This window comes from Bacillus sp. A260, assembly GCF_009861435.1.
GTDB classification, from domain to species: Bacteria; Bacillota; Bacilli; order Bacillales; family Bacillaceae_G; genus Bacillus_A; species Bacillus_A cereus.
Genome location: NZ_CP046398.1, coordinates 2,458,924 through 2,516,594 on the forward strand (window position 1 = coordinate 2,458,924; position 57,671 = coordinate 2,516,594).

Sequence of the window (57,671 nt, forward strand, 5' to 3'; positions counted from 1 at the left end):
TTAGGTGATAATCGTAATCATAGTAAAGATAGTAGGAATACACTTGGACTTATTGATGAATCAAATATAATAGGTAAAGTAGAAATGGTATTTTATCCATTTGATCATATAAAATGGATAAAATAATTCTATTAACGATTCACATTTTATAAAATAAATCATATATTGATAGCATAGGACAAGCAAAAACGCTTGTTCTAACCTCACAGAACACTCCTTATCACGGTTAGGCATCTACATAGGTAGATGCTTTTTTTATGTTGATGACTGAAAATTATTTATCAATATAATGTAGCAAGCATATTAGGACTATTAGGGGAAGATTACTTGTACAAATAACAGTATGCTTAATTAAAACAGTGAAATGTAAGGAGTGAGGAATAAGTGCTAAATATTTTAGTAGTTAATTTTCCAGCAGAGGGACATGTAAACCCTACATTAAATTTAGTAAAAGCCTTTACTGAACGAGGGGATAACGTACATTATATTACAACGGCAAACTTTAAGGATAGAATTGAAGATTTAGGAGCTACTGTACATACTCATCCGGATCTATTAAAAGAGATTTCTATTGATGCTGAAACCTCATCTGGGTTAAATGCTTTCTTTCATATGCATGTTCAGACTTCTTTATATATATTAGAAATTACGAAACAATTATGTGAAAGTATAAATTTTGATTTCGTAATGTATGATATATTTGGCGCAGGAGAGTTAGTAAAGGAGTATTTACAAGTTCCAGGTGTAGTGTCCTCACCTATATTTTTAATTCCGCCAGAATTTTTGAAGACATTACCTTTTCATCCAAATGCAGATATGCCATTTCAACCAGAGGAAATCTCTGAAAAATTACTAAATCAGATGGAACATAAATTTGGAGTAAAACCAAAGAATAATCTTCAATTTATGAATAATAAGGGTGATGTTTGTCTCGTATACACAAGTCGTTATTTCCAACCTAATAGCGAATCGTTCGGGGAAAATAACATTTTTATTGGACCGAGTATTTCAAAGCGTAAAACAAATATAAAGTTTCTACTGGAATCACTTAAAGAAAAGAAAGTTATTTATATTTCAATGGGAACACTGCTTGAAGGACTCGAACCATTCTTTAATACTTGTATTGATACTTTTTCAGATTTTGATGGGATAGTTGTAATGGCAATTGGTGATAGAAATGATATTTCTAAAATTAAGGAAGCACCAGATAATTTTATAATTGCTCCATACGTACCTCAATCAGAAATATTAAATGAAGCAGATGTTTTTATTACACATGGTGGTATGAATAGTGTACACGATGCCATTCATTATAATGTCCCATTTGTAATAATACCGCATGATAAAGATCAGCCAATGATAGCGCAAAGATTAACTGAGCTTGAAGCGGCACATAGACTATTGAAAGAACATGTTAATGTACACACTTTAAAAGAGGCCGTAACAGATGTACTTTCAAATGAAAAGTATAAATATGGTATAAGAAAACTTAATGATAGCTTTTTAGAATGTGGTGGTTCAAAAGAAGCGATTGCAGTTATTGAATCTCTTTTAAATAAAGTAAAACTTTAATTGGTGGGGCTTTACTGCCTGCAAATAGCGGGATAAATAGTCGTAACTGTATACAAGCATAGAGGTTCTCACCTTTATGCTTGTGTATTCTTATCCAGCAAATTGTACAGCAGTATTTGCATGTAAAAAAGCAGTATCAAAAACGGGAACAGTAAGATCATTTTGGGAGATGAGTAAAGGTATTTCAGTGCAGCCTAATAATATACCTTCAGCACCGTTTTGAATTAATGATTTTGTAATTTGTAATAACCTTTTTTTAGATGTTTCTGAAATGATCCCTCTACTTAATTCATCTAATATGACATGGTGGATAAAAGTTCTTTCCTCGTCATTTGGGATAATTGTCTCAATGTTATATTTCGCTAATCGTGATTTATAGAAATCTTGCTCCATCGTTTGTTTTGTTCCTAATAGTCCGATACGTTTTATATTCTGTTCTACCATTTCTTTAGCACTTACATCACCAATGTGAAGAAGCGGGATAGATATTGCTTGTTCTACCTCCTCGGCAAATAGATGTACAGTATTTGAACACATTAATAAACATTCAGCCCCAGATTTTTCAACTTTCTTTGCAACTGTAACTAGTTCATTTTTCACTTCTTCATATTGATGGTTTTGTAATAAAGTAGTTACTTCACCAAAGTCCATACTATATAAAATTAGCTTCGCATTTTGATCGTATTGAGAGAGTGTAAGTGTATTAATATGTTTATAGTATAATGATGTAGATTCCCAACTTAATCCTCCAATCAAACCAATAACTTTCATAATGCATTCCTCCCGAAACGATTTTGAATTCATTATTTCATAATTCCGATAAGAATACAATGATTTAAATGTGCTATTTAATAAAAAATAAAAATAGTAAGAAAAGTGTTGAAATTTACATTCTTTAGTGCCATAATACGAATTACAAATTAATACTTATCCAGAGAGGTGGAGGGAACGGCCCTAAGAAACCTCAGCAACCCCTATGCAATTTTATAGGAAGGTGCTAATTCCGCAGAGGACACGATGTGTTTTTTGAAAGATAAGAGGATTCTTGAAAGTGAAAGAAAGTGACCTCTTATGTAAGAGGTCATTTTTTTGTTGTATAGAAAGGGAGTGTCGATGCATAATTCATTTTTAAATTAAATATAGAGTAATAAAAGTTGACTAATATGAGAGGGGAATTGTCATGAATAAATTATCAACAAAGTTAGTAGTAGCAATCGGTATTGGAGCAGCATTATACGGGATATTAGGACTTTGGGGATTTTCTATTGCACCGAATACATTTATTAAACCAGCATTAGCTATATTAACTGTTTTTGGAGCATTATTTGGTCCAGTGGCAGGACTGTTAATCGGACTTATCGGTCATACCGTAACAGATACGATTGCTGGATGGGGTATTTGGTGGGGATGGGTTATTAGTTCAGGAATTATTGGTTTTTCAATGGGGCTTATTCAAAAAAGAGTTGGTTTTAGTGTGAAAAACGGGTCGTTTAACAAGGGGGATATTTCTTATTTAGCAATTACTGGGCTAGTTGGTATTGTCATTGCTATTATATTTGCTGGGGCATTCGATATTATTGTGATGGGAGAACCATTTGACAAAATTGTTATACAAGTATTAGGAGCAACAATTTCCGATGTCATCGTTTTCTTAGTACTTGGATTGCCACTTACAATTGGTTTGGCGAAATCCAATAAGAAACATACACATTTAAAAATTGAAAAGTAGGGATGTTAACATGCAACCAATTATTTCGTTTGAACAATTCACCTTTCAATATGGGCATGCTGCGCAGCCTACTTTAAGTGATATTACCTTTCATATATACCCTGGGGAAAAAGTGCTAATTGCTGGACGAAGTGGTTCAGGAAAGTCGACATTAGCTCATTGTATAAATGGGCTAATCCCATTTTCTTACGAAGGGAATAGCACAGGTAACGTTTTAATTGCCGGTAAAGACCCAAGGGAAGGAAGTATTTTTGAACAAAGTAAACAGGTAGGAACAATTTTACAAGATCAAGATGCTCAATTTATTGGTCTGACAGTAGAAGAAGATGTAGCTTTTTATTTAGAAAATGAATGTGTAAAGCAAGATAACATGAAAAAGATTGTTTCGGACTCATTAAGAAAGGTGAAGATGCATACGTTTCATAAACAAAGTCCACATGAATTATCAGGAGGCCAAAAGCAAACAGTTTCTCTTGCTGGTTTATTAACAACAAATGCGGATATATTATTGTTCGATGAACCATTAGCGAACTTAGATCCACTAAGCGCCATACATACGATAGAACTTATGAAAGATATACATGAGCAGTATAATAAAACGATTGTTATTATCGAACATAGGATAGAAGAAATTTTAAAACTGGATTTAGACAAAGTTATATTAATTGATGAAGGTAAAGTCATTGCGATGGGAACACCAAAAGAAATCTTAGCGTCAAATATATTACCACGTATTGGCTTAAGAGAGCCTATTTACATCGAAGCATTAAAGAGATTACATTTTGATCGTAATAATGACGTAATATATCCAATGGAAAACCTTCAAAAAGAAAAGGTAAGCAACGTTATAAAAGAGTGGATGGAGAAACAAGTCATATTAGAAAGGAATGCTAAAAACAAGGAATTACTTAAAGTGGAGAATTTATCATTTTCATACCCTAATAAACAAAAAGTATTAGAAAATGTAAACCTTTTAATATATGAAGGAGAAATTGTGGCACTGTTAGGACATAATGGAGCAGGGAAATCAACATTAGCTCATAGTCTTATAGGTATAAACAAAATGAAAAATGGGAAAATTGCGTTAAAAGGTGAAGATATTAGTTCTTGGTCTATTCGTAAACGTGGGGAAATCATATCTTACGTGATGCAAAATCCAAATCATATGATTACACAGCCTACTGTTTTTGAAGAAGTTTCATTTACATTAACATTACATAATTTTTCTAAGGAAGAAATTAAGAATAAAGTAGAAGGGATTTTAAAAATTTGTGGTTTATATCCATTTCGTAATTGGCCAATTCAAGCACTAAGCTATGGGCAAAAAAAGAGACTAACAATCGCATCTGTATTAACAACAAATCCTAAGCTTATCATATTAGATGAACCGACAGCGGGACAAGATTATTATCATTATAAACAATTTATGTCGTTTATTAAAAACCTAGCTAAAAAGGGAATTTCATTTGTTGTTATCACTCACGATATGAATCTCGCGCTAGAATATACAGACCGTGCAGTAGTTCTACATGAAGGGAAAATTATTGCGGATAATACAGTGTTTGATGTATTAGGCGATCAAGAAACGTTACAAAGAGCCAACTTAAGAGAGAGTTCTTTAACCAAGCTTATTAAATTTAGTGGGATTGCATGTCCAGAAAAATTTATGGAGCTTTATTTAGACAGTAATAGGAGGGAGGAAGGTGCATAGTACATATTTTCATCGTATGGATGGGGTAGTGAAATTGTTTTTATTTATTTTTTGTATGACGCTTACTTTTTTGTTTTTTGATTTTCGGGTGTTGCTAATATTATTTATTATTGGGTGTATCGGACTCAGCATTGCTAAAATTCCATTTCGTAAAATTTTAATTGTTTTTAGTGTCATATTTACATTTAGTTTATTAAACTCTGTCATGATTTTATTTATTACACCAACTCATGGATCTGAATTAACTGAATCATATACCGCGTTTTTACATGTTGGATATGCAACGATTACATATGAAACATTATTTTATGCAGCTACACTTTCATTAAAGTATTTTACGTTATTACCATTTACACTTCTTTTTATTTACACGACAGATCCAAGCGAATTTGTAAGTAGCTTAAGTAAACTTGGTATTCATTATAAGATTACATATGCAATAAATATTGCACTACGTTATATTCCTGACATCCAGTCTGAGTATAAAATTATTAAACACGCGCAAGAAGCGAGAGGAGTGGCTTTTGAAAAAGGAGAAGCAAGTTTATGGGTTCGTATGAAGAACCGTGTTTTAATTTTCTGGCCACTAATCATTCATTCTCTAGAAAGAATAGATACGGTTTCAAATGCAATGGATTTAAGAGGATTTGGAAAGAAGGATAAACGTACATGGTTTTATACAAGTAAGGCGAAACGTGAAGATTTCATCGCTTTATTTGCCGGTATTTTCATATTTATTGTTGCGGTATATTTAAAATTAAACGTATTTCAAAACTTTTGGTATCCATTTTAAAGCACTCTTTAAACGAGTGCTTTTACTTATTTTTATGTAGACATGCTCAAAAAAGGGATATATACATAATGTATAATACGAACCAGTTAAAATGATCAACTACCTATTAGTTTTCAAACCAAAAGGAGGAGAAAATATGAGTTACGGTGGTTCTTGTGGTTTTGGTGGAGGTTTCGCTTTACTAGTTGTGTTATTCATTCTATTAATAATTGTAGGATGCAGCTGCTGGGGCGGAGGATACTAATTTTTAATTAGTCTTCACAAATGTAAACTAAAAAAACATTGAAGATACTTATGTATCGAAACAAATAAAAAAGGAGCAACTATGCTCCTTTTTTATTTGTTTAAATGCGTATTCTCACTATATTTCGGGAACGTAATCGTTAAAGTCGTTCCTTTACTAACGATACTTCGGATTTTTAAACTTCCATGCATCGTCTCAATAATCTTAACAGCAACCATTGTACCTAAACCAGTTCCTTTTGTTTTTGTACTAAAATACGGTTCACCGAATCGATGTATTTGCTCCTGTGACATTCCAACTCCGCTATCTTCAATTCGTATTTCAACTTTACTATTATTGATAGATGAGGAAATATTTAAGGTACCACCATTAGGCATTGCTTCAATACTGTTTTTTATTAAGTTTAAAAAACATTGTTGAAAGTGCTGTTTATTACCAACAATGGTTGCCTCAGAAAAATCCTGTGTAATATGTATCGTATTCATATTACACAATGGCAATATCATATTAATAACTCGATTTAACTCTTGTTTTACTGAAATTTGATCTAATTTTTCTGGAGCAGGTTTGGCAAACGTTAAGTAATCATCGATAATTTCTTGGGCACGATTTAACTCTTCAAGTATATGTTTAATATATTCGTCTCTTGATTCAGGAGTTAAATTTTGTGTTTTTAAAAGCTGTGTAAATCCTTTTACAACCGTTAAGGGATTCCTTACTTCGTGCGATATACTTGCAGCGAGTTGGCTAACAATCTCCATTTTTTCCATTTTAATTAATTTAGAGCGCATTAATACAGCATCCTTTATAACTTCATTTATATAAACAATAAATAACATTAAAGTAGTCGGTAATACCATGAAATAAATAATATACAAATTATTCACTTCAAAATCTGATAAAGTTAATACAATTAAAGTTGTAAATATTGCTAGGAAAAAGGTTAAAAACATGGAAAAAGCTACTTTAAGTTTTCTATTATATGTATTAAATTTTGAAGATGCGAGTGCTGTAACGATGAACATTATTCCGTAAACAACGACTGTTAGCATATTAAATCCATAAAATATAAATCTTGTAATTAATAAAATTGTAAACAATATGATACCGACAGGGAATCCACCATAAAGCGTAGCTATTATGACCGGAATTTGTCTTAAATCATGAATACAACTTTCATCCATATAGATAGGGTATCGCATACATAAAATAAGCGGAATACTAGAACAAAGGGTAATCAGTAGTATTTTATATTTCTTTAAATAGTGCCGGCTATCATATATGAAATAAAAAACAAATATACTACATAAAATGTATAGAAGATTATTTAACACGTTTTGATTAATATAAACAAAGTCCATAATATTTGCCTCGTTATTCTGAATTTCCTTTTCATATGTATTATACATGATAATAGTATAAACTCTATATTTCTTTTAATAATTTAGGGTTATATCCTTTCCGCATTAGCCGCTTTTAACCACGCTTCATAGAATTCTATAACTACTGATGCATACCGTTCTGCTCGATTGGCATTTACAGCGCGATACGCTACCTCATATAATTCCTTACTTGCTTCCCATTTTATAAAAGAACGATCTTTTTCACCGCCTAAAAGTGAGAAAGCCATTGCTCCCATATTAAATACATTTGTTCTTTCATCAATTGTTGCGTTTAGTTCAAATTCCTCTGGTGACATAAAACGGGAGGAACCCCATAGCCGGCCCATTCTATTTATGTAAGGTTTCTTACTGTATAAATCTATATCACAAATTTTTGTTTCGTTTGTATTAAAATTATATAAAATACTACCGTCATAAAAATCTATTGCTACATAGTTTTTCTTTTCTACATAACTATGGAAAGAAAAAATGGAATGTAAGGAATGAATTCGTTCTATAGCAGATAAATGCCTAAATTTATAAAATGGTGAGTTTGGATTTTTATATTTTTCAGGAGGTGGGAAACTCCAATGCGAATGAAGACATTCACCATCAAACCAATCGAAAATTAATACATATCCAGATTGGACTGGAAAATGATTAATTAGTCTTATGAGCGATTCATGCTTTAAATCTTCATAGATAGTAACTGAATTTTTTAGCCTTTTAATAGCATCACCCGTTGTTCCTTCATATGCAATTGTTTGTGCTCCTGCGTATTTGATAAATTTCTTGTGACCATCTTTTTCTACACCAAAACTTATATTACCTGAGTCTTGCTGGTCAAAAACTGCAAATACGGTACCTAATTTAATAAGCCAATCAAAATTATGATATTCTTTTAATTGGAATGTTACACTATTTAACTGAATTTCGACGGAATTATCTTTCATAGCTTACCTCACATTTAATATAATTAAGTTGTACATTCCACTATTCGACATATTTTATGGAAATCCTATGCTAATAATATGAAATTTTATAAATATAATGATAAACACTTATAAAGAGGTGGATACAATGGATCAACAAATTGTTATTAAACCGTATCAAAAAGACTGGGTTGAAGAGTATATAAAAGAAAAAGAGAAATTCTGTTCCTTGTTAGGACAAGAAATAATCGCTGTTGAACATATAGGGAGCACAGCAGTAGAAGGATTAGGAGCTAAACCTCTTATTGATATGATGATTGGCGTAACAGAATTGCAAATAACTGAAAAGTGGATTGAAGTTCTATCGGAAATTGGATATGAGTATGTTACAAAAGATGCAACCAATTGGCGTTTTTTTAGAAAGGGAAAATGGAGAGCGGGTACTCATCATTTGCATATTTATATTTATAACAGTGATGAGTGGAGAAACAATATTTTATTTCGTGACTTTCTAATAAGCCATGAATGGGCACGTAAAGAATATAGAGAATTAAAGGAGAGGTTTGCTATTACATATGCTTTTGATCGTGTTTCATATACAAAGGCAAAAGCGCCGTTTATTCGAAAAATATTAGAATTGGCTAGAACTCAATGAATTTATAGATTCTGATCTAACTAGTTTTGAAACCTCTTCCTATACTTTTTATAGGGAGGGGATTTTTTTCATAACAAAATATATAATTTCTAATTATTGGAGGCAAACTATTTTATTTATTTTGATATTTCTAGTACATTGGAAATATTAAGGGGGAATTAAGCAATGAAAGCTATTGTACATCAATATGAAAAAGGATTAGAGGGGTTAGAATATAAATTTTTACCTGAGATAAGTCCTAATGCAGGTGAAGTAAAAATAAAGTTAAAAGCTGCAGGGTTAAATCATAGGGATTTATTTATTATAAACAATAGAAAAGAAATGGATCTACCATTAGTAATAGGTTCAGATGGCTCAGGAATTGTTACAGAAATAGGAGAAGGAGTTTCAAATATTACACTACATACAGAAGTTATTATTAATCCTAGTATTGGATGGGAACATGCTACTGAAGTACCGGAGTTACCGGAAGTGCTAGGTGGGCCGAAAGATGGAACATTTGCTGAATATGTAATTGTACCAGTTGAAAATGTTGTAGAAAAGCCGTCATATCTTACTTGGGAAGAATCAGGTGTTTTATCTTTATCCGCATTAACTGCATATAGAGCGCTTTTTACTAAAGGTAGATTGAAGCGCGGCGAACACGTTTTAATTCCGGGAATAGGCGGTGGTGTTGCTACATTTGCCATGTTATTCGCGAAAGCAATTGGCGCAAAAGTGAGTGTTACTTCAAGGGTAGAGAATAAAATGGAACTTGCTGCAAAATATGGTGCAGATATTTCTTTTCATAGTGCCGGAAATTGGGAAGAGAGCTTACAAGGTGAAAAAGTAGATTTAATAATAGATAGTATAGGTCCAGCAACTTTTTTGAAATATTTTGATGTATTAAAACCAAACGGAAGAATCGTGAATTTTGGTGCAAGCTCAGGAGATAAAATTGAATTACCATTACGCGCGCTATTTTACAATCAAATTGATATTATGGGAACATCCATGGGTAGCCGTGAGGAATTTAATGAGATGATAAAGTTTATAGAAAAACATCAAATTAAACCAATTATTGATAAAGTTTACTCGTTAGAAGAAGCAATTCGAGCACTAAGCCGTATGGAACATGGAGAACAATTTGGAAATATTGTACTTCAAATGAATTAAAAAATATGATTTTACAATTAGTATATTTAAATGAACATGTTATGTATTCCAAACATGAAAAAAATACGAATCGCCTTATTATAAAGGTTTACGAACTTTATACATAAATAGCGTATAAAATTTGTTTTATAATTGTCACATGAGTAATAGTAAAATGAGAATTAGATGAGAAAAGTTTAAGCCCATTTTCATAATGGTATTGTATACTGTGTAAATCAAGAACACTTGTAAGTAGGGAGAGAGTATTATGAATTACACAGTATTTCAGTGGTTTAATAATTTTGCTGATTCATCCAAACTATTAGATACGATAATGGTTGCAATTACAAATAGCGCTGCATACGTAGCCATTTTATTTATGCTTATCTTATGGTTTAATAATGGAAAGAAAGAGAATGCAATTAGAAAACAATATACAGTTTTATATACGACGCTTTCGGTTATTATTGCATTAGTAGTAAATGTTCTTATACATGCGGTATATTACCATCCGCGTCCGTTCGTATCACATGATGTACATCAATTAGTACCACATGCAGCAGATTCATCATTTGTTAGTGATCATTCTGTACTTGTATTTTCAATCGCCTTCGTATTTATTCTTAGAGGAGAAAAACTGAAATATATCGCGCTATTATGGGCAGTGTTAGTCGGTATATCACGTATGTATGTAGGTGTTCATTATCCTTTAGATATACTTGGTGCAGCATTCTTAACACTTATTACGAGTGCTTTAGTAATGCAAAGTACACGTATGTTTGAACCAATAGCGAAATTCGTATTCAAAATGTATGCATTAGTAGCGAGACGAATTCCTTTCTTAGCAAAATATAACCATATTGCATAATTTTCTTATAAAAAGTTCCCCTTTGGAAATCCAGAGGGGAACTTTTTATAGTAAATAAGAAAAGAGTTTAGAGTGCTATGCAATCAAGTTTTGGTGAAGTTAATATTCTGAAATTTCACGCACCGTATTTTAAATATATAAAATAATAACACAAAATAACAACAGTTAGTTTTGCATTGTTTTAAAGGAATTAAAAAGAAAACTTCGAAACATATAGTATCGTAAACAAAAACTACAAATTTTAAAACGGATCTTCGTACGAATCCATTCCAAAAGAGAGGAGATAAGTATGCAAAAACTCCAAACGAATAAAGGCGCTCGATATATGATGATTGCTTTTATTGTTTTGTTTCTTATTATGATTTTGCGTATATTCTATATTCAGGCAGTAGGAGTCGTGCATAATGTGAATGTAAAGGATCTCGCGAATGAACAACATAATAAAAAAGGTGTTTTAGAAGCGAATCGTGGCACTATCTATGATCAAACCGGAAAGGTGTTAGTACAAGATTCTACAACGTATCGAGTTGTTGTGAATTTAAAAGGAAAAGATAAAGTGAAAAATAAAGATGAAACCGCACAACAATTAGCCGATGCGCTTGAAATTGATAAAGAAGAAGTATTAAAAAACTTTCATGAAGGGCGTACGCAAGTTGAAATTGGGAAAATTGGTCGGAACTTATCTAGGGAAAAGAAGGAAAAAATTAATGATTTAAAAATACCAGGTGTATCTTTTATGTCGGAAAAAGCAAGAGTGTATCCGAATGAAGACTTTGCATCCTATATACTTGGTTTTGCTAGACCAGATGATAAAGGGAATACGGAAGGGAAGTTTGGGCTTGAAAAGAGTTTGGATAAATATTTGCACTCTACAAACGGAAATATAGAATATGTGGGTACACGAAGGGGAATTCCGCTTACAAATGATATAGGTAAAGTAGAACCAGCTAAAAATGGGAATAACGTATATTTAACGCTTGATAAACAAATTAATAGTTTTTTAGAAGAAGCGATGAACAAAGCGCAAGAACATTATGATCCTTCTATGTTAATTGGCATTATTGCTGATCCAAAAACAGGAAAGGTTTTAGCGATGTCTAGTAAACCTAGTTACAATCCTAATGTAGGTGATATCGAATACTTTTTAAATGACCCGATTGCAAATGCATATGAACCAGGTTCAACAATGAAAGTTTTTACATTAGCAGCTGCCATTAATGAAGGTGTATATAACGGAAAAGAATATTTTCAATCTGGAAAATATTCCGTTGGTTCATCTGATATAAAAGACCATAATGGTGGATTTGGATGGGGATCAATTACATTTGATGAAGGATTTGAAAGGTCATCAAACGTAGCTTTTTCTATTTTAGAAGATCAGTTACTGAAACCAAATAAATTTAAGCAATATATGAATAAATTTGGATTCAATCAAAAAACAGGGATAGATTTACCTGGAGAAAGGAAAAATACTTTATTATTAAATACACAAATTCAACAGGTTACAACTTCTTTCGGTCAAGGTTCTACAGTAACTCCGATTCAATTAATCCAAGCGGCTACTGCTATAGCAAATGACGGGAAAATGATGCAACCATATATCGTTGATAAAGTTGTAAATCCAACAAACAAAGAAGTTATTATGGAAAATCAACCGAAAGAAATTGGGAATCCGATAAAAAAAGAAACAGCGGACAAGGTTAGAAGCTTAATGGAGCGTGTTATAACATCTTCAAAAGGAACTGGTACAATGTATAAAGTGGATGGTTATCCAATTGGAGGTAAGACAGGAACAGCACAAATCCCGAATCCTGAAAATGGCCGATATATGGAAGGGAAAGAGAATTACATTTTCTCCTTTTTAGGAATGGCTCCAATTGACGATCCGGAGTTAATCGTATACTTAGCTATTAAGCAGCCAAAGTTAAAAGGAGATGAGTATGGAGCTCAGCCTCTTGCTGAAATATTTAAACCTGTTATAAAAAACAGCCTTGAATATTTAAAGGTGAAACCGTATACAGAAAAACAAATAGCTGATGCAGCGAAACAATCTCAATTAAAAGTACAAAATTATGTAAATCAATCGATGGATACAATAGAGAAAAGTGTAGAAAAAGAGAAGCTACAGCCGGTAATTTTAGGAGAAGGAAAAATAATAAAACAATATCCACAGTCTGGCGAGGTAATGAGTGAAGGTGATCGTATATTTTTATTAGGGAATAACGCACAAATGCCAAATGTAAAAGGGTGGTCCATGCGTGATGTTATGCATTTCTCTAAACTTTTGAAATTAGATTTGAAAACTTCTGGTACGGGTTATGTAACGAGTCAAAGTATTGAAAAAGGACAAGATTTACAAGAAGGAGATACACTAGAACTAGAATTAGAACCGCCGTTACAACCGTTAACAGAGGCGAATACGAATTAATCCAGGCATTTGGAAAGAGTTATATGCAAATAGCTCTTTCTTTAGAGTTGCGAGTAATTTCACGCACCGTAATTTTTAGAAAAAATAATAAATAAAAGAACTAACAGTGACACGTTGTTAAATATCTGATTATTGTTTATTTACAGTTAAATTTATATGTGATAATATGGAAAAAATAAATGCAGTGAAGAGAAGAGTAAATAAAATGAATTTTTCACAGAGAGCTCCATGTAGCTGAAAAGGAGTAAAAATTCTTTATTGAACCAAGCCTCTGAGCAGCACATCGGAACCTATTATTAGGGGATGGTGTGACGGGAGCTCCCGTTATAGAGCTATGGTATAAGCATGAATTAGAATGCAGTACCTGATAAGGTTAGTATGGTGACATATTAACAAACTAGGGTGGCACCGCGATGATAAATCTCGTCCCTAAGATTAAAAGTCTTGGGGGTGGGATTTTTTTATTGTTGTAAAACAATTTTGAAAGCGGGGGCCAAAAATGAAAAATTTACTTAAAGATTGGAAATATCCTTTATTACTATTGTCCGGAGTTGGTATTGCGAATTTAGGGGCATGGATTTACTTAATAGCACTGAATGTACTTGTCTATAATATGGGTGGCTCAGCCTTAGCTGTTGCTACTTTATATGTAATAAAACCATTAGCCACTTTATTTACAAACGCTTGGTCTGGGAGTATGATTGATCGTTTAAATAAACGGAAATTAATGATTCACCTCGATATATATCGTGCGTTATTTATCGCTATTTTACCTTTACTTCCGTCACTTTGGATTGTTTATGTATTCGTATTCTTTATAAGTATGGCCAGTGCAATTTATGAGCCAACTGCTATGACATATATGACGAAATTAATTCCAGTAGAGCAAAGACAACGTTTCAACTCATTACGCAGTTTAATAGGATCTGGTGCATTTTTAATTGGTCCAGCGATAGCGGGGGTTTTATTAATTGCGAGTACATCAGAGTTTGCTATATATATGAATGCTATAGCATTTCTCTTATCAGGATTCATTACATTACTTTTACCGAATCTTGATAAGAAAGAAGATTCGGATACAACTAGTAATACATTATCACTTACAGTATTAAAAAAAGATTGGAACACTGTTATAAATTTTAGTAGAAAACATGTGTATGTCGTATGTGTGTATTTCTTATTTCAAAGTATGTTCGTATTAGCAACTGCTACTGATTCACTTGAACTATCGTTTGCGAAAGAGGTATTACTACTAACAGATAGTGAATACGGTTTTCTAGTTAGTATAGCTGGTGCAGGATTTATTTTAGGTGCCATAACAAATACAATTTTGTCAAAAAAATTAGCACCTTCATTTCTAATTGGAATAGGATCATTATTCATCGCAATTGGTTATTTAATTTATGCTTTTTCAAATGTATTTTTAATAGCTGCTATTGGATTCTTTATTTTATCTTTCTCTATGGCATATGCAAATACAGGATTTTATACATTTTACCAAAATAATGTTCCCGTTCATATAATGGGACGGATCGGGAGCATATATGGACTTGTTATTGCGTTAGTAACAATCTTTATTACAATACTATCTGGTGTTGCGACTCAGTTCATTTCTATACAACTTGTAGTTATTGTAGGGTCATTAATAATGTTATTTATTACTATCGTCTTGTGTGTGTTTACTTTATTCCCATCACAATCTAAGTTGTATTCTACTGAGTCAATAAAGTGAAATTTTAATCAGGGGAGCATCCCCCACTGATTATCAGCCCTCACCAATCGGGCTTTTACGGGCAGCAGGGTCCCCACTTAACTTCTTTGCTTTCGCTGAATTTTGAGATGGGGGTCCTACTGCCCACAAATAGCGGAATACATTCGAAATGAACTTTGTGTTCTCATTAACAATTTATCGTATTTAATAAAAGGGTTCTTTCTCTTTTATATGGAAAAATTAATAAGGGTAAAGAACAATACCGAAAGACAAGGGTGGTTGTCGTGATAAAAACAAAAGATGAAATTAATAGAATTGTAAAAGAAATACAAAAGACAATAGATTTCTCTGGAGTAGTTTTAGTAAAAAAAGAAAAAGACTTAATCTATGAAAAAGCAATGGGTTACGCAAACAAAAGTGAATGTATAAACAATACGATACAAACAAGATTCGGCATTGCCTCAGGATGTAAAATCTTCACTGCAATTGGCATCTGTCAACTTGTTGAAAAAGGTGTTATTTCTTTTCATACAAAATTAAAAGATTGTCTAGAGATAAAATTTCCAAACTTCGATGAAGATATTACAATACATCAACTACTAACGCATAGTGCTGGTATACCAGATTATTTTGATGAAAGTATTATGGATAACTTCGAAGACCTTTGGAAACAAACACCTATGTATCTACTAAAGAGCGTAAAAGACTTTTTACCATTATTTCAAAACAATAATATGATGTTTGCACCTGGAAATAAGTTTCACTACAACAACGCAGGTTTTATTATACTTGGATTAATAATAGAAGAACAGACGGGACTTAAATTCACGGAGTATATAGAAACAAACATTTTTAATCCTGTTGGTATGAATGATTCTGGCTATTTTTCGTTAGATAGATTACCAAGACATACAGCTCTAGGATATATAAAGGACGAAACCAACCAAAATTGGAGAACAAACGTCTACTCTATACCAATAAAAGGAGGAGCTGATGGAGGTGCATATGTTACTGCACCAGACATGCTGAAATTTTGGGCGGCACTATTTAATAATGAAATTTTAGGAAAGGAATATACAAGGTTACTTTTAACTCCCCACATTCAAGTAAATGATAAACAATCTTACGGATATGGAATATGGATTGAAACACGAGAAAACAAGGTATTCAAATATCATGTAATGGGATATGATCCAGGCGTCAGTTTTCGCGCGGCTATATATCCAGAATTAGGAATCACTTTAGTTATTCCATCGAATAAAGGGGCAGGACCCGAAAAATTAATGACAGAAATAGAAAGAGCTTTTTAATTATATGGATATAAAAGAAGAGATACGAAAATAATTTAAACGGGTTCATGCTTGTTTCTGTTTTGAAAAATATTTTAGTTAACGAGGAACCCTTTATTTATTAAATAAGGGGTTTTTGTAATTCTGCACAATTACATATAATTATATGGATTTTTAAATTAAAAAACATTACTATATAATTGTAAATTTTAATTATTACTTCATATGAAAGGATGTGTTAACAATTTGTATATGATCAACGGTAGTTTGTTTATTATTTTAGGGGTTATTTGTTATTTAATTGTACGTGGAATATTAATTGGTACCAAAAATAAAAAACATGTGATTTGGTGGAAAGAAATAGTAAGTTTTTTATTCGTGGTTTACATTTGTATGGTTGTTGCAGTAACTTTATTCCCTTTACCAATCGGTTTTCCTTCTAATATTGAAAATCTGAATCGCTCGGTCAATATAATTCCATTTGCATCAATTATTAAAGACATCAATCAAATTGGTAGTGCTTATGATGGGGATGCCCTATTTATGATTGGTCTAATTGTAAGAAATGTAGGCGGGAATATTTTATTATTAATGCCTTTAGGATTTTTAGCACCAATTTTATGGGATAAATATAAAAAGTTCAAAAATACTATTTTATTAGGATTTACTATATCAGTTAGTATTGAATTGCTACAATTAATTCAGTCTTTATTTAGTGGAGTGGGACGTATTACTGATATTGATGATGTTATCTGTAATGTTATAGGTTCTATTATTGGATATTCTATTTATAATATCTTTTTAAAAGCCATTAATAAATTTAACATTCGAGTGTTGGGTAAAACTAATTCTAAAGGTGTGGAATTAGTTGATAAATAGGAGTTTAAACGAGTTATTAAAGGCGTACGAGTAAAAAGTACGTCTTTTTATTTTTATAAATAATGCTTAAGGCTGATGAGAAATCACATTTTCCATCTTACACTTGAAAGTAGCTATCGTATTTCAAGTATGGAATGAAAAGAGGAGAATATAATTTTTAAAGATAAACAAGTTTATAGGAGGATTCTAAATGGATATTTTACTTGTTGTTCTTATTATTGTTTTGATGCAAAATAAAGAACGAAAAGTGAAAATAAACCGTATTTGGCTCATTTCGGCTTTGTTGTGCTTTGTAACAATCCAGTCCATTATTCATATGGGACAAATAACATCCCTTGTTTAACATTGCTAAGAACGGTAATACTAATTAACATTGAACTTTTACAACAAGGGATGATAATATGATATACATTTACACAGACTTCGGCGGTACTCATACAACTTCACTTGCTGCAGCGTATCATTTAAATAAATTACCAACGGATCGTAAGTTAACGAAAGAAGAAATTTTGAATGTAGATTACTTTAATAAATTGAAAACAGAAGATATGGGAAAAATTATTTTTCATGGAATCGATGAACATGGTCATCCTGTATATACGATTGGATGTGGCGCATCAAAAGTTGTTGTACCAGCGATGAAGCATTTAGGAGAAATCTTGCAAAAACATTATCAAAGCCATGAAAAGATTATATTTTCTAACACATCACCAACAGTGCCTTTACCAATGACTTTCGGTGGGCTGTTTTCTAGAAGGTTCCATATTGATTTTATTGGCGTACCTTTACTCGTATGGGGAGCAAAAATTTGCTGTGATAATATACAAAGGCTTGTTAGTTATACAAAAGAAGCTGGACGATTAACGAATGATTATGTAGTAATTTTAGATAATGAAACTTTTAAATAGTATATGATAAGAAGAAAATCGAGCAAATTCCTTGATTTTCTTTTTTATTTGTGAAATAGACAAGAAATAGTCACAATTAATATGCATCTACTATAGCCAAAACAATAAAGTCCTGTTACTATTACAGGGATATTCTCTTTTCGTAACATAAATATATAGAAAAGTCAGAAAAGAGGAATTGAATTAAGGGAGGAACAACATGAAGCGTGTTGCTTGGATTACTGATAGTACAACTGCGAGTTTTAAAACAGAAGGAGATAACTTTGTTATCCCAATTGAAGTTATTATTGATGGTGTGTCGTACAAAGATTGTGAAGAAGGTGTGCGTGAGCGCGTTTATAATGCTTTGAATGAAGGTAAAACTGTCACTACATCACAGCCTAACATAGGGGAAATGGTAGATTTATTTTCGAAATGCAAAGAAGAATATGAAGAGGGATTTGCAGTTGCTATTAGCGGAAAAGTAAGTGGAACCTATCAAAATATGAAGCTAGCTGCAGAAATGGCAGGTTTTCCATTAACGGTATTAGACAGTGAAACAACAAGTTATCCAATGGATGAACTAATTAGAAAAGCGAAATCGTTATACAATGATGGTATGACTTTACAAGATATACACAAAACATTAGTAGATGAAAAAAGAAGACCTTTCCACGTATTCCCGAAAAGTTTAAAAGGCCTTTATGCAAGTGGTCGTGTAAAGGGCATTCAATTTTTACTTGGAAGTTTATTAAGTGTTAACTTAATATTAGAAGTAAAAGGTGGAGAGCTTTTACTTGAAAAGAAAGTTCGTAAAATCCAAAAATGTCGAGAATATATTAAAAATGAACTTGAAAAAGAATTACCAAAAGTACTTCATATGTTCCATGCTAATGATAAAGATGGAGCCGAGGAATGGATTGCAGATATTAGACAAGCATTCCCTGAAATGGATTTCAAATTATATCCATTACCAATTTCATTTGCGGTTCATGCAGGTGAAGGTACAATTGCAATTAGTTATTAAAGTAAAACCCGTGAATTATTCACGGGTTTTTTATTTAATTAAAACAAAACGGGATCTCGACATATCTCCATCGAACTTAGTAATATTGCATTTTTAAACCATTGCTCAGCTAACCCTATGCAAATTTACAATTTTTAATGTCAACACTTCAAACTTGACATACTTATTGAGAAAGAGTGAGAATGAAAATATAACACTTATCCGATACATTCAGGGGTTATTAGTATTGGATTTATTTTTAAGGGGGATGTTTAATGAAATCAGAAATAATTATCAGAAATTTCTTTAAAGAAGTGCGTTCAGGGAGTAATCCGGATTTTTCAAATCGATATATGGCAGATAAAGTATTGGCACATCAAGTTATATCTGAAGAGGAACAAACAGTATATAGATCGCCAAAAGATTACGCTGAGCATGTAAGAGAGATGGTTGAAGTATATGGGAATTTCTCTTTAGAAATTCAAGAATTATTAGTACAAGATAGTAAAGTATATGTACGCTGGAAACAAGTAGGTACACACATAGGAGAAATAGATGGGTATGAACCTACAGGTCTCCCTATAATTCAAATAGCAAGTGCAGTGTATAGAATAGAAAACGGGAAAATTTCAGAGTATTGGCTTCAAATTGATAGATCAGGAATTCAAAATCAATTAGAATACAATAAAAATATTCAATAAATTATCTTTAAGAATAATAGGAAAAAGCATAAAAACAAGATTTTTAAAACGATTATTTCTGTTACATAAAGGATACAAATCAATGTACTTTTTTACTGAAAGATTCATTCAAATTAATAAAAAGAGAGCTTGTTTTAATAAATCTTTTAAAATATGCTCTCTTTTATTGTTTCTATGTGTACTGACATCAGTTTGATGTAACATTATTATACAGTAACAAGAAATATAGGCATCTGTTTATGAACCAAAAAAAATAGCGACAATGGTTCATATGGTTTAAATTCGGTATTTGCTAGTTAATAATGAAAATAATAGAATCAATTTGTAATGTCTATTTCGTTTTGCACTGTAAATCATTCATATTAAGTAATAGAATTGTAGAAATATATAATAGAATATTCGCACTAATATTTATACAGCTTCAATCTATTTACATATAAGGTTATTAGGATTATATTGAAAATGAAAGAGAAAACAATAGATGGAAGGGGATGTTTTTTATGTTTAAAAAAGCAGCACTAGGGATTTCATCGTTAGCAATTACAGCGTTCGTCGGATTAGGAATGGCAACAGAAGCTTCAGCTGGACCAGCAGCACCACTTACTTCACTAAACGTCGTACAAGTAGAGTCTGAGCTAGGCGGGGTAGAAACAATTAATCAGAACAGCTTCAGCACAACGCGTAACCACGGGGGAAAATACTTATATATTACAACGAAAGAAATGGGCTATGGCCAAAACCCATTTGCTAAAATGAATGGTTCTAATGTAAAAAGTATTGATTCCACTATAATTGGCGGAAGACCAATCGTTGGCTGGTATTATAAATGGGATGCTTCTGGACACCAACAAGGAACGTTTGAGTACCAAAAGACATCTATAAATTCACCATTTAATACAATGCGTACATCAATTTATATCCAATAATTTTGAAAGCTTTCGCACATATAAAATAGTCAAAGAAAAGGCACTCTTAGGAGTGCCTTTTCTTTGACTTGAATCACGTCCATCTATATTTACAATCCCGATTTCATAGCAAGAACACTTCCCATAAAACAATATCCTAAACGTCTATGAAATTAATATGAACGGGTAGTATTAGTCCTCTACAGTTAAAGTACGTAACCTTACATATTCCAAGCCAATGAAAAAGGAAAAAAACTGTCGTACTTACGCCACAGTTTTTAATTTATCCATGAACTCATAGTTTAATTTTAAGTTTTTTAGATATATAGACATAACCGTACTACCTGCTACTCTTTTTTAAAATTCAAGATTAAAAAGAGTAGCTAAACTTAAATAAGCTTAGCTTGATGGATATGTGGCGGAACTCTAAAATTAATTACATCTTTTTCATAATATAAACAATTTTATATAGGGAGATGAAAGGATTTTTTGAAATAATAAAGAAGTATGTATAAACAAATATATAAATGGTAGTGATTAGGATGAAAATCAGTAAGTTTGCAGAAGTAAATAATGTAAGTGTAGATACGATTAGACATTATATGGATCTCGGACTCGTTATTCCTGAGAAAAAAGGAAGTCACTATTTTTTTGACGAGTATTGTCAAAAGGATATAGAACTTATATTAGAGTACAAATGGATAGGGTTTAGCTTGAATGAAATTAAAGAACTGTTTCTTTATAAAAATTTAGGGAAATCCTTAGACTATGAAAAGGATATTTTTTATCAATCTTTATTTAAAGTAAAATATGAAAAGATTGAACAAGAGATAAAAACCTTAAAGGAACGAAAAGATAAATTAAAGAAAACGTTAAATAATTTATCTATAGAAACTGAAATTTCGAGTTCAATTTTAGGGGTAGATTTAAAAGTACTTCATTTATTTAAATGTGTTAAGTGTAACGGAAATTTAATTCTTGAAGATGGCATTATTAATAAAAATCAAATTGTTGAGGGGAAATTAATTTGTAATTGTGGTGAAGAATACGCGATTACTTCCGGAGTTTTAACAGCTGGAAAATTATTTGAGGTGTATAAGAGGAAATCACTTGAAGATTCTATTTCAGATTATATCCATGAAACGGATACTGCTTTTTTGGAAAATGTTCAAAGAGGAGGAGAATGGGCGAAAAAGAAACTAATGCAATTAGATTTAAATGAAAAAATACTACTTGATTTAGGGTCTGGTATTGGGTTCTTTTTACGAAATATTTATGAAGAACTACCGGAAGAGTGTTTATATATTGCTGTTGATCGAGATTTGAATAAACTTTTACTTTTAAAAGATGTAATTGAGAGAAGAAATTTGAAAAGAAATATTGTATTTATCTGTGCTGACTTTCTAAACATTCCTATTCAGAATTATTCTGCTGATATTGTAATTGATCAATCAGGTACAAGTAATTATAGTTTTGAACATGAGGAGTTTTTATTACGCGAATTAAATTACCTTTTTAAACCTAGTTGTTATTTATTAAGTTCATTTATTTTATTTAATAAATTCAGCATAAATAGCCAAATTGCACCTAGACTCCGAGAGAATTTTACATCTGCAAAAGTAACGAAAGAAATCCAAAATTTACAGTTTCAATCGATTGATGAAAGTACTTCAAATTATTTAAAACGAGGTGGAAAGTACGAGGATTTCTTTGTTCAGGGAGAAGAAATTTATACATATTCATTTTTCGGAAAAAGATGGGGTTAACTCCATCTTTTATTTATTTTCCCTTAAAACTTTTCAAATAGTACATATTGCTATTGGGTTGACCCAAGAACTTACAATGTACGTAACACAAAGTTAGGTAGGGGGAAAAGTGATGGGAAGTTTACGATTACATATAGAAAATAAAAAAAGAAACCAAGAACTAAGAAATATGTGTCTCTATTCATTCGGGAAAACAGTATCAATATTTGGTAGCTCTATTTATAGTTTTGCATTAGGATTATATGTTTTACATATAACCGGATCAGCATTAAATTTTGCCATTACGCTTATTTTAGGAACTATTCCGATGATTGTTATGAATCCATTTTCCGGTGTCATTGCTGATAAGGTTGATAAAAAGAAACTGGTTATTTGTATGGATTTACTAAGCGGATGCTTATTAATAACTGTTTATATATTAAGCAGCTATTATGGATTAAACTTATTCATCATTTATACTACTACCTTTCTTATGACAGTATTCACAACTTTTTTTGGAATAGGTTTAGAGGCCGTAAAACCGAATATGGTCACTAAAGAGCGGTTAATGAGTATTAACTCTATAAGTAAAATTATCGATTCTATATCTTTAATTCTAGGTCCTATGTTAGGTGGTATTGTTTTTGCAGTCTTTGATATTAAAATTTTTATAATTATAAACGGTATTTCATTTATCCTTTCGGCTATTTCCATATTATTTATTAACTTTAAATTGTTTGAGCAAAACATAAATGAGGAATGTTCAATTAGAAAAATTAATTTTATTGAAGATATAAAGGAGGGATACTCTTACTTAATGGAGCGGAAAAGCTTAAAAAATACGTTCAGTATTTTAATTTCACTTAATTTCTTCTTAGGGTTTGCTGTAACTGTTCCATTGCCATACATTATTAATACAGTTCTCGATCTTGGTTCTAAACAATTTGGTATGATTCAAGGGACTTTTCCAGTAGGCATGATAATTGGTGCGATTTTAGTAAAAAAGATAACCGATCGTTTTTCTTACGCTTATCTTTTGAAAAAGTTAAGCTTTATGTTGGCGGTTTTTATGATTATTTCAGGAATTCCAGTTTTATTCAAAAGTTTTGAGGTAAATGATTTTGTATACGTTATTACCTATTGTGTTGTTATGTTCTTTTTAGGACTAATTATAGTGCTTATTGATATACCTATAGCTTATTTCATGCAAAAAGAGATTCCTGATGAATATAGAGGGAGGGTTCTCAGCATTGGATTAAGTATAAGTAAAATGATGCTTCCTATAGCAATGGCGCTATCCGGTCTATTATTAAATTATATTCCAGCCTACATGATTACAATTGTAGGGGGAATCTTATATTTAATAGTAATTAAAGTTTCATCGAATTGTTTCATATTAGAAGTTCATTCGAAAGATTATAGCGCTTAGTGGATCTTAGATTATTTATAGAATGGTTACTGCTACATTTTTCAAGTTAAGAAATGCAAATACTATAAAACGAAAAAATGGGCTAATTTCCCATGAACAATTTTGAAAATATTACATATTCGTTTTGGAGAATACTTTAAAATTGTAGGTTGAGGGGATGAATATCGTTCCGAAATACAATAATAAAATTTAACTTTGTTGATTGACCTTCCCCTTACAGGAAGCAGTATATTTAAAATAATTAAATACAGGAGGTGAGTATTATGCTTTCAATTGGAGAGTTTTCAAAAATATCTCATCTTACAATGAAGACGCTGCGCTATTATGATGAAATTGGGCTTTTAAAACCAGCTTTCATAGACGCTAAGAATGGCTATCGCTACTATGAGATTTTCCAATTAGAAATAGCTTTATTGATTACACGATTAAAAACTTATTTATTTTCGCTGGAAGAAATTAAGGATATTTTAGAAGATCGGGAGAATACTGAATTGCTTAACTCTAAAATGAAAGGCAAACAAGAAAATCTAACACAGCAGATAACATATTATTCTTCTTTATTAAAAGAATTAAAGCTTGATATTCAACAATTAAATGAAGAGGAAAGTATCATAGGTTACTTAAATCGTATTGAGATTAATCTTGTAAATCACTTAACCTATAATATATTATCTCAGCGAAAACAAATTAATACCGCTGATTTCCTAATACACTTTAATGAGTTGTTTAGTAAAATTTTATTTGAAAATTTATTACCTAGTGCAAAACCACTTGCTATATTCCATAGTTCAGAATATGTACCTGAAAATTATGATGTTGAAATTGCGATTCCCCTTGCAGAAGCCACAAATAAAACAAAAGTGTTTAATCCCGGTCTTTGCGCAATGGCTACGCTTATTGGTTCTTACGAAGAATTACCTTTTATTCATACAAAGCTACATGTTTGGATTGAAGAAAATAACTATAAACTGAATGGAGCTCCGTTTGAAGTTTATAAAACGAATCCTTATAGCACACAGGAGGAGAATAATATCATAGAAGTTTATTTTCCTATAAAATGAATAAAGGAAGGAGCGTATCACAATGTATGGTATAAACCGGCCAACAATAAAAGAAAAAATATTAATTTTAGTTACTGAGCTTATTTATCTAATCATTGCGTATTACTTACTTTTCATTACTTATTTCAAACCAGGCATTTCAATAGGGCTGTTTATAGCTTTGATTATCACCGCTTTACGATTAACGGCTATGATGTTTATATGGTTGCCTAGAGGGATTTCATGGCAAGAAGCCATTATGAACAGTATTGCTTTTGGAATTTATTATTTAGGTTTTCCAATCTTAATGATTACTAGTAATCAGGATCCTAATTTAATATTACTTACAATAGGTTGGATATTGTTTTTAGGAGGAAGTATGTTAAACACAGTTTCAGAGCTACTTAGAAAATCCTTTAAAGACAATCCTGTAAATCAAGGTAAGCTATATACAGGTGGTTTATTTAAATATGCGATTCATATTAATTATCTGGGGGATTGCCTTTGGGTGTTAGGTTTAGCATTTATCGCTAGCAATATTTATAGTTTATTTATACCTCTAGGCCTGTTCTTTGTATTCGTTTTTGAATATATTCCAAAATCTGATGGTTACTTACAGAAAAAGTATGGAGAACAATTTACAGTCTATAAACAGAAAACAAAAAAATTAATACCGTTTATTTGGTAAATCAGTTTCATAAATTATAAAAAGCGCAGGATCAGCATCCTGCGCTTTTCTATCGTAATTCAGCGGTTTTTCTAATGACAATCTTATCAATATCATCTTCTTCATCACCAATAAATAATCCGCGTTCTTTTAAATATGCTTCAAAATATAAATCTGCTTCAGCGCGTTCGTCATATGGCTTTACAGAGAGAACGAAACCTAATTTGTTTTGTTCTTCTAAGTGAGAAGTGGAGATGTAAGCCGGTACATTATGGCGTAAAAAGAGTTCTTTAACTGGAATAATCATATCTTTCATTAATTTCGTTAGCATACCCATTTCAAACTCGAAATTAAAGCGATCTATACTAGATAAATCAGCGAATACTACACCGATAAAACCTGTATTAAATACTTCTTGATATTCTACATCTTCATCATGGCCGCCATAAAAATTCTTTTCGATTAAATAATTTACAAAATAAGCAACGCCATCACTTTGTTCAAATGGTTTCGTTGAAAGAACAAAACCAATTTTCTTTTGTTTATGTAAATACACACATGACATGTATGCTGAAATGTTATGTTCTTTAAATAAAGCACTTGTTGCTCCAGAGAGACCATCTAATACGTGATGAACAATTTGAAGTTTTTTACGAGCGAAATAATAGGATTTCTTTTGTAACTCCAATGTATCAATAAAGACAGAGCCGATAAAGCCTGTATTTGAAATAATAGGTGCTTGCTTTTTTCTTCCTCTGCGCTTTAATGGAGCCATTGTTAAAATCATCCCTTCATGTACGTTTAAAATAAAAAGAACGTTTGTTCGTATATTTACATTTTACTATTAAAACGCTATAAAGTAAAGGGTTTTTGATGAAAATATAACAAAAAAGACACCTTATAAAAGGTGCCTTAAACGCTGTAAGGGATAGGGTTTACCCTAACTATTTATATTATGATACAGAAACAATCTCTTCTGTATCTTCTACATCTAAATGACAGTCCATAGTACGAACATCTTGATCTTCATGACTTCCGAAATAAATAGTAATTTTCATATGTATCGCTCCTTTATTCTAGGAATACCTAAAATAATTACTAGTAATGTTAATATTTATTATATACCACTTTTTTCATTCCGACAACGTTATATCATTTTTAATTATTTTAAACTATAGAGCACAATTTAAAGAGGTACTTTTTATAGAAAATGGTAAATTTCTAATATGTTATATTTAATATAGAAAAATTCGAGTGTTACTTTTTATGAAAAGGAGAACTATTGATGAATTATAAACAACTACTACTAGAAAACTTTGCATTTAAAACTTCATATGTTGCGCAATTTGTGCCCGGAATGAGTATAAAAAAAACGAAAGATTATATTGCTGTTGATTGTGGATTACCTGCCGATACATTTAATATCATTACTCTACTGAACAATAATTTAACGGAAGGGGTCGAGAAATTATATAAGGAGGTAGAATACTATAATCAAAAGAAATTTCCAATGAGTGTTTGGTTATGGGATGAGGAGCAAGAGCGGGATATAAAAAGTGAGTTAATTAAAATCGGTTTAAAAGAAGTGGAACAGAATATTGCGATGGTAGCAGACTTAAAAACAATTTCCCCAACAATAAACATGCCAGTAAGTTTTACTATTCAACAAGCATCTTCACCTGGACAAATAAATAAATTTGGAGAAACGTTAGCTGATCTATTCGGTACATCAGAAGAAGGTATACATGTACAAGCATTCTATAATCAAATTTCTAATCTTGATATATGTAACAGTGAGAATCTGAAATTATTTTTAGGGTTATATGAAGGTGAAGTCGTAACTGTTGGTTCATTGATATGTTCAAAAGATAGTATTGGTATTTATGACATAGCAACGAAAGAAGGAATGAGAGGACGAGGGTTCGGATCTGCTATGTTCAATTTCCTGCTGCAAGAAGCACATAAATTTAAAAATACGTATTGTGTATTACAAGCTTCACCCGATGGAATCAATATTTATAAAAAATCGGGATTTCAAGATATCGGCAAAATGACTGTATTGGAAAATCGACATTTAATTGAGTAAATCATTCAAGTTAAATCGTCTTTATATAGGAGCTTATAAATCGTTATGAAAAAGATATATCTCGTTACAATAATTTGTGCATTTATAGTAATAAGTATCTTTGTTTTTCAGAAAATAAATGAACATAAGTATACTAAAGCTATGAATCAATCAAATCATATAAAAAATATCGCACATAGAGGTGCTTCTGCGTTCGCGCCTGAACATACAATAGCAGCATATCGATTAGGCCAACAAATGAATGGAGATTATATAGAAATTGATCTCCAAATGACAAAAGATGGACATTTAGTGGCTATGCATGACGAAACCTTAAACCGTACAACAAATGGTACAGGGCTAGTGAAAGAGCATACATTAGAAGAAGTAAAGCAACTAAATGCAGGTTCTTTTTTTAATGAAAAATATCCGAACTTAGCAAAGAAAGAATTTGAAAATGTTAAAGTCCCAACATTAACAGAAATTATTAAAACGTTTGGGCATAATGCGAACTATTATATCGAAACAAAATCACCTAATGAATATCCAGGAATGGAAGAAAAATTATTAGAAATTATTAATCATTATGAAATACAGGATAAAGTTATTATTCAATCGTTTAGTGAAGAAAGTCTACAAAAGATTCATGGCTTAAATAGTAATATATCCTTAGTACAATTATTACCTTATAAAAAAGCAGTTCAATTAACAGAATTAGAGATAGAAAAGTATAAAACGTACTGCATAGGTCTTGGTATGAATTACAAATATATTGATTCAGATTATGTAAAGAAAATAAAGAAAAGCGGATTAGAAGTTCATCCATTTACAGTAGATAATGAAAAAGATATGAAAAAGTTACTTTCATGGGGAGTCGATGGGATGTTTACTAATTATCCGGATCGTTTACATTCAATATTATTGGATTTGAAAAGTCATGAATAAGAAGTGTTATTCATAAAGGAAAAATTTACAAAACCTGCATATTAGGATTATCAATGCAAGAAGGCATGTAGCATATAAAAAGAAAATACCAAAAACCGCAACTTGAAGACTTAGGTTGTGGTTTTTTTATTGCTTCGATTTCAACTTACAAAGTTTGAAGCTAGAAGTGAAAACCTTTTTAGCTGAATTGGCTTCCTATGTATTTGTACTTCGTATCGTTCTAGGTATATGTACAACCCGTGAGACGAGTTTTGCATAGGATAATAGAAAAGGAGATGTTGCATATTGAAATACCACAATAGAAATGTAAGTAATCTGAATAAATTAGCGGATAATACGAAAGCTGCAGCTTTTAAGTGGTATCAGTACTGTATCGACAATGGAATTGAAGTATTAATTTATGAAACAATCCGTACAGTCGAGCAACAACGTGAATATGTTCGTAAAGGAGCATCACAAACGATGCGCTCATATCACTTAGTAGGACAGGCATTAGATTTTGTTCCAATTCAGTCGAATGGTACAGAAGATTGGAATGGCTATAATAAAGAACCGTGGGCTTCAGCAATTCGTTATGCTAAACAAATTGGTTTCGAATGGGGCGGTGACTGGAAAGGATTTGTGGATAGCCCGCATTTGCAATATAACTACAAAGGGTATGGAACGGATACTTTTGGAAAAGGTGCTCAAAACGTAGTGACTCCTCCCACGTCGAATGATAATGTAGGGGTTGCTTATATTAACGGTAGTAATGTAAATTTACGAAAAGGACCTGGTACTGGATATGGCGTTATTCGTCAATTAGGGAAAGGAGAGTCCTACAAAGTATTTGGACAAACAAATGGTTGGTTAAATCTAGGTGGCGATCAGTGGGTTTATAACGATCCATCATACATCCGTTATACGGGAGGAAATGTACCAGCAACTTCACAATCATCAAATGATGGTGTAGGTGTAGTTACTATAATCGCGGATGTATTGCGTGTTCGTACCGGCCCTGGAACAAATTACGGCATTGTGAAAAACGTGTATCAAGGTGAAAAATATCAATCGTTTGGATATAAAGATGGTTGGTATAATGTTGGTGGAAATCAATGGGTTTCTGGTGAATATGTTACGTTTGTAAAGTGAAAATAAGAGCCGTCCAGTTGGGCGGCACTTTATTTTAAATATTCATAGGGCGAGCACTTATAATATCATTCGTGATGCATAGAGTATAATTTTTCATTCTAATAATCAGAAAGTAATCAAAATGTAATTAATTTCAACTACGCTTTTTATATTTTTTTGATACACTGGCTACGAGGGGGATACCAATTAAGGTCGGTAAAAACCAAAACCATATTGGCGGAAGTAAATTTATAATGGGAATATGGATGCCGACATTTACTAAAAGTGCGGTGACTGCACCAATATAAGAACCTAACATGCCTCTAATGTGGTGATGGAGCCAATTTTTCCAACGTTTTTTTCGTGCAAGGTATCCATAAATCGCAAATGAATAAGAGAAGATTGCTACATAAAATAAATATGCGATTTTATCCCAGTTGATAATGGATAATATTATTGCCGTAAGGGTAATGACAACATAGGATGCATGATATATTTCGCCCCATTCGGTATGTTTTCCTTTCTTCTTTTGGGCAACCATCGCTACAATACCAGTGATTAAGCATATTGTTCCAAATAGGATGTGTATGGTTAAAAGAATGTTAAAAATGCTCATAATAATTCCTCCTTTTTTATTTTTATAGTATTGCAGTATAGGAGAAAAGTTGAAAAATATAGTTAGTTCGGCTTAATATATTGAAATAAAGGTACTCCTAGAACAAAACCCAATGATTTAAATATTTAGTGAGATGATTATTATGTTAAATGAAGGAGAGACTTCTATGTTTACATCTATTACATATTTACAATCTGGCAATGAGAAACAACAAAAAATATATGATGTTTTGAATAGCCTAAACATAATGGAGGATTTAGCTTTATATAATCCCGTTCTTTGCGGGACAATCCCTATAAGAATTGATACTCCTCAATCTGACTTAGATATTGTAATGGAAGTATATAATTTTGATGTTTTTGAGCAGGAAATGAGATCTTTATATGGTTCTTATGGAGGGTTCAACATAAAAAAGAAAAAAATTAAAGGTACTGAATCGATAAAGGTGAATTTTGAATTCGAAGGTTTTGAATTTGAATTATTTGCTCAACCGAAGCCAGTGCGTAATCAAAATGCATATAGACACATGATAGTGGAGCACATGCTATTAATGCAGCATCCCCATATAAGGGAAGAAGTTATTCGCTTAAAGGAACAAGGTTTAAAAACAGAACCTGCTTTTGCTCAAGTATTAAATATTGACGGAGATCCTTATGAAGAGCTTATTTTATTAGGGCAGGAAATGAAATTGTGGTAAATAAGATACATAAAAAAATCCTCCAAAAACAAAAGAGGATTTTTTTTATGCCGTTAACTTCCGAATTAATTCACTGAGCAATTTAATTCCGTTAGTCATTTGTTCTGGAGTAGCATATCCATATGATAAACGAATGTACTGATCTGATTCTTCTTCATAAATACGTCCCGGATTTAAAAGAATTCCTTTTGATAGTGCCTCTGAAAATAGTTTTTTCATCGGAATGTTATGTATAACCTTTAGCCATATAAAAAATCCACCACTAGGAATATCCCATGATGCAATATCTGCACAATATTTATTTAAAGCTCGTATCATTATTTGTCTTCGTTCTTTCAGGTGCATTCTTACGTTTGCTACATGTTCTTCATAAAAACCTTCATTTATCCATTCAGCAGCTACTCTTTGAGATAAAGAGCTGGATCCATAGTCTGTTTGCATTTTTATATCTGACAATCTATCAATAACAGGTTCTGGTCCAATTATCCATCCAATTCTAAGTCCTGGGCTAAGTGTTTTAGAGAGACTACCAATATATAATACATGTCCATGTTTATCCATCGACTTTAAAGGAGCTGGAGGTGATTCATCAAGCCATAACTCTCGGTATATATCATCCTCGATGATAGGCAATTGCTCTTTTTCACATATTTTTAATATTTCTTTTCTTCGCTCTTTGGACATCAATATCCCCGTTGGATTTTGAAAACAAGGGATTGAATATAAAATATTATTCTTTTGACTATATTTAATTCGTTTTAATAAGTCGTTAGGTAAAATACCGTGATGATCCATTGATATACCGGATAAATTTATATTTGCTGATTGAAAAACATGAAGTGAATATAAGTAAGAAGGTTGTTCAAGTAAAACAGTTGATTTTCTATGTAAAAGACCCATCGATATTAATTGTAATGCTTGGAGTGCACCAGAGACTATTAATATAGAATCCGGTGATGCATGTATTCCAAATGATCTTACATATTTGCTTATTGCTTCACGTAACGGATAAATACCTTTTTGTTCTTCGTATCCGAAATAATCTAATTCCTCACTGACGTTTTTTATTATAGATTGCATAGTTTCGAGCGGGAAAAGATGAGGTGCAAGTTCACCTTTACTAAGATGGATAAGCGTTTTATTTGCTTCTGCTTCATTTATTTCTCGCACCATTAACTTACTTGGTTTATGAATACCGGCTTTTACATATTCACTCCAATCGGGCGGAGGATTAGTTGCTAATAATGACCATGTATTATTCATTACAATTGTTCCTGCTCCGATTTGTCCTTGAATTAAACCATCTGCTATAAGTTCATCTAGCGCAGTAATTACAGTACTTCGATTTACATGAAATAATTTTGCTAACTGCCGCTGACTAGGGATTTTACTTCCAATTGGCCATTCTCCGTTTTCAATTTTTTCTTTCATATAGTCTATTATCTGCTGATATTTGGGCACTTTTTTATCGGTCGTCATATAAAAAACTCCTTCGTTTATTTAAAAGATTCAAAGTGGTTGGTTTTTCCGATAAATAACTGGTTGAAGACATTGTATCAACTATTAAATATGATGAAAAGAAATAATTGGTAATTTAAAAATGGTTGGTTTTTTAGGGAAGGAGAAAAAATATGCATAATAAAAAATGGGATTTACGCATTATATGTGCTCACGCTTTTACAATTCTTATATGGGGAACTGCTTTTCCAGCAATTCGTATGGGGCTTGAATCTTATACGCCTGAACACCTTACTTTACTACGCTTATTAATCGCTTCATTTATACTTTTGTTATTTTCATTTATATACAAACTACGACTACCGGATTTAAAGGATATCCCAGCAATTTTTATATTTGGTGCTTTAGGGTTTACTATTTATCACATCGCATTAAATTACGGCGAAAAAACAGTAAATGCTGGATCTGCAAGTTTAATAATTTCAGTCACTCCAATAGTAACGGCAATTCTTGCTTCTGTTTTTTTGAATGAAAAAATGAAATTAAATGGCTGGATCGGTGGTGTAATGAGTTTTGCAGGAATTGCCTTAATTTCATTTAGCCAGGGCGATGCTATTCAATTGAATAGCGGGGGATTATTTATATTATTAGCGGCGATTTCAGAAAGTCTATTTTTCGTTTTCCAAACATCTTACTTAAAAAAATACGGCTTCTTACCATTTACCATATATACAATTTTGTCTAGTACTGTATGTATGCTTATTTTCTTACCCGGAGTTTATCAAGAAATACTAGCAGCTCCTCTTGAAGTTAACTTGAGCGTTATATATTTAGGTGTCTTTCCAACAGTACTCCCGTATATTGCATTGGGCTATATTATATCTCGTGCTGGTGCTTCTGAAGCAACAAGTTCTCTATATTTAACGCCAATAACTGCGTGTTTCATTGCTTGGATATGGTTAGGAGAAGTGCCAACTTTAGTTTCGATAATTGGCGGAGGAATTACTATACTTGGAATTGTGATTGCTCATATACCGGTATTAAGAAAAGAAAAACATAGGAATTTAGCAAATAATCAATCCGTATAATGTAATTCAATAATAATTTTATGATACTTTTTTATATAGTTTCTTTCTTATGTTGATAAATATAATATTTTGTATTTCAGTTAAATATTGTATGTTACATTTTATGTAGTAAGCATTTTAAAAGGAGCTGACAACATAATGAATGGAAAAAGAAATATTTTTACATGTATTTCTATTGTAGGAATCGGACTAGCTAGTTTTTCTAATTCTAGTTTCGCAGCAAGTGTAACGGACAATTCAATACAAAATTCTATTCCCGTAGTTAATCAACAAGTAGCTGCTGCAAAGGAAATGAAACCATTTCCCCAGCAAGTTAATTATGCAGGTGTTATAAAACCGAATCATGTTACACAGGAAAGTTTAAATGCTTCTGTAAGAAGTTACTACGATAATTGGAAAAAGAAATATTTGAAAAATGATTTATCTTCTTTACCTGGTGGTTATTACGTAAAAGGAGAGATTACAGGTGATGCGGATGGGTTTAAGCCACTTGGAACTTCAGAAGGTCAAGGGTATGGGATGATAATTACAGTATTAATGGCTGGTTATGATTCGAATGCTCAAAAAATATATGACGGATTATTTAAAACAGCAAGAACTTTTAAAAGCTCTCAAAATCCTAATTTAATGGGATGGGTTGTCGCAGATAGTAAAAAAGCACAAGGTCATTTTGATTCTGCTACTGATGGAGATTTAGATATTGCGTATTCTCTTCTTCTTGCTCATAAGCAGTGGGGATCTAATGGAACAGTTAATTATTTGAAAGAAGCACAAGACATGATTACAAAAGGTATTAAAGCTAGTAATGTTACAAATAATAACCGACTAAATTTAGGAGATTGGGATTCTAAAAGTTCACTTGATACGAGACCATCTGATTGGATGATGTCACACCTTAGAGCATTTTATGAATTTACAGGTGATAAAACTTGGCTTACTGTTATTAATAATTTGTACGATGTTTATACGCAATTTAGTAATAAGTACTCTCCAAATACAGGACTTATTTCAGATTTCGTTGTAAAAAACCCACCACAACCCGCACCTAAAGACTTCTTAGATGAGTCAGAATATACAAATGCATATTATTATAATGCTAGTCGAGTACCTTTAAGAATTGTAATGGACTATGCGATGTACGGCGAGAAGCGAAGTAAAGTCATTTCTGATAAAGTCTCTTCATGGATTCAAAATAAAACGAATGGAAATCCTTCTAAAATTGTGGATGGTTATCAATTAAATGGATCCAATATTGGTAGTTATCCAACTGCTGTATTTGTTTCACCGTTTATTGCTGCAAGTATAACGAGTAGCAATAATCAAAAGTGGGTAAATAGTGGTTGGGATTGGATGAAGAATAAGAGAGAAAGTTATTTTAGTGATAGTTATAATTTATTAACTATGTTATTTATTACAGGAAATTGGTGGAAGCCTGTACCTGATGATAAAAAAACACAAAATCTAATAAATGATGCAATTTATGAAGGATACGATAATTAATTAAATTTGAGAATGGTTACTGAAGAAAGGAATTAGCATTCGCTAGTTCCTTTTTAATGTTTTGTAAAACATTATCCATTCTAAAATTCGCATAGATATACTTGCTTTTTTCATATACATAGTTATTGATGACTCTATGTTTTTATGAAGGGAGAGTATTTCTTGGAAAAAGTATTATTTTTCGGAGATCCAGGTATTGATGACTCATTTGCCATTATGTATGGTTTACTGCATCCCGAAATTGAAATTGTCGGTATTGTAACCGGATACGGAAATGTTGAGCATATACATGCTGCACATAATGCAGCGTATATTTTACAGTTAGCAAATAGACAAGACATTCCTGTCATTAGTGGTGCAACAAAACCACTTACAGAAGAAATCACTACGTACTATCCTGAAATTCACGGAGCAGAAGGATTAGGACCCATCCATGTTCCAGAAAATATATTATCTATTCCAATATATAATTTCGGCAGTATTGCTGCGATTCTTATAAAGTACGGAAAAGATTTAACGATTGTTGATGTAGGAAGATCTACCTCGTTAGCACTTGCTTTTAATTTATGGAATAATTTAATGCTAAATGTAAAAGGAATCTATTTCATGGGTGGTGTTTTTTTAGAAGTAGGAAACGTTACGCCATTAGCAGAGGCAAACGTGTATGGAGATCCGATAGCAAGTAAAATTGTTTTCCATCAAGCAAAGAATTTATTCATATTCCCTTTAAATGTAACAAACAAAGCTGTGTTAACACCAAATGTATTTAACTATATTCAAGCTAATGCAAAGAATCCATTTCATATGATAATGAAACCAATGTATGACTACTATCTATCCGCATACCAAAAACTTAATCCATCTATGGAAGGACCTTTGCTACATGATGTGGTTGCAATAAGCGGATTAGTAAATCCAAGTTTTTTTGAATTTGTGCATCGTACAGTAAATGTAGATACATACGGAGATACGAAAGGACAAACATTTGCTGATTTTCGCCCTAACTCTAAATCTGAAGGAGCCCGTATAGCTTTAGAAATAGATGCAGAAAAATTCATTCAAGATTTTATAAAAATTATGTTATAAGTTGCTGTCGAAAAAGGGAATTATTTCAATGCGTTGAATATAAAAATACATCCTCTAGATAAAGGAGCTTACAATATTGAATGTCCAGTTAAAGGTTGTTACGAGAGACAATTGGGAAGATGCATTAAAGTTACAAGTTAAAGAAGATCAAAGAAAATTTGTCCCCGCTGTAGCAGTTTCACTTGCTAAAGTATATATAAAACCAGATGGTGACAATGTAGAGTACATACCATTCGCTATATACGATGGGGACCTTATGGTTGGTTTTGTTATGCATGCTGTTGTAATAGAGACATCGGATATGTATTGGATTAACGGATTTATTATTGATCAATCGCAACAAGGTAATGGTTATGGAAAAGCAGCATTACAAGAAAGTATTGATATAATAAAAAATACTTTTAAATCGTGTAAAGAAATAAGATTAACCGTACATAAAGATAATCTCTCTGCAAAGAAATTATATGAACGATATGGTTTCATATCATTAGGACAGGAGTATGATGGTGAGCAAGTATACCGTTTATTTGTTTAACTATTAAGAAGTAAAGGTGTGAAATGAAATATACAATTTACTGAAGTGAAAATTGAAGTGTTCATTCCTGAAGAATATATTGAAACATTAAGGGATGAATTAAATAAAATTGGAGCATGTAAAACGGGCGAATATGACCATTGTCTTTCCTATAGTTCAGTGAAAGGATATTGGAGACCTTTAGAAGAGGCATCTCCTTTTAATGGAGAAATTGGTCAAATATGCGAAGGACAAGAATGTAAAGTTGAAATAAAGTGTAAACGAGAACTTGTAAAAGATGCTCTTGAAGTTATTAATGATATTCATCCGTATGAAACACCTATGATTTATATTATACCAATACTAAATGACTATTTTGAGAAACTATACATTAAATAACTAGGAGGAATATCAATTGAAAAGTGAATTTCATCATATTGTACGAGCAGTCATGATAAAAGATGAAAAATTATTAGTTGCTGAATATATCGGCCATCATTATTTTTTACCTGGTGGCCATGTTGAAATTGGAGAATCAGCAGAGAATGCATTAAAAAGAGAGTTAAGAGAAGAACTTGGAGTAAACTGTAGTATACAACAATTTTTAGGCGTCATAGAAAATCAATGGCAAGATAAAGAAGTGCTTCATCATGAAATTAACCACATTTTTGAAGTAGAGTCACAAGATTTACATACGGACTTAACACCGAAATCTAGCGAGTCTCATTTAGCATTTCACTGGATAGATTATAATAAAGAAGCCTTAAATCATTATGAAATCATGCCAATGCCTTTAGTGAAGGAATTACTAGAAAGAAAGTTAAGTGATGAACTACTAAATTGTTGGATTAGCAATTTTTAAATCACTTTATTTATAGTAAATACGTCCATCGAATGAATATAAAGAAAATAGGCTGAAAAACAAGGTACATCACCTAGTGTAAGTTCATATTTTGTTGATGTACGCATTTAGTCTATAGTCTTGTTTCTACTTTGTTTAAAAGAATTTATTAACTTTAATATTTGGACGGAATTTACATTTATAAATGGAGGGTTTCATAATGAATCAGTTTCAACAAGAACTACAATCATTAAACCTTAATGATTATCAAACTGGCAATGTTGTGTATTGGGATCAACAACAAAGTCAATATCCATACTATTACATTCAAGACGATGCACGTCGTTGCGGCGGATGTGGCGGTTGTGGTGGACGTTGCGGTGGATGTGGCGGTAGATGTGGTGGTTGTGCAGGTCGTTGCGGCGGATGCATAGGATGCGCAGGATGTTTCAGTTGCTTTAATTGCTGGAACTGGTGGATTATTTAAGTATAGAAAATTCAAGTTATTTTATATGAAAGAAAGGTGTAAAAACTATTTTGCACTTTTCTTTCATGCTGTAATTTTGATGTGTATTAAGGGGGATTTATTTGTATACATATGATAAGTTGATTTCTTGGGTAGAGGATATAAAAGAAAAAAATCATAGTTCTGCTACAGCACTTTGTATTATAAAAGATAATAAAATCGTACTAGAGCATTATAGTGGTTATCACTCAAATACATCTACAACCAAGAGAGTAACAGCATCTTCACAATTTAACGTTGCTTCTGCTAGAAAAAGTTATTTAGGATTAATGATAGCGTATGCGCTTTATGAGGGGAAAATAAACTCTATTGATGATGAAGCGATAAAATATTTTAAAGACTTTGATCCTGCATTGCTTAGTAAAACGACGATAAGACATTTAGTAACACATTCGCACGGATTAGAAGAAACGAATGACAGGACAATTTTTCGTGAATTTGCACCGGGGCAATCATGGGCGTATAGAGATATTAATGTAAGAATGATGACACGTCTTATTTATCAGCTATATAACAAAAGTTTTCCTGAATTGTTAAAGGAGCGTGTGTTTAAGCCTGCTAATTTTCAAGAAACAGGTTGGAGAGTTCAGCGAGATGAAAATTTAGTTGACGTTGTTAATAATCCAAATGAAGACGCAATTAGTGAAATTGGTACGGTAGATGACGGTACTGAAAAAAATTTGTTTGTCTCAGCTAGAGAATTTGCGCAGTGGGGCAATCTTCATTTAAATCAAGGTGGGATAGATGGTAAACAAATTGTTCCAAAAGAAGTTATAAAAATCGCTACGAGTTTGCAGAGTCCAACATATATAAACAAAGAGCTACCACAAAATGGATTGTTTTGGTTCATCCAAAATGAGCCTGCGCAATTAAGCGAACTTGGTGAACGTGTTCCAAAAGGGTCGTATCAAATATTAGGGATTACTGGACCGACCATTTTAGTAATACCTGAATATAATGTAGTTGTTGCAAAGATGTATAATAAAAGATATAACTACGGTGGTGATAATTACTTATATTATTTACGTGAATTTAGTAATTTAGTCGCAGATACATTTAGTAACGGTAATAGGGCATAATTACTCCTATAACGAAAAGGAGTGATTGAAAGTGAAAGATAAAGTGAACAAAAATAAAAAGCAAAATATAAAAGATGTAAATACAGAGCAAAATGCAATTTATAGCGATCCTAAAGATGCAGCTAATATGCAAACTGTACCGCAGCCGAAAGATTTTGATGAAATCGAATATTAATTTTTCATCCGACTATATGATGAATGAAAAATACGTCTTAAGTCTCATAACATTTAAGAAATTATTTGATAACATATATACATAAGCATTTGAAAATGTCTTATCTTAACAAAGCTTTCTTTAGAAATATCTGATATAACCTGCAAAAGGCACTTCTTTATGAAGTGTCTTTTTGTGTATATGAACTTAATTACCATTTTCCGTACAGTATCTTGCAATTTATGATGGATATACTAACTGTGAAAATTCATGTCAAGATAAAAGAAGGGGACAGTTAGTATGAAACAAACTTCTATAAATCCGTTACTAATTGTTCTAGGTACAATCATTGTTCAAATTGGCCTTGGAACAATTTATACATGGAGTTTATTTAATCAACCCCTTGTAAGTAAGTTTGGATGGAATCTTAATTCAGTAGCGATAACTTTCTCCATAACAAGTTTTTCTTTATCATTCTCAACTTTATTTGCAGCAAAGTTACAGAAAAAAATAGGACTTCGGAAACTTATTGCTACTGCAGGAATTGTTTTAGGACTCGGCTTAATACTTAGTTCACAAGTTTCTTCCTTACCACTATTATATTTATTAGCTGGTGTCGTTGTTGGTTATGCGGATGGAACAGCTTATATTACATCACTATCTAATTTAATTAAATGGTTTCCAAATCGGAAAGGGCTTATTTCAGGTATATCTGTATCAGCGTATGGAATGGGCAGCTTAATCTTTAGATATATAAACGGAAATCTTATCGATAACCTTGGTGTATCACAAGCATTCTTATATTGGGGTATTATCGTGTTACTTTTAGTGTTAATCGGATCGTTCTTCTTACGTGAGGCAATTGTAAGTAATGCTGTAACTGAAACATTACACAATGACTATACTCCGCGTGAAATGATGCGAACGAAACAAGTATATCTGCTATTTTTTATGTTATTCACCTCGTGTATGGGTGGTTTGTATTTAATCAGTATGGTAAAAGATATCGGCGTACAACTTGTTGGACTTAGCGCAGCAACCGCTGCAAACGCCGTTGCTATGATTGCGATCTTTAATACAGTAGGTAGAATCATTCTTGGGACGTTATCAGATAAAATCGGCCGAATGAAAATTGTCTCTGCAACGTTTATTATTATAGGTTTGTCAGTCTTTACTTTAAGTTTTATTCCGCTAAATTACGGAATCTATTTTGCTTGTGTAGCAAGTGTCGCCTTTTGCTTCGGCGGTAATATAACTATATTCCCAGCTATTGTCGGAGATTTCTTTGGATTAAAAAACCATAGTACAAATTACGGGATTGTCTACCAAGGTTTTGGATTTGGTGCGCTTGCAGGATCATTTATTGGAGCGATACTCGGGGGATTTCAACCAACTTTCATTATAATTGGTGTTTTAAGTGTTATTTCCTTCATTATTTCAATATTAATCCGTCCACCAACTGCAGAGAAGAAAAAGGAACTAAAACATTTACATCGGAAAGTGGCGTAATACTAAAAAGAGTCCTAATATAGGGCTCTTTTTAGTATAGAGAGAATAGAGTTATTTAATTTAAAATGAAATGATTTGAGAAGCCTCGATTCGTTCTAACAAAAGTAATGAAGTCATTGATAACACTTCTGAGTCATTATTTAAAGTAGCTACGATTATACGATTATTAAATTGAATAGATACTTTAAAAGGAGCGTGATAATTAAAATGAAAATAGTAAAACAATGGGTCCAAGAAGATAGTGATTATATAAGAGAAAAAGTAATTGAATATAACCAAAAACATATTTCAGATGAAGAGAAAAAGCCTTCAGAAAAAATTAGTTTTATAGTGAGAAATGAAAAGGGAAAAATTGTAGGTGGAATAACTGCAATTACATTTTGGCACCACGTACATGTTGATTTCCTGTGGGTTTCTGAAGAATATAGACACGAAGGTTATGGAACCAAGTTAATAAAACTTATTGAAGAATTTGCAATTGAAAAAGGGTGTAGGTTAATTAATTTAGATACTTTTAGTTTTCAGGCGCCTGATTTTTATAAGAAGCATGGATATAAAGTAATCGGAGTAAGTGAAGATCATCCGAAAGGACATAATCATTATTATTTAGAAAAACGGCTAAAAAGTATATAGAATTTGTTAACATTAGTATTTGGAATACACATGCAATAAGGGCGAGGTTATTATTAATTTCAGTATTAATTGAATCAATTTTTATTCTAAAACTGCAAGAACGTACTTTGGATAATCTTCCTAAGGTACGTTCTTTTTTTATATCAGTAGCCTATTCTTATTAACTCCACCAATAGTGGTAAAGGCAAGACTTAACTAACTTATATATATTAAAAGGAGTTAATGGTAGAATGAATAGAAGACAGAAAATTCCTTTTATTAAAAATAGAGGAGGTACATATGAAAAAAGTTAATGTTACATACGCGATTTTGTACGATAAAACTAATGAAAAGATTTTAATGGTAAAAAACAAAGGGGAAAATGGTTCTTATTATACATTACCAGGTGGCGCAGTTAAATTAGGAGAAACATTGGAAGAAGCAGTAATTCGAGAAGTAAAAGAAGAAACAGGGTTACATATAAACGTAAAAGGGATTTGTTCTATCAGCGAAGCCTTTTTCGAGGAAAGAGATCATCATGCAATTTTCTTTAATTTTCTAGGTGAAATAATTGGCGGAGAGACATATATATCAAGGCCGAAAGAAATTGAAGAGATTACTTGGATGGAATTACATATAGCAGCTCCATATTTACGCATACCAGAACATTTACTAGATTTATTACAAAAGAAAGAAACAGTACCTTATTTTTTTAACGGAACAATCGTTCATCAATCTTCATAAAAATATTATCTCATGTAAGGCGGGGAAAAAATGGAGTTTATCGTTAATCACAAACAATTCACTCAAGCACTTTCAGAAGTCAACAAAGCAATATCAACAAAATCTTTAATTCCTATATTATCTGGTATAAAAATAACTGCAGATCAATCTGGAATTACTTTAATTGCAAGTAACTCGAATATTTTTATTGAAAAATTCATTCCTGTTTTAATTGAAGACGAAAAGATTGCAACTATTTTAAAGGCAGGAACTATTGTTGTACCTGCAAAGTATTTTATTGAAATAATAAAGAAAATGCCAAGTGATATAGCAATAAAAAGTAAGAATGAGCAAATTATTAAGATACAATCAGAAGAAATCACATTAAGTTTAAATGGATTTCCTGCAGATGAGTTTCCGAATGTACCGCTTATAGACAATCATGCAGAAATCAAAGTAGAAACAGAGCAATTGATTGAAGTATTTAAACAAACAGTCTTTGCGGTAGCAAAAAATGAATCTAGACCTGTTCTTACTGGGGTGCATATAGAGTTATCTAATAATAAGTTTATTTGTGCTGCAACTGACTCACATAGACTAGCGATACGTGAAACGCGACTTTCCTCAGATGTAAAAGCAAATTGTATTGTACCAAGCGCAACCATTAATGAACTTCTAAAATTAATGAACAGCAATTCGAAATTCGTATATATCTATCTTTCAGAGAGTCATATTATATTTACGCTCGGAACAACTACATTATATTCAAGACTAATTGAAGGGAAATATCCTAATATTTCTAACCTTATTCCAAATGATTTTAAAACGATTATTAACGTAGATAGAAAAAAGATATTACAAGGTGTAGACCGATCAAGTTTATTAGCAAGTGAATGGGCCAATAACAATGTTAACTTAGAAATCATAAACGAATCCACAATTAAAATTTCTTCAAACGCTTCTCAAATTGGGAAAATATCCGAAACGCAACAAATAGATGCGATTCAAGGTGAAAAACAATTAAATATATCTTTCGATGGGCGTTTTATGGTTGATGCTTTACGAGCAATAAAAGAAGAAACGATTACTTTAAGCTTTGGCGGTTCTATGAGACCGATATTGATTGAAGCAGGAGAACAATTTGCAGCAGTACATCTTATATCACCAGTAAGAGCTTATTAGGGATAGAGGAAGGAATTACATTATGTACAAGCAGACTTTTGCTTTATGAAATCATAAATCAATACATTATAAGAATGATGTATTAGTAAAGCAAACAGTTTACTAAATCCTACATAATATAATTCAATCATAGACAAAGCAGCAATGGTAATCTGAAATACAAAGCAAAATAATAATAACCTCAATATAAAAGCCATAGATTAATCGATATGGGGTGAGTATGATGAAGAAAATAATTGTTTTACTCATTGGTATAGTTTTAATTACTTTTGCTTTTTATCAATACAATAAAAAAGACTATGCAGCTAAAAGTACTAACTTGTATGTAGAAAACTTTAAAGGGGAAAATGATTCAATAAAAATACAATCTGCTATTAATAAAGCAGAATCTAGTAAAATTAAAACGGTATTACTTGATGATAAGAAGTATAAAATTACGTCACCAATCATTGTTAAAAAAGGTGTGAAATTATTATTTGGTTATGGATCCCAATTTGTAGTTGAGGGAAACTTTAGAGTTCTAGAACTGGAGAACAACGCATCCATTGAAGGAGCGTATATAGCTATTGACGATCCTAAATTTAGCTCTGAAGTTATTCATTTAGACGGTAAAAATAAATATTATAACACTTGGAACAAAACACAAATAAAAGATATAAATATTATCAATTGGACGGAAACGAATAAAGGTACCGGAATTTCTTTATACTCTGCTGGAAAAGAAAATGAAATTTCGTTTGTTAACTTCGAAAACATTAAAATTGTAGGAATGGAAACCGGACTAAAATTAGTAGCAAAAAAACCGAGCACCGGACAAGCTTGGATAAATGCCAATCGTTTTATGAACTTTTCTTTAGAAGACTGTGTGAATATGATTTATATGGATAGTCAAGTAACTACGCCAAATGAAATTAGTGGGAATCAATTTACAAATCTTCAAATACAGCCTTCAAATAAAACAAAAAGCATTATAAAAGTAAGTGGTCAGTATAATGAATTTCATGGGATGGTGTGGGATTTAAATAAAATAAAACATGAAAACGAACTCATTGAACTAACTGATAAAAGTATGAATACAGTGATTGAAATGTCCAGTGTACCAGCAAATAGAGTTTTAGATAGTGGGAAATCCAATATTGTGAAATAAGTTTAAATACAGAAAAAAGAGCGAATTCTTTATAAGAGGATTCGCTCTTTTTATATTTTAAAATTAAATTTCCTTCCACCAAGCGGATGAAGGATAATTTGTAGATTTTAACGTAATAGATTCACCAATTTGAGGCGTTGTAATTTTAACTCCTAAACGGTTAGCTTCTTTCGTAATACGTTCTATCGGGTCACTCCATTCGTGTAATGCTAACGTAAAGGCACCCCAATGAATCGGAAGAAGTAATTCTCCTTTAACATCAATATGAGCTTGTACCGTTTCTTCAGGCAACATATGAATAGCAGACCACCTCGGATCATATTGCCCGCATTCCATTAATGTAAGATCGAATGGACCGTATTTATCACCAATTTCCTTAAAGTGAGGGGCATAACCGCTATCACCACTAAAGAAAATTTTAGTCTCTTGACCAAGAATAAGCCATGAACACCATAATGAACGATCTCTATCTGTCATACCACGTCCCGAGAAATGCCTTGCAGGCGCACATACTAACTTAATATTATCAAACGTAATTTTCGTCCCACCAATTATGTTCACTAATTTTACTAGGCGAAACACCCCATTTAATAAGATATTGTGCAACTCCAGTTGGAACATAAAAGTGCTTTGCGCGATCTTTTAACTGCATAATACTTTTGTAATTCAAATGATCATAGTGATTATGAGAAATGATAATCGCATCAATTTCTTGAAGGTCATCACGTTCTAAAGAAAAAGTACCACTATAGCGTTTACTATTAAACAAAGGAAATGGGGAAGAGGCATCTCCAAACATAGGGTCTAATAATAGTTTTTTACCTTCTATTTTCAAAAGAGAAGCAGAATGGCCAAACCATGTAACACTCTCTAACGATTCATTATCTTTATTTGATAAAACGATAGGCAAATCTTTTATAGGACGCAGCTTTGATTTTATTTTAAAGTAATCCGTCATTAAACTTATAATATCTTTCGGTTTAAAACTCATATCAGTATGAATTTGATTTGTATATTTCTTATTCATTCGTTCTCCTTTTTACGATTAACAATTTATGTATGTTGTTATTGTAGCTATTTGTAGTTTAAACTATATTATTTTACCTTTCATCTAAATTGCCTTGTATTTCATAAATTCGTCAAATTCATTATTTGTATCTATAAAGTACAAATTGCACAGTGGCAGCTAAAACAAATATTAAGTACATGTAAATTGTTTTTATTTAGTAAATTCCTTCTTATACGCAACAAAGAACATACGTTTCGTTGTATGTTATAGAAGAAAATATGTCTCTAATAAAAGAAAGGAAGGAGAGGATGTAAGTGCACATAGAGCGAAAAAAGAAATCAAAATGTAAACTATCAAAATCTGAAATCATGCATTTGTATACTGAAGGGAAGAGCACCTCAGAAATCGCCATGCTTGCTAATGTGTCTGCAAGGTATATTCGTATGGTTTTATCAGACAATAACGTACCAAGACGCGCTATAGGGAGTTGGAAGAGAAAGTATGACATAACAGAAGATTATTTTAAAACGTGGTCAAACAATATGGCTTATATTTTAGGGTTTATAGCAGCAGACGGTGCTATACCGAAAGAAAATCAATGTGTCAGTATATCACAAAAAGAAAGTTATATTTTAGAAGATATAAAACAAGAACTAAACACCAACCAGCCACTATATCGAAATAAAAAAACAGGCGTATATATGCTAAACATTAATAGCAAAACAATAAAAGACGACCTTATGAACATACACGGAATTATGCCATGTAAATCATTTAACATCGAATTTCCTTTTGTACCAGAAGAATATTTGCATCATTTTGTTCGTGGGTATTTTGATGGGGATGGTCATGTTAACTCTCACAAATACTTTGTTAGTTTTGTTGGCGGATCATATAATTTTATGAATTCTTTTAAAGATATCCTTGAGAATAATAAATTCCAATTAAGTTTTGTTGACAAAGAAAAACAATATCGTATTTACCTAAGTGGTAAAAATAATGTTAATAAATTTTCACGGTGGATTTATAAAGATAAAGGTTTACATTTAAAGCGTAAATACAATATTTTTCAAGAAAAAGAATAATTGTAATGATAATCGAATAATTCACAAACAAGTTCAATTATAAAATTAAAATTCACGATGAATTATTAATTGAAATCAAAGTAATTGCTAAAGCAAACAAATTATAAATATAGTTTAGTCAAATTCAAAGCAACTTGTTTAAATTTAATAATTAAACAAGTTGCTTTGAATTATGTTTTATTAATGATTATTTACGCTAATCCTGCATCAACGAACTATTCACTAATAAATAAAGAAAAGGGAAGTATACCAAATGAAACTAACCTATAATAAGTTTATTACTTTTTTCTAGTAGACATAATATATATTATAGGCAGTTATAGAAACAAAGCAATACCAGGTATCAAAACCCAAGTAAACTATACTTAATGAGACGAAACGGAGATTTTTGGTGAGATTTACATTAAATCTTATCTAAACAAATTTCTTCAGTTTTTATCGTTTTTATTTGTTATAAATTCATCACAGCAAATCTTAATCAATAATCGCTTAAGATTTAACGAATTAAAAACATTTTTGATTGGCAAGAAATTTTTATACAGAAAAATTATTTCTATACAAAATATAAATTAGTAATTTTATTTTATGTTTTACTTAATGAATTAATTGCTATTTGCACATGTTTTACAACTTTACATTATTTGTTGTTATTTCTGTCATTTAGACTTGACTTTCATTACACTCATTGTTTTTCATTCTAGTTAACATAACGCTTATTTTTAACATAAAAAAATCCTCCTCACCTTCAGGAAGATTTTTTGTTTGCTATTATTTTATTTATATCTTCTAGTAACAATCCCAATTGTAAATGACATTGGAAAAATCTAGATTTAACAAATCTTCCTTACGTATAAAGAAATTAGCAACCCCAGAATCACCCCACATAATATTTAATGAATCGTCTGTATCGATTTGCATCAATAATATGTCATGTTGCTGGTATTTTTCTTCCCATTCCCTTGGATCTGTCTGTGTGAAAAATGGATAACCACCAATTTTATGTCCTTGATCCTTACATAAATCATCATACAGTTCGCCTAATTCTGTATTATTTTCTTCATCAACAATTTCTTCCCAATCAATGTTATCATTAAAAATCATTTCAAATCGATAATCTCTTGGTGTTACTGGTTGATATGCCAACTCAAACTTTAGTTTTGCTGCTTTGGGTATGATAAAATTCTCTAAATCTAAAGTGTTTAAATAACTAAAATCAGTAATCACCTTAGTTAAATCCGCTGTGATTGTAGAATGATAAACAATTCGAAAGTCTTTTTGGGTTGTGGGATGATCAAAATCTGCTCCAAAAAGATCTTCTTCAGCACTTATGAAAAACTGTAACATTCCATGTTGAGGCATATGTTCAATGTTTGGTATTTCTTCAAGGTTTAACTGCGCAAGTAGCATCATAGGTTGTCCGTTTGAGTCTTTAGGATGCTCTTGATCTATAGGTAAATACGGATAACCACCAAACTTACTTTCAAAAAGCGTTGTCTCTGCTAATGTTCCAGACACTTTAACATACGGTTTCACACTTTCTTCTAAAATACTACGATACTGTTCTAGTTCTTTCGGAATTTGAAGTTGATACGTATTCTTCACTATATTTGCCTCCTTTTAGTAATGAATTGAAAATGCCTAACTTAATTATATAGTAAGCGATAGCTTAATTGAAAATCGTTAAAAATCCATTTTCACCCTCATTTTTTGCGCGCTTGGTGGACAAAGTAGATTATGTTCTAATACCTTTTTATTAATAGTTCGAATTAAATCCGCTGCTTCTGCAGTATTTGTATTTTCTTTTAGCTTTTCTTTTAAATCATCAATTTCTTTTGAAAGCTCAATCCACCTAGGTAAAACGTGATTATTTGCTAAAGTTCTATAAAGTTGCTTTTCAGGATTGTACGAAAGATCTTTATCAAGATTAAGAGGTTTCCCTTTACCAGGTAAATGATCAAAAGCTCCTTTCTGTTCTGCTTGTTTAACGATAGAACTAATATGATCCTCATACGTATAAGACCAAACTTTCTCATCTTTTACTAAAATCTCTTGTTTTTTTAGTTTTTTATCTAGTTCTTCTTGATTCATAGATTCTCTCTCCTTTTTATTTTCTAATGTCGTTTTTGTAAATTCTAATGCCCTTAATCCATAGAATAGCTTTTCTCGCCACCATACGCTATCATGTCCACCTTGAAACTCTTCGTAAGTGGTTTGGTATTTCTTTGCTTCTAAAGCTTTATATAGCCGTCTATTAGCCGTTAAAAGAGGTTCGTTTTCGAGTTCACCTACTGCTATGTAAGAATGTAGATGAGTCGCATTAGAATTTATTGATGAAATTTGATTTTCAATCCAAGGAATTGTATTTTCATAATTATCCTTTTTCCAATGTACGGATCCAGACATTGACAACACATTTCCGAAAATATGTGGATTTTGAAGTGCTGCATAAAAAGCTGCTAAGCCACCAAGACTGAAACCAGCAATTGTTGTATGATTCTTTTCTTGATAAACGTGATACTTAGCTTGAATCCACGGAAGTAATTCCTTCGTTAAAAATGCATTCATTTTATCGTTATAAGTTAGCTCTTCTAATCGATCGACAGGATCTATAGCAACAGCAATGCAAGATGGGATTTCTTTTTCGTAAATTAAATAATTAAGTGTTTTTTCAATTGAAAGGCTCTGAATGAATTCCCATCAAATACAATGAGAAGTTCTTGAAGATGTGGAGTGTGAGAATAATCATGAGGCGTATAAATATGAATTTTACGTGTGTTATTTAAAATCGAACTATGAAAAGAATATGTTTCAATTCTCCCAGATGGATAATGATTTGAAGGGAAACGACTGCTATACTGCATGTCCATACTTATTTTTAACACAGACGCTTTATTGGTACCTTCTCCAAATGTATTTTTATTAAATGGGTCTAATCGATACTGTTCACTACGCTTTATCCAATTATTTTCGAAAAAATCATTTACTGTAAAATAATAAGTTGAAATAAAACTCTTATTTGTTCTAAACGTAACATACCAAATATCTGTCTGTAACAATCGTTGTAATTGATTTACAGACAAATCCCAACCAGGAAAACTACCGAATACATAAACGTTTTCAGTGTTTTGATCCCCTAACCATATATACGTTATAAGCTTATACTGATTATCTGCAGGGCATTGTTCTATTAGTGGTGTGTGATTTGACTTTATTTCATGCAAAAAAGTATAAAGAGCTTTTTCGTTTCCATTCTTTAATTGATTTTTAAGCTTCTCTAACTTAGGACTGATTATTGTAGTCACCTCTCTTCCTCCTTTGTAGTATTCTATATGTAGTTTTTTTCATTAGAATCCCTATATAAAAGTAGTCGTAAGTTATTTGTTTAGCGAAGTTATTTATTAGAAAAATAATCAATTGCCTGAATAGAAAGTTCTAATGATTTTATTCTTCTTTCTAAAAGCGTTCTTTGAGGACTCCCAAGCTTTGACTTAACGTAAATCTTTTCAATTGATGGAAGCAAACCAATTAGAACATTACGAGCTTCTGCTAAATCTTCCTGAGTATAATGATGAGTTTCTTGCTTCCAAACACTTTCTAACATAGCTAAGCCGATACTAGCTGCTTTGAGTCTTTTTTTCACTAAAGTAGTATTTGATCCTTTTTGAGTCATCTGTGACAAGGCATTTTCAAGTTTACTAATTGTTGACTGTAAAGATTTTATTGATTCTACTTTATCTATATTTGATACGTTTTTCATGTTAATGTTATCCCTTCTACGTTGCTAACTTGTTTTGTTTAATGTTTAATGAAATCCTTAAAAGCTTGATTTCACTCGAAATATTTTAACATAAATAACTAACTGTATTCGAGTTGGACAATAACTTAAAGTAAAACAGCTATTCCTCTCTCCTCCCCTGTATCATTCTATTATCTTTACTTCTTTCTTCTCATTAGAATTCCTATATAAACTAGTTGTTAATATTGAATGTTTTATGAACAAAAAAACGTACAAGTAATGTAACCTGTACGTTTTCGCTTTTATTCAATAAGGTAATAAAGTAATAGCTTCCTGGTCTTCTCATAACTTATGAAATCTCTATACAAAATGGGATAATTCACAATTTCTGTTTCTAGAAAACGATATTGCGGAAACCACTCAAAAAACGATTTTCTTAACCACTTTATTTGTTGAAACGTAATGTTCTGTTCGTTTCCATTTAGTATAGAATTTAAAGTAGCTGCTGTATGCATCCAATAATGATTAAAATCAGCGTTTATACAGTCATCTTCGGTAAATTTACTTTTTAAGTTTCGCTGCAATTTTGCTGTAGCACGATAAGGAAACGGTTTATGAAGTGGACTATGCATTTTCTGCAATTCCTTAAAAATAATTCGTTTTCCTAACTTCAACTTTCCACCCCTTTATTTATCTATCCAATTTAATAAGTTTTCATAATGATATTGAGCATCGATATACCCAAGATTATATAGATTAACGAGCTTTTCCTTATTTCTTTCTATTCCGCTTATAGGAAGCTGTACACTTGGTTGAATTACATAAAAATTATCTTTTTGTTCTTCTCGATTCATATAAGATATCGTCTCATTATAAAAACGATAATGGTCTACTAAATTCTCTGCGATTTTCGGATATTTTCTATATAAAATTTTAGCCAGGCCTGAAAATTTATTTCGCTGCTTCTCATATCCTTCTGGCTTTGTCATAATGACAACGTTCTTTTCATAACCATCCTTTTGGGCTTTCAAAACTGGTATAGGGTCTATAATCCCTCCATCTAATAATTTTCGATTATTATATTCTACAGCAGGTGCTATAAACGGTACAGAGCTTGAGGCGCGAATGATTTTTAAAATATCATTTCCATGTTCTGCTTTATTATAATAAATGGCTTGTCCTGATTCGCAATCAGTCGTCCCTATGACAAACTGTTCATTACATTTTAAGAAAGTTTGAAAATCAAATGGTACAATTTTATTAGGTACTTCATCAAATAAAAAATCCATTCCGAATAATTCACGTTTTCGAATTAAGTTTCGATAAGATATATACCTGTAATCTGATACTAGCTCTGTATTTACTTTCTTATTTCTACCTTTTTGACGTGACAAATAGGTTGCTCCCATACAGGCTCCAGCTGATACGCCGACTACATACGGAAAGAATAAGTTCTTTTCCATGAAATATTCGAGTACACCTGCAGTATATAAACCTTTCATTCCTCCGCCCTCTAATACTAAACCAATATTCTTCATGTTATATCCCTCTGCTTCTTTTTTCTTAATTTCATATTAGCATAAGATTTTAAGATGAGGTTATATAAACTAATTACAACAATAACCAGAAACTACTAAAGTAATGTCATAATATCTTTGTGAGTAACATGTTACAATATAAGTAATTCATTCCACATATATTAAAGGAGGAATTTAATATGGGTTTATTTAGCGGTATTTTAGGAAATGCATCAAATACGAGTTCTGAAAGTGTAGAACGTGATTTAGAGAAGATTATGCTAGATGATGAAAAAGTAGAGCATGCTTATAAATTAATTCGTGATCTAATCGTATTTACAAATCGTCGTCTTATTTTAGTAGATAAACAAGGAGTAACTGGCAAAAAAACAGAATACCATTCTATTCCTTATAAAAGTATTACACAATATAGCATCGAAACGGCTGGGCATTTTGATTTAGATGCAGAACTTAAAATTTGGGTGTCTAGTATGGAGGATCCAATTACGAAAGAATTTAAAGGTGACGATAGTATTTTAAGCATTCAAAAAGCGTTAGTAACCTTTACGACAAAGTAGTGGTTTTTGTATTTTTATTCATTTTTTAAAATTACTAACCCGAGTATTTCGGAAGAACATACATTGTTTTTGTATATTTAATCTAAAATAACATAAAAAGGTAAAGCGTATTTTATATGCTTTACCTTTCTTTTTTTGTAATAAATAAGTGTAGTTTCATCATTTAATTTCTTTATAACTTCTGTTCTTTTATACTCCATCTTTTCATACAAAAAACAATTTTTCTCTTCTTCTAAAATAGTAGCAAGTTCCCAGCTCGTTGCTTCAGGAAACATTTTCTCAATTAATGTAAGTACCTTTTGGGCAATTCCTTTTCCTTGATAACTCGGGTGAATAAACATTGGACTGATCCAAAATTTAGAGGGTGTTTCTTTTTGTGAAATGCATATCGCTCCAACAAGATTCATTGCCACTATTATTTTATAGAAGCCACCGTCTACATGATTTATTCTACAAATAGTTTTTTCGATAGTTTCATTTGCTGGATTTGTTTCATAGTCTTTATATTTATGTAATAAAGGGGTAAATGAGTCTATTTGCATTTGAAATATAACTTCTGCATCACTTTCTGTCGCCTTCTCTAATGTAATCTCCATGTTACCAATTAAGTCGCTTTCTTAACGAGGTAATATGAGCGGTATGATGACGACCATGCCATGCGTATAGTCCTATTGCAACAGCAAGTTTTGTTTCACCAGTTTCAGGATGGTTAAATGTCTTTTCTAAATCTTCAATTTCTAGAGAATATAAAAGGTTAACCCATCTTTTATGTAATGAATCTAGCATTACTAGTGAAACATCTACCGGTAATTTTGAATCGGGTAACTCTGCCCACTTCTCTTCTTTATACGGCTTAATAGTGGGATTCTTTTCTGTCAGTGCTAATTTAAAGCGTATGTAGCTATTCATATGACTATCAACGACGTGATGAACTACTTGACGTACAGTCCAACCTCCAACGCGATATGGTGTATCTAACTGCTTCTGATCTAAATCTTTAATTGCCTTTGTTAGTTCATTTGGTAAATCTTCAATTTCTTGAATCCATGTATCAATCATTTCTTCAGTTATAGGACGTTTGTATGTAAATTGGCCAATTGGATAACGTAAATCATTCATGAATAAGTCCTCCTTATTATAAGCGTGAAGTATTTCTCCAAATATAGTGTACAAACTTCACATGTTCTCCATTTAATTCTACAGAAGTTGTATCTGATTCGTTTTGATAAGAAGAAAATCCGCTTTTTTCTAGTACAATTTGTGATGCGAGATTATTAGTCGTTGTTTTAGCATGAACTTCAGTAATTTCATTATTTTTCGCTACATCTAAAATTAATTTTACGGCTGCTGTAGCAACTCCTTTTTTAGTAAATTTTTCTCCGACCCGATACCCTAGCGAACTAATTTGAGTTTCTGTATCTATATCTACTAAATTTATTCGTCCTATAATTTCTTTTTCTTCATTACGAATTAAATAAAAATAAGAATCTCCATCTGCTTGTTCTATTAACAAATCGTCTAGTAGTTTTTGGAAATATTCAAATTCAAAATATTTCGAGCCGCGATTTGGTACCATTGTTTCAAAAAAATATTTATTCGTAAGTTCAAACGTAAATAAATCCTTAGCATCTTGTTTCTTTAGTTGCTCTATGTATATTTCCATCCCGTATTCTCCTTCTAGATTTACTAACTGTTATACATTCTTTTTTAATCAATTATATTCCTGCTATTACTTTCGATTAAGTAATACAGATAGTAGCACTTTCGGATGAAAAAGATGAAATGGACTACGAATTAAATTCATCACTCGTACTAACCGAATATAAACATCAGAATTACTTGCGGATAGTCGATATATTTGTTTCGTATACCATAGCTGAAATTTTTGTTTTGTAGTTAATTCTCTCTTTAGTTGCGGGTGACGTGATATTTCTGTTGTTGTCATATCCCAAGGGGTTTCTATTATAGTAGCTGCCTTTTTATAAAATTGTTGTGTAAATGTTTTATCAAGTTGTTTTCTATCTTGCAAAAGTAATTGCAATTGGTGAGCCTCCATAGCAGCAACTGATACGCCTTGGCCGAAAACGGGATCAAAACGACATTGCGCATCTCCAACAACTAATAATCCTTCTGGTACATTATTCACTAAATCAAATCGCCGGCGTACTTGATAAGGAATTTTGTATGTCTTTATATCAGTAATTCCCTCAGCTTTATTTAAGAAGTCTGTAACATTAGAAATTGATAGATTTTCAGCAAAATCATAAAACTCATCATCTGTTTGTGGTGCTTTCTCGTTTGCGTATCCACTGAAAGTAACAAAATAACGATTATCTTCTATCGTTTGAATAAGAACGCCATAAGGGTTATCAGGGAAACTCGGAGACATTAGCACATTGCAACAGTCTAATTTCTCATTTTCTTTAAGTTTGAACATTTTCGTTGCGTAAAATAAATCAATACGAACTTTCTCTTCTTGTACTTCAATTTCGTATTCTCGTAGCCACTCTATACTTTTTGAGCCAAATCCACTCGCATCAACTACAAGATCCGCATGAACTTCTTCTTGTGTGTTTGTCTCTAGATATTTAACTTTTACTCCACACACTTTGTTAAGCTTTGCATCTACCAATAACCCTTTAACCAATGTTTCATATTTAATAGTAATATTTGAAATTTGATGTATTCGTTTTTGAATATGCCATTCTAGCAAAGGACGACTTTGTTGAATCATATGTACTTCCCCTATGAATGGCTGTTTCCATAAACCAAATTGATGCCATTTTAAATCACGAGTAAAGTTATTTACGATACTACCTGCTTCTATTAATTCATTCGTAATACTAGGAAACAATTCTTCAATTGCGTTTTCTCCACCTTTTAATAACACGTGAGGATGATTACTTTGTGGAACTCTTTTTCTCGAAGACTTTCCATCCCATCTTTCACCAGCTTCTATAATGATTACTTCTTTAAAAGAAGTTGATAATGCTTTTGCTGCAAACTTTCCTGCCATACTTCCACCAATAACGATAGCCTTATTAAACATATTTTCCCCCTTAATAAAAAGAGATCCTGCCTTGTATGAATGAAACAGAATCTTAAACTAATTAACTTCTTTATCATTATACTTAAAATACATCAGTAAATTGCAACATTAAAATTAAAATACCTAATCCCCATACGTAATACGCGAATACTTTTAAGGAGTGACGTTTTAAATATTGAATCATCCATGAAACAGCTATGTATCCAAAAAACGCTGCTGATAACGTTCCGACAATTAAAGATGTACTAGAAATAGATTCTGCTTTCCCTTGAAAAACGTCTATAAATTGCAAAATGATAGCTCCAACAATGGCTGGTGTCGATAGTAAAAAAGAAAAGTAAGCAGCAGTTTCACGGTCTAATTTTCTCCATAATGCAGCGACAATTGTCATTCCAGAACGGGAAATGGCTGGAAAAATAGCAGCAGCTTGAAATGAACCGATAATTAATGCGTCTTTATATGTTATGTCATCCATTTTTTTACGACCATTCTTTTGTTTATCTGCCGTGTAGAGAAAGAATCCGGTCACTAAAAACTCCCAACCGATCGTGATTCCTGTTTTTGAAATATCTTCAAAGAAATCTTTAAACAATAAACCAATTACAACTGCGGGTATTGTCCCAACGATAAGTAATAACATGAGCTTTGAAAATGGGTTTTTAATTAAATATATAAATTCTTTTTTGTAATAAATAAAAACCGCAAGTAAAGTCCCAATATGCAGCATCGTATCTAAAAATAAGCCAGCCTCATCTAATCGGAACAAATGCCTTCCTAAATAAAGATGTCCGGTACTACTGATTGGTAAAAATTCTGTTAAACCTTGAATTATACCTAGTATGAAAGCTTCTAACCAATTCATGATGGTCTCCTTTCTCTTTTGCTTGTACCAATATATGAGGGTTAAATTTTCGATATGAAAAAAACTATATTTCTCTATGAATTTACTTTTCATTTATGGATATATATGTAAAGAGGGTTAAGGAGGGTTATTATGTGGAAGCACACAAAATTCGGTAATGTATTACTTTGGGTGGGCCCTATCCTTGTATTTTTAGGACTATGTATGACAAATGTTATTTCAGATATTCCTTTCTTTGAGGGAAAACATAAAACGGTTGGTATTGTACTTATATTTATAGGTGTAATCTGTTTTGTTGCTGCTAATCATTTGAAAAAAGGAGAAAGATATGAAGAATAAATCTAAATAAAAAACAATCCTGGCATATTAGCTAGGATTGCTTTTTATTAATGTTGATTATTTGTAAAATACTTTATCAACGTTATATTTCGCTTTGTATTCATTAATGATATATGTTTCGTAAATTTCTCTTTCTGTTGGATCTTCTACGATACATGCATCAATGCGGTATACTTCATCACGGTGATTTTTAATTGGTGAAACATTATCTTCAAAATGCTTCTTAATACGTTGTCTAATTTTACGAGCTTTACCTACGAAAAGAAGGTCGTCATTAATATTGTAAAACATAAAAATGCCGCCTTTATCTCTAGGGAACAAGTGGAAATCGATAAATCCATTAATTGGAGTAATGATTGGCTCGTCTCCTTTAATAACTTGTTTACGTTCAGTAATTGAAACATCAGCTTCAGGAATATTAATTTTAATCAAGTTCATTCACGTCCTCTTTTATTATAAAGATAAATAATAGCATACATAAGTAAGAAAAGCTATGTTCAGAGGCATATTTCATTTTATAATTCAAATATTATAGGTGTATCATGTAAACTTTTCTTCCAAATCATATGATCGCTGGATTCTCCCCAGTAATCTTTCAATACATAGCTAGGTTTTCCAAACTTTTTCGTCCATATACTTTGCGCATTTTTATATCCACTATCTAAACAATATTCTGTTATTCCTCTGCTAAGTAATGTAAGAAACATTGTATGTAGTAATAAACTCCCTATTCCCTTTCTCTGATACTCCGGAAGTATGAATACAGTTCCTATTTCATACAAATTTTTAAGTACACCACCTGTACAACTATTAATCAATGTACTTGCTGGACCGATTTCGATTGTTCCAATGATTTTATCGTTACTTGTATCAATTGCTAATAAAAAGTAACGACCTTCTCCGTTACTATCAAAATCACTTTTCAAATACTGCTTTT

60 protein-coding genes, 3 pseudogenes, 1 riboswitch and 1 other annotated feature (2 of these 65 only partly in view) are annotated in these 57,671 nt (G+C 31.7%); of the genes and pseudogenes, 44 read left to right on the top strand and 19 right to left on the bottom strand.

Going from position 1 to position 57,671, the window contains the following annotated elements; translation table 11 throughout:
• Positions 1-126 carry the 3' portion of a signal peptidase I gene (gene lepB, locus GD442_RS12370; RefSeq protein WP_033666239.1) on the top strand. It extends 405 nt beyond the left edge of the window, so the window shows 126 of its 531 coding nt (coding positions 406-531); its start codon lies off the left edge, out of view; its stop codon occupies positions 124-126.
• 258 nt (positions 127-384) lie between these two features.
• Positions 385-1,572: a macrolide family glycosyltransferase gene (locus GD442_RS12375; protein WP_000932144.1), complete on the top strand. Its 1,188-nt coding sequence runs from the start codon at positions 385-387 to the stop codon at positions 1,570-1,572.
• Positions 1,573-1,662: 90 nt separating this feature from the next.
• On the opposite strand, the gene GD442_RS12380 is transcribed toward GD442_RS12375, so the two are convergent.
• Complete coding sequence (locus GD442_RS12380; protein ID WP_000864372.1) at positions 1,663-2,343, bottom strand: aspartate/glutamate racemase family protein; 681 nt, start codon at positions 2,341-2,343, stop codon at positions 1,663-1,665.
• A gap of 153 nt (positions 2,344-2,496) precedes the next feature.
• Positions 2,497-2,612: riboswitch (SAM riboswitch) on the top strand.
• 140 nt (positions 2,613-2,752) lie between these two features.
• Here GD442_RS12380 and GD442_RS12385 point away from each other — a divergent pair.
• The 4 genes from GD442_RS12385 to GD442_RS12400 all read left to right on the top strand — a co-directional run bounded on the left by GD442_RS12385 (position 2,753) and on the right by GD442_RS12400 (position 6,049).
• A complete protein-coding gene (locus tag GD442_RS12385; RefSeq protein ID WP_001038210.1) occupies positions 2,753-3,301 on the top strand; it encodes an ECF-type riboflavin transporter substrate-binding protein in 549 nt (182 codons plus the stop codon).
• Between the two features lie 10 nt (positions 3,302-3,311).
• The gene (locus GD442_RS12390; protein WP_001182511.1) at positions 3,312-5,012 is read left to right on the top strand and encodes an ABC transporter ATP-binding protein; all 1,701 of its coding nucleotides are present in this window, start codon (positions 3,312-3,314) and stop codon (positions 5,010-5,012) included.
• Positions 5,005-5,805: an energy-coupling factor transporter transmembrane component T family protein gene (locus GD442_RS12395; RefSeq protein ID WP_000556372.1), complete on the top strand. Its 801-nt coding sequence runs from the start codon at positions 5,005-5,007 to the stop codon at positions 5,803-5,805. The genes GD442_RS12390 and GD442_RS12395 overlap by 8 nt, the downstream gene beginning before the upstream one ends.
• Before the next feature lie 136 nt (positions 5,806-5,941).
• Positions 5,942-6,049: a YjcZ family sporulation protein gene (locus GD442_RS12400; protein ID WP_000120182.1), complete on the top strand. Its 108-nt coding sequence runs from the start codon at positions 5,942-5,944 to the stop codon at positions 6,047-6,049.
• A 92-nt stretch (positions 6,050-6,141) separates the two neighbouring features.
• On the opposite strand, the gene GD442_RS12405 is transcribed toward GD442_RS12400, so the two are convergent.
• Positions 6,142-7,410 (bottom strand): LytS/YhcK type 5TM receptor domain-containing protein, encoded by a 1,269-nt coding sequence (locus GD442_RS12405; protein WP_000348330.1) that lies wholly within the window; start codon positions 7,408-7,410, stop codon positions 6,142-6,144.
• Positions 7,411-7,499: 89 nt separating this feature from the next.
• Positions 7,500-8,384: a protein kinase domain-containing protein gene (locus GD442_RS12410; protein WP_159365101.1), complete on the bottom strand. Its 885-nt coding sequence runs from the start codon at positions 8,382-8,384 to the stop codon at positions 7,500-7,502.
• Positions 8,385-8,511: 127 nt separating this feature from the next.
• Here GD442_RS12410 and GD442_RS12415 point away from each other — a divergent pair, with 127 nt between their 5' ends.
• The 16 genes from GD442_RS12415 to GD442_RS12485 all read left to right on the top strand — a co-directional run bounded on the left by GD442_RS12415 (position 8,512) and on the right by GD442_RS12485 (position 25,728).
• Positions 8,512-9,018: a GrpB family protein gene (locus GD442_RS12415; protein ID WP_000372692.1), complete on the top strand. Its 507-nt coding sequence runs from the start codon at positions 8,512-8,514 to the stop codon at positions 9,016-9,018.
• A gap of 165 nt (positions 9,019-9,183) precedes the next feature.
• A complete protein-coding gene (locus GD442_RS12420; RefSeq protein WP_000644507.1) occupies positions 9,184-10,173 on the top strand; it encodes a zinc-binding dehydrogenase in 990 nt (329 codons plus the stop codon).
• Between the two features lie 247 nt (positions 10,174-10,420).
• Positions 10,421-11,020 (top strand): undecaprenyl-diphosphatase, encoded by a 600-nt coding sequence (locus GD442_RS12425; RefSeq protein WP_001110119.1) that lies wholly within the window; start codon positions 10,421-10,423, stop codon positions 11,018-11,020.
• A gap of 289 nt (positions 11,021-11,309) precedes the next feature.
• Complete coding sequence (locus GD442_RS12430; protein WP_001170943.1) at positions 11,310-13,448, top strand: penicillin-binding protein; 2,139 nt, start codon at positions 11,310-11,312, stop codon at positions 13,446-13,448.
• A gap of 175 nt (positions 13,449-13,623) precedes the next feature.
• Positions 13,624-13,882, top strand: a binding site (T-box leader).
• A gap of 65 nt (positions 13,883-13,947) precedes the next feature.
• Positions 13,948-15,180: an MFS transporter gene (locus GD442_RS12435; protein ID WP_000793344.1), complete on the top strand. Its 1,233-nt coding sequence runs from the start codon at positions 13,948-13,950 to the stop codon at positions 15,178-15,180.
• Positions 15,181-15,443: 263 nt separating this feature from the next.
• A complete protein-coding gene (locus tag GD442_RS12440) occupies positions 15,444-16,469 on the top strand; it encodes a serine hydrolase domain-containing protein (RefSeq protein ID WP_000598062.1) in 1,026 nt (341 codons plus the stop codon).
• 225 nt (positions 16,470-16,694) lie between these two features.
• Entirely contained in the window at positions 16,695-17,327 is a 633-nt protein-coding gene (locus GD442_RS12445) for a VanZ family protein (protein WP_000281842.1), read from the top strand.
• A 190-nt stretch (positions 17,328-17,517) separates the two neighbouring features.
• Positions 17,518-17,670, top strand: a complete 153-nt coding sequence (locus GD442_RS27750; protein ID WP_002041216.1) for a hypothetical protein — start codon at positions 17,518-17,520, stop codon at positions 17,668-17,670.
• 58 nt (positions 17,671-17,728) lie between these two features.
• Positions 17,729-18,235 (top strand): DUF3189 family protein, encoded by a 507-nt coding sequence (locus tag GD442_RS12450; RefSeq protein ID WP_000639421.1) that lies wholly within the window; start codon positions 17,729-17,731, stop codon positions 18,233-18,235.
• A 199-nt stretch (positions 18,236-18,434) separates the two neighbouring features.
• The gene (locus tag GD442_RS12455; RefSeq protein WP_000831929.1) at positions 18,435-19,241 is read left to right on the top strand and encodes a DegV family protein; all 807 of its coding nucleotides are present in this window, start codon (positions 18,435-18,437) and stop codon (positions 19,239-19,241) included.
• Between the two features lie 254 nt (positions 19,242-19,495).
• On the top strand, positions 19,496-19,921 hold the full coding sequence (locus tag GD442_RS12460) for an ester cyclase (RefSeq protein WP_000834230.1): 426 nt from the start codon (positions 19,496-19,498) through the stop codon (positions 19,919-19,921).
• A 500-nt stretch (positions 19,922-20,421) separates the two neighbouring features.
• Entirely contained in the window at positions 20,422-20,847 is a 426-nt protein-coding gene (locus GD442_RS12465) for a DUF4879 domain-containing protein (RefSeq protein WP_000472919.1), read from the top strand.
• A gap of 521 nt (positions 20,848-21,368) precedes the next feature.
• The gene (locus tag GD442_RS12470; RefSeq protein WP_000703279.1) at positions 21,369-22,592 is read left to right on the top strand and encodes a MerR family transcriptional regulator; all 1,224 of its coding nucleotides are present in this window, start codon (positions 21,369-21,371) and stop codon (positions 22,590-22,592) included.
• A gap of 112 nt (positions 22,593-22,704) precedes the next feature.
• The gene (locus tag GD442_RS12475; protein ID WP_000535175.1) at positions 22,705-24,000 is read left to right on the top strand and encodes an MFS transporter; all 1,296 of its coding nucleotides are present in this window, start codon (positions 22,705-22,707) and stop codon (positions 23,998-24,000) included.
• Positions 24,001-24,263: 263 nt separating this feature from the next.
• On the top strand, positions 24,264-25,061 hold the full coding sequence (locus GD442_RS12480; RefSeq protein WP_000948767.1) for a MerR family transcriptional regulator: 798 nt from the start codon (positions 24,264-24,266) through the stop codon (positions 25,059-25,061).
• Positions 25,062-25,083: 22 nt separating this feature from the next.
• Positions 25,084-25,728: a methyltransferase family protein gene (locus GD442_RS12485; protein ID WP_000274259.1), complete on the top strand. Its 645-nt coding sequence runs from the start codon at positions 25,084-25,086 to the stop codon at positions 25,726-25,728.
• Between the two features lie 49 nt (positions 25,729-25,777).
• On the opposite strand, the gene GD442_RS12490 is transcribed toward GD442_RS12485, so the two are convergent.
• Positions 25,778-26,482 carry a hypothetical protein gene (locus tag GD442_RS12490; RefSeq protein WP_000035355.1) on the bottom strand — a complete coding sequence of 235 codons (705 nt, stop codon included), beginning with the start codon at positions 26,480-26,482 and terminating at the stop codon, positions 25,778-25,780.
• A 510-nt stretch (positions 26,483-26,992) separates the two neighbouring features.
• On the opposite strand from GD442_RS12490, the gene GD442_RS12495 reads away from it, so the two are divergent.
• The 3 genes from GD442_RS12495 (at position 26,993) to GD442_RS12505 (ending at position 29,848) form a co-directional block, all read left to right on the top strand.
• Positions 26,993-27,793, top strand: coding sequence for a GNAT family N-acetyltransferase (locus GD442_RS12495; RefSeq protein WP_001107097.1), 801 nt, complete (start codon positions 26,993-26,995; stop codon positions 27,791-27,793).
• 45 nt (positions 27,794-27,838) lie between these two features.
• On the top strand, positions 27,839-28,717 hold the full coding sequence (locus GD442_RS12500) for a glycerophosphodiester phosphodiesterase (RefSeq protein WP_000725659.1): 879 nt from the start codon (positions 27,839-27,841) through the stop codon (positions 28,715-28,717).
• Between the two features lie 285 nt (positions 28,718-29,002).
• On the top strand, positions 29,003-29,848 hold the full coding sequence (locus tag GD442_RS12505; RefSeq protein WP_000873738.1) for an SH3 domain-containing protein: 846 nt from the start codon (positions 29,003-29,005) through the stop codon (positions 29,846-29,848).
• A gap of 133 nt (positions 29,849-29,981) precedes the next feature.
• On the opposite strand, the gene GD442_RS12510 is transcribed toward GD442_RS12505, so the two are convergent.
• The gene (locus GD442_RS12510) at positions 29,982-30,443 is read right to left on the bottom strand and encodes a DUF2306 domain-containing protein (protein ID WP_000021744.1); all 462 of its coding nucleotides are present in this window, start codon (positions 30,441-30,443) and stop codon (positions 29,982-29,984) included.
• 166 nt (positions 30,444-30,609) lie between these two features.
• On the opposite strand from GD442_RS12510, the gene GD442_RS12515 reads away from it, so the two are divergent.
• Positions 30,610-31,140 carry a DUF4269 domain-containing protein gene (locus tag GD442_RS12515; RefSeq protein ID WP_000495197.1) on the top strand — a complete coding sequence of 177 codons (531 nt, stop codon included), beginning with the start codon at positions 30,610-30,612 and terminating at the stop codon, positions 31,138-31,140.
• Between the two features lie 45 nt (positions 31,141-31,185).
• Here the strand turns inward: GD442_RS12515 and norG are convergent, their stop codons facing one another.
• A complete protein-coding gene (norG, locus tag GD442_RS12520) occupies positions 31,186-32,619 on the bottom strand; it encodes an efflux pump transcription regulator NorG (RefSeq protein ID WP_086408047.1) in 1,434 nt (477 codons plus the stop codon).
• 152 nt (positions 32,620-32,771) lie between these two features.
• Here norG and GD442_RS12525 point away from each other — a divergent pair, with 152 nt between their 5' ends.
• From GD442_RS12525 to GD442_RS12585, 15 genes and pseudogenes are all read left to right on the top strand, one after another.
• On the top strand, positions 32,772-33,686 hold the full coding sequence (locus tag GD442_RS12525) for a DMT family transporter (protein WP_000551621.1): 915 nt from the start codon (positions 32,772-32,774) through the stop codon (positions 33,684-33,686).
• Between the two features lie 138 nt (positions 33,687-33,824).
• Positions 33,825-35,186: a family 8 glycosyl hydrolase gene (locus tag GD442_RS12530; protein ID WP_001013617.1), complete on the top strand. Its 1,362-nt coding sequence runs from the start codon at positions 33,825-33,827 to the stop codon at positions 35,184-35,186.
• A 162-nt stretch (positions 35,187-35,348) separates the two neighbouring features.
• Positions 35,349-36,272 carry a nucleoside hydrolase gene (locus GD442_RS12535; RefSeq protein WP_000416777.1) on the top strand — a complete coding sequence of 308 codons (924 nt, stop codon included), beginning with the start codon at positions 35,349-35,351 and terminating at the stop codon, positions 36,270-36,272.
• Between the two features lie 76 nt (positions 36,273-36,348).
• Positions 36,349-36,807 carry a GNAT family N-acetyltransferase gene (locus tag GD442_RS12540; RefSeq protein ID WP_001102671.1) on the top strand — a complete coding sequence of 153 codons (459 nt, stop codon included), beginning with the start codon at positions 36,349-36,351 and terminating at the stop codon, positions 36,805-36,807.
• A 30-nt stretch (positions 36,808-36,837) separates the two neighbouring features.
• Positions 36,838-37,185, top strand: coding sequence for a divalent cation tolerance protein CutA (gene cutA, locus GD442_RS12545; RefSeq protein ID WP_001160791.1), 348 nt, complete (start codon positions 36,838-36,840; stop codon positions 37,183-37,185).
• 16 nt (positions 37,186-37,201) lie between these two features.
• On the top strand, positions 37,202-37,648 hold the full coding sequence (locus GD442_RS12550; protein WP_000834200.1) for an NUDIX domain-containing protein: 447 nt from the start codon (positions 37,202-37,204) through the stop codon (positions 37,646-37,648).
• Positions 37,649-37,847: 199 nt separating this feature from the next.
• On the top strand, positions 37,848-38,114 hold the full coding sequence (locus GD442_RS12555) for a heterocycloanthracin/sonorensin family bacteriocin (protein WP_001071389.1): 267 nt from the start codon (positions 37,848-37,850) through the stop codon (positions 38,112-38,114).
• 101 nt (positions 38,115-38,215) lie between these two features.
• Entirely contained in the window at positions 38,216-39,232 is a 1,017-nt protein-coding gene (locus GD442_RS12560) for a serine hydrolase domain-containing protein (RefSeq protein WP_000288894.1), read from the top strand.
• A gap of 31 nt (positions 39,233-39,263) precedes the next feature.
• Positions 39,264-39,407 (top strand): hypothetical protein, encoded by a 144-nt coding sequence (locus GD442_RS27755; protein WP_000653680.1) that lies wholly within the window; start codon positions 39,264-39,266, stop codon positions 39,405-39,407.
• A gap of 279 nt (positions 39,408-39,686) precedes the next feature.
• Positions 39,687-40,895: an L-lactate MFS transporter gene (locus tag GD442_RS12565; protein ID WP_000815124.1), complete on the top strand. Its 1,209-nt coding sequence runs from the start codon at positions 39,687-39,689 to the stop codon at positions 40,893-40,895.
• Positions 40,896-40,980: 85 nt separating this feature from the next.
• Positions 40,981-41,052: pseudogene (locus GD442_RS28090) on the top strand (cadmium resistance transporter); the annotation flags it as partial.
• 50 nt (positions 41,053-41,102) lie between these two features.
• Positions 41,103-41,528, top strand: coding sequence for a GNAT family N-acetyltransferase (locus GD442_RS12570; RefSeq protein ID WP_000706723.1), 426 nt, complete (start codon positions 41,103-41,105; stop codon positions 41,526-41,528).
• 279 nt (positions 41,529-41,807) lie between these two features.
• Entirely contained in the window at positions 41,808-42,251 is a 444-nt protein-coding gene (locus tag GD442_RS12575; protein WP_000757601.1) for an NUDIX hydrolase, read from the top strand.
• 30 nt (positions 42,252-42,281) lie between these two features.
• Positions 42,282-43,412: a DNA polymerase III subunit beta gene (gene dnaN, locus GD442_RS12580; RefSeq protein ID WP_000394469.1), complete on the top strand. Its 1,131-nt coding sequence runs from the start codon at positions 42,282-42,284 to the stop codon at positions 43,410-43,412.
• A 223-nt stretch (positions 43,413-43,635) separates the two neighbouring features.
• A complete protein-coding gene (locus GD442_RS12585) occupies positions 43,636-44,559 on the top strand; it encodes a hypothetical protein (protein WP_000721083.1) in 924 nt (307 codons plus the stop codon).
• 63 nt (positions 44,560-44,622) lie between these two features.
• On the opposite strand, the pseudogene GD442_RS12590 reads toward GD442_RS12585, so the two are convergent.
• Positions 44,623-45,517 (bottom strand): annotated as a pseudogene (locus GD442_RS12590) (MBL fold metallo-hydrolase).
• 365 nt (positions 45,518-45,882) lie between these two features.
• Here GD442_RS12590 and GD442_RS12595 point away from each other — a divergent pair.
• Positions 45,883-46,653, top strand: coding sequence for an LAGLIDADG family homing endonuclease (locus GD442_RS12595; RefSeq protein ID WP_000546825.1), 771 nt, complete (start codon positions 45,883-45,885; stop codon positions 46,651-46,653).
• Between the two features lie 786 nt (positions 46,654-47,439).
• On the opposite strand, the gene GD442_RS12600 is transcribed toward GD442_RS12595, so the two are convergent.
• The 5 genes and pseudogenes from GD442_RS12600 to GD442_RS12620 all read right to left on the bottom strand — a co-directional run bounded on the left by GD442_RS12600 (position 47,440) and on the right by GD442_RS12620 (position 51,927).
• A complete protein-coding gene (locus GD442_RS12600; protein WP_000799806.1) occupies positions 47,440-48,255 on the bottom strand; it encodes a YwqG family protein in 816 nt (271 codons plus the stop codon).
• 78 nt (positions 48,256-48,333) lie between these two features.
• A pseudogene (locus tag GD442_RS28395) lies at positions 48,334-49,955 on the bottom strand (DnaJ family domain-containing protein).
• A gap of 89 nt (positions 49,956-50,044) precedes the next feature.
• On the bottom strand, positions 50,045-50,410 hold the full coding sequence (locus tag GD442_RS12610; protein ID WP_000800305.1) for a hypothetical protein: 366 nt from the start codon (positions 50,408-50,410) through the stop codon (positions 50,045-50,047).
• A gap of 281 nt (positions 50,411-50,691) precedes the next feature.
• Positions 50,692-51,063 (bottom strand): YxiJ-like family protein, encoded by a 372-nt coding sequence (locus tag GD442_RS12615; RefSeq protein WP_000765937.1) that lies wholly within the window; start codon positions 51,061-51,063, stop codon positions 50,692-50,694.
• 12 nt (positions 51,064-51,075) lie between these two features.
• Positions 51,076-51,927 carry a patatin-like phospholipase family protein gene (locus GD442_RS12620; RefSeq protein ID WP_000789276.1) on the bottom strand — a complete coding sequence of 284 codons (852 nt, stop codon included), beginning with the start codon at positions 51,925-51,927 and terminating at the stop codon, positions 51,076-51,078.
• A gap of 179 nt (positions 51,928-52,106) precedes the next feature.
• On the opposite strand from GD442_RS12620, the gene GD442_RS12625 reads away from it, so the two are divergent.
• The gene (locus tag GD442_RS12625) at positions 52,107-52,484 is read left to right on the top strand and encodes a PH domain-containing protein (RefSeq protein WP_000522472.1); all 378 of its coding nucleotides are present in this window, start codon (positions 52,107-52,109) and stop codon (positions 52,482-52,484) included.
• Positions 52,485-52,561: 77 nt separating this feature from the next.
• Here the strand turns inward: GD442_RS12625 and GD442_RS12630 are convergent, their stop codons facing one another.
• The 5 genes from GD442_RS12630 to GD442_RS12650 form a co-directional block, all read right to left on the bottom strand.
• Positions 52,562-53,080 (bottom strand): GNAT family N-acetyltransferase, encoded by a 519-nt coding sequence (locus tag GD442_RS12630; RefSeq protein WP_000406646.1) that lies wholly within the window; start codon positions 53,078-53,080, stop codon positions 52,562-52,564.
• A gap of 1 nt (position 53,081) precedes the next feature.
• On the bottom strand, positions 53,082-53,603 hold the full coding sequence (locus GD442_RS12635; protein ID WP_000999070.1) for a YfiT family bacillithiol transferase: 522 nt from the start codon (positions 53,601-53,603) through the stop codon (positions 53,082-53,084).
• A 16-nt stretch (positions 53,604-53,619) separates the two neighbouring features.
• Positions 53,620-54,147: a GNAT family N-acetyltransferase gene (locus GD442_RS12640; RefSeq protein WP_000409245.1), complete on the bottom strand. Its 528-nt coding sequence runs from the start codon at positions 54,145-54,147 to the stop codon at positions 53,620-53,622.
• A 66-nt stretch (positions 54,148-54,213) separates the two neighbouring features.
• Positions 54,214-55,533, bottom strand: a complete 1,320-nt coding sequence (locus GD442_RS12645; protein WP_000482061.1) for an FAD-dependent oxidoreductase — start codon at positions 55,531-55,533, stop codon at positions 54,214-54,216.
• A gap of 82 nt (positions 55,534-55,615) precedes the next feature.
• Positions 55,616-56,395, bottom strand: coding sequence for an undecaprenyl-diphosphate phosphatase (locus GD442_RS12650; protein WP_001104303.1), 780 nt, complete (start codon positions 56,393-56,395; stop codon positions 55,616-55,618).
• A 132-nt stretch (positions 56,396-56,527) separates the two neighbouring features.
• On the opposite strand from GD442_RS12650, the gene GD442_RS12655 reads away from it, so the two are divergent.
• A complete protein-coding gene (locus tag GD442_RS12655; protein WP_000265477.1) occupies positions 56,528-56,734 on the top strand; it encodes a hypothetical protein in 207 nt (68 codons plus the stop codon).
• A 57-nt stretch (positions 56,735-56,791) separates the two neighbouring features.
• Here the strand turns inward: GD442_RS12655 and GD442_RS12660 are convergent, their stop codons facing one another.
• Positions 56,792-57,172: a nucleotide excision repair endonuclease gene (locus tag GD442_RS12660; protein ID WP_001048939.1), complete on the bottom strand. Its 381-nt coding sequence runs from the start codon at positions 57,170-57,172 to the stop codon at positions 56,792-56,794.
• A gap of 77 nt (positions 57,173-57,249) precedes the next feature.
• A protein-coding gene (locus tag GD442_RS12665; protein WP_000185966.1) for a GNAT family N-acetyltransferase crosses the window boundary here: on the bottom strand, positions 57,250-57,671 show its 3' portion. It continues 142 nt past the right edge of the window; only the last 422 of its 564 coding nucleotides appear in the window; the start codon falls outside the window, past its right edge; the stop codon is at positions 57,250-57,252.

Coding starts and splice junctions, on each gene's coding strand:
- GD442_RS12430 (WP_001170943.1), top strand. CDS start 11,310: ATGCAAAAACTCCAAACGAATAAAGGCGCTCGATATATGATGATTGCT.
- GD442_RS12500 (WP_000725659.1), top strand. CDS start 27,839: ATGAAAAAGATATATCTCGTTACAATAATTTGTGCATTTATAGTAATA.
- GD442_RS12640 (WP_000409245.1), bottom strand. CDS start 54,147: ATGGAAATATACATAGAGCAACTAAAGAAACAAGATGCTAAGGATTTA.
- GD442_RS12565 (WP_000815124.1), top strand. CDS start 39,687: ATGAAACAAACTTCTATAAATCCGTTACTAATTGTTCTAGGTACAATC.
- GD442_RS12400 (WP_000120182.1), top strand. CDS start 5,942: ATGAGTTACGGTGGTTCTTGTGGTTTTGGTGGAGGTTTCGCTTTACTA.
- GD442_RS12405 (WP_000348330.1), bottom strand. CDS start 7,410: ATGGACTTTGTTTATATTAATCAAAACGTGTTAAATAATCTTCTATAC.
- GD442_RS12390 (WP_001182511.1), top strand. CDS start 3,312: ATGCAACCAATTATTTCGTTTGAACAATTCACCTTTCAATATGGGCAT.
- GD442_RS12470 (WP_000703279.1), top strand. CDS start 21,369: ATGAAAATCAGTAAGTTTGCAGAAGTAAATAATGTAAGTGTAGATACG.
- GD442_RS12525 (WP_000551621.1), top strand. CDS start 32,772: ATGCATAATAAAAAATGGGATTTACGCATTATATGTGCTCACGCTTTT.
- GD442_RS12490 (WP_000035355.1), bottom strand. CDS start 26,482: ATGGCTCCATTAAAGCGCAGAGGAAGAAAAAAGCAAGCACCTATTATT.
- GD442_RS12575 (WP_000757601.1), top strand. CDS start 41,808: ATGAAAAAAGTTAATGTTACATACGCGATTTTGTACGATAAAACTAAT.
- GD442_RS12385 (WP_001038210.1), top strand. CDS start 2,753: ATGAATAAATTATCAACAAAGTTAGTAGTAGCAATCGGTATTGGAGCA.
- GD442_RS12475 (WP_000535175.1), top strand. CDS start 22,705: ATGGGAAGTTTACGATTACATATAGAAAATAAAAAAAGAAACCAAGAA.
- GD442_RS12515 (WP_000495197.1), top strand. CDS start 30,610: ATGTTTACATCTATTACATATTTACAATCTGGCAATGAGAAACAACAA.
- GD442_RS12425 (WP_001110119.1), top strand. CDS start 10,421: ATGAATTACACAGTATTTCAGTGGTTTAATAATTTTGCTGATTCATCC.
- GD442_RS12650 (WP_001104303.1), bottom strand. CDS start 56,395: ATGAATTGGTTAGAAGCTTTCATACTAGGTATAATTCAAGGTTTAACA.
- GD442_RS12435 (WP_000793344.1), top strand. CDS start 13,948: ATGAAAAATTTACTTAAAGATTGGAAATATCCTTTATTACTATTGTCC.
- GD442_RS12645 (WP_000482061.1), bottom strand. CDS start 55,533: ATGTTTAATAAGGCTATCGTTATTGGTGGAAGTATGGCAGGAAAGTTT.
- GD442_RS12480 (WP_000948767.1), top strand. CDS start 24,264: ATGCTTTCAATTGGAGAGTTTTCAAAAATATCTCATCTTACAATGAAG.
- GD442_RS12485 (WP_000274259.1), top strand. CDS start 25,084: ATGTATGGTATAAACCGGCCAACAATAAAAGAAAAAATATTAATTTTA.
- GD442_RS12380 (WP_000864372.1), bottom strand. CDS start 2,343: ATGAAAGTTATTGGTTTGATTGGAGGATTAAGTTGGGAATCTACATCA.
- GD442_RS12610 (WP_000800305.1), bottom strand. CDS start 50,410: ATGAAAAACGTATCAAATATAGATAAAGTAGAATCAATAAAATCTTTA.
- norG (WP_086408047.1), bottom strand. CDS start 32,619: ATGACGACCGATAAAAAAGTGCCCAAATATCAGCAGATAATAGACTAT.
- GD442_RS12585 (WP_000721083.1), top strand. CDS start 43,636: ATGAAGAAAATAATTGTTTTACTCATTGGTATAGTTTTAATTACTTTT.
- GD442_RS12415 (WP_000372692.1), top strand. CDS start 8,512: ATGGATCAACAAATTGTTATTAAACCGTATCAAAAAGACTGGGTTGAA.
- GD442_RS12570 (WP_000706723.1), top strand. CDS start 41,103: ATGAAAATAGTAAAACAATGGGTCCAAGAAGATAGTGATTATATAAGA.
- GD442_RS12660 (WP_001048939.1), bottom strand. CDS start 57,172: ATGAACTTGATTAAAATTAATATTCCTGAAGCTGATGTTTCAATTACT.
- GD442_RS12655 (WP_000265477.1), top strand. CDS start 56,528: ATGTGGAAGCACACAAAATTCGGTAATGTATTACTTTGGGTGGGCCCT.
- GD442_RS12625 (WP_000522472.1), top strand. CDS start 52,107: ATGGGTTTATTTAGCGGTATTTTAGGAAATGCATCAAATACGAGTTCT.
- GD442_RS27750 (WP_002041216.1), top strand. CDS start 17,518: ATGGATATTTTACTTGTTGTTCTTATTATTGTTTTGATGCAAAATAAA.
- GD442_RS12495 (WP_001107097.1), top strand. CDS start 26,993: ATGAATTATAAACAACTACTACTAGAAAACTTTGCATTTAAAACTTCA.
- GD442_RS12510 (WP_000021744.1), bottom strand. CDS start 30,443: ATGAGCATTTTTAACATTCTTTTAACCATACACATCCTATTTGGAACA.
- GD442_RS12620 (WP_000789276.1), bottom strand. CDS start 51,927: ATGAAGAATATTGGTTTAGTATTAGAGGGCGGAGGAATGAAAGGTTTA.
- GD442_RS12455 (WP_000831929.1), top strand. CDS start 18,435: ATGAAGCGTGTTGCTTGGATTACTGATAGTACAACTGCGAGTTTTAAA.
- GD442_RS12630 (WP_000406646.1), bottom strand. CDS start 53,080: ATGGAGATTACATTAGAGAAGGCGACAGAAAGTGATGCAGAAGTTATA.
- GD442_RS12635 (WP_000999070.1), bottom strand. CDS start 53,603: ATGAATGATTTACGTTATCCAATTGGCCAATTTACATACAAACGTCCT.
- GD442_RS12420 (WP_000644507.1), top strand. CDS start 9,184: ATGAAAGCTATTGTACATCAATATGAAAAAGGATTAGAGGGGTTAGAA.
- GD442_RS12555 (WP_001071389.1), top strand. CDS start 37,848: ATGAATCAGTTTCAACAAGAACTACAATCATTAAACCTTAATGATTAT.
- GD442_RS12530 (WP_001013617.1), top strand. CDS start 33,825: ATGAATGGAAAAAGAAATATTTTTACATGTATTTCTATTGTAGGAATC.
- GD442_RS12450 (WP_000639421.1), top strand. CDS start 17,729: ATGATATACATTTACACAGACTTCGGCGGTACTCATACAACTTCACTT.
- GD442_RS12465 (WP_000472919.1), top strand. CDS start 20,422: ATGTTTAAAAAAGCAGCACTAGGGATTTCATCGTTAGCAATTACAGCG.
- GD442_RS12410 (WP_159365101.1), bottom strand. CDS start 8,384: ATGAAAGATAATTCCGTCGAAATTCAGTTAAATAGTGTAACATTCCAA.
- GD442_RS12460 (WP_000834230.1), top strand. CDS start 19,496: ATGAAATCAGAAATAATTATCAGAAATTTCTTTAAAGAAGTGCGTTCA.
- dnaN (WP_000394469.1), top strand. CDS start 42,282: ATGGAGTTTATCGTTAATCACAAACAATTCACTCAAGCACTTTCAGAA.